The sequence below is a fragment of the Rhizobium sp. P40RR-XXII genome (genome assembly GCF_012641405.1).
In the GTDB taxonomy this organism is placed as follows: Bacteria; Pseudomonadota; Alphaproteobacteria; order Rhizobiales; family Rhizobiaceae; genus Rhizobium.
In genome coordinates this window covers 55,474-113,144 of sequence record NZ_JABAII010000017.1, presented here as the reverse complement: position 1 = coordinate 113,144, position 57,671 = coordinate 55,474, and the positions used below count along the sequence as shown (strand labels likewise).

Here is a 57,671-nt window from a genome sequence, read left to right as displayed (position 1 = left end):
CCTCGACACTGGACGCAATTTCCGACAACACGGGCATGTCCTTGCATCCGACGTGTATGTCTCTTCTCGCTCCGGCGGGAGAATCTCAATGTAGAATTCCGACAGGGTATCGTCCGCGCTTCGGTCCATGGCGATGCTCCAGTTCGAGGTTACATCAAAGATAGGAAGCGTCGACGGCTGCACAAGCCGGCGGAGATCGTCATCAGGGACGCTCCAATTTGAATACAGCGCCACAATGGAGCTATCGTCTTGACGATCCTCCGCCAACCTTGTTCATTCGTGCCATGTTCAAAGCCGCAAACGCTGTGCAGATCAGAGTCTCCATCGATGAGATCGAGCCGGACGTCTGGCGCCGTCTGGTCCTGCCGGTCCACTGGAACCTGGAGCATCTGCATTGCGGAATTCAGGCTGCATTCAACTGGTGGGACTATCATCTCTATGAATTCCGCATCGGCGGCCTGCGGTATGGTGACGTCGAGACGCTAATGGAGGATGCGAGCGATGACGATCCTCGCGTCTTCGATCAGACAGAGGTTCGCTTGCTGGACTTCGAACAAGGTGCCGTCTTCAGCTACCATTATGATTTCGGGGATGGCTGGCGGCACACTGTCGCGGTAGAGGAGTTCTTGGCGCTCGGCTCTGCGCCCAAACACGGTAGCTGCGTCGCCGGCGCAAGGGCGCGACCGCCCGAAGATGTCGGCGGCGTGTCGGGATATGAGCGGTTCTTAGAGATCATCGCCGACCGGGAAGATCCCGAATATGCCGAAACCATTCGTTGGTGCGGTGGATACTTTGATCCGGAATGGTTCGACCTGTCGATGGCGGATAAAGATCTCCGCAATGCTTTGCGCTCGAATGTCAAACGGCGTCTGTATCAACCGAAGCCGAAAGCCGTCCCGAAAAAATAGGTTGGGCGAGGGCTCGAGGTGGAACGTCTTGAAGGCATACAAACCGGCGGTTCCCATGTTCATGTCATTGGTCGGACAGGACACAAAAAGGCGATTGTGAGGATGCCGTGATGCCAGTCTTTAGGATGGTGATCGGGCCTGGCGGGAGAGTCGGGATCTATGACAGATAGCCGTACGGATCGACGGAATAGGTGATCGTCTCGCCGCAAGATGCTAAGCCGTGACACCAACAGTCGGACGGGAACTCACATCTGATTTGCGATAGTCGAGCACCATCCTGGCTCCGTCGCGCGGCACTCGTTTAAAATCGCATATTGAATTTGGCGTTAATTCCATGGCTTTGGCTCTCGCTGCTCAGTTGGCCCTGATATGACAGGCCAAAGCTCGCCGCGTCTTTGATGGGTAAGTCGAAACCGAGTTCCAGCGCAGCAGCGTCTTTGGTGATGGGTATGCCGGCAACAGCGAACGCATTGCCGCTGGCAAAGCTGTTGGTGGAAGATGGTGTGGTATCGCCAAAGGCATGGCGCCAACCAATAAGACCTCGTACGGTCGCTTGCACCGGCCCCAAGTCGATCTCGCTCGAAGCGCGCATTCCAAGTGTTGTGAAACTGGTATCGGTGCTGTCACCTTCGACCCTTTGCGCACCGGCACCCCCCTGTTCGGCAAAGCCATTTGTCTGAAGGTTCACATGGGCGAGGTTAATGAACGGCTCCAATGCGAATGGCGCGAGATCGATCCGATAGCCGAGCTCGCCGAATGCTTGAAAACTGAACGCATTGTGGTCCGCCGACAATCGGTCCCGGAAGCCGGTAAAGGTGGCGGAGCGATGTATGTCGATATCATGCCATGAATAAGCAAGCCCGGAGCGGAAGGCCAGCGAGCCCCATTCGGCGCCGGAGTAGAGGCCGATATGGTAGTTGTCGCTGCCGCCCGAAGAGGCGCGCTCAGTGGAATCGAACGATGAGTGACTATATCCTCCGAGAATGCCAAGCCGCCAATCATCCGTCACCATCCCATCGAGGCCAAGGACGAAGCCAGTCATGGAGTGGTCGATGGCAGCGGCATTTCCATCGCCGTCAACTCGGCTCCACGCGCCGAAACCGTTCGTCCAAAGGCTGACCCCATTGTCATCCTGAGCACGGGCGGAAACCGGTCCGTCGGCTCCATAGCTGACAACAGTTGACGCTGACGTTCCGACGTCACCAAAAGCGGCCCGAATACGTTCATTAATAGCATTGCGGACCTGCCACGCGTCTTCAATCATGGCCGTTTTAGCCGAGGCATGGATTTCACCGGACAACTGATCGAAGGCGCTCCTCGCACTTGCACTGTCGAGCTGTACAACCGCATCATAAAGCGCATCGCCGAAGCCAAGGCTTTCGAGAGCATTGGCCGTGACACGCTGGTTCCGTGTGTTGGCGACATCGGTGAAGGCCAAGCTGTTGCGGGCCAGCGTCAGCGTCACCTCGTTTGCGCCATAGCCAAGAGTTGGATCGAGAAAAGCGAAACTGGAGCTGACGCTGTCAAACGCGCCTGTCAGCCCAGCATTGGCATGAAGGATCGTATAAGTCGCTGTCGGGGCATATGCGCCGGTGACGCCAACATGAACGACCGAACCTCCGTTGAGAGCGGCGCTACCGGTCACAGCGATGAGATCGCTGATCGTGGTACCGGGCACCACTTCCACGTCGTAGCGCGCGCCAGAACCGAAAAAGAGATTGCCATCAACGGTGAGCGTTCCCGGTGAGTTACCCGGGCTGATCGCGCTGCCTGGATTTAGCGTGACGGTGGAACCCGCCCCATTGCCGATCGTGCCCGAGCCCCCCAGGACAGCGCCGTTGCCGACCACGAAAGAGCCGCCAAGACGGGCATTGCTGCCTGGACCGCCCACTGTGAGCTTGCCGTTGAGGATGGATGTCTCTCCCACATAACCAGAACTATCGCCGCCCATCACAAGGGTGCCATTGCCATCCTTCACGAAACTGCCCGATCCGGACAAGACACCATCATAGGTCGCATTCGTATCCTCAGCGAACGCGAAGGACGCACCGCTGTCGATAGCGACATTGCCATTAAAGCGGCTCGCAGCGGCGGTGAGATCGCCTTGCTCCACAGTCCAGTTCAAAGTTGAACTGCCGGTGAGCGACAAGGAGCCGACGCCGCGTTTAATCATCTGGCCGCTGACGCCGGCAAGACCGGTGATATTCCCATCGAAACTGCCATCGCTCGCCTGGTTGAAGACCGTCGTCGCGCCGTTGAAAATAGTTCCCGAGATCGAATGCGAACTGCCGATAAGTGTCCCGCCTGATACGCGAGTATCGCCATAGGAACCGGTGCCGGACAAGATCAGCGTGCCGCTGCCTTGCTTGGCCAGGTCACCCTCACCGCTCATCACTCCACCGAGGGTAAGCTCGTTGGAACTGGCAACATTGAAAGCACCACCCGATGGGCCGAGTGTGACGCTGCGCAAGCTTGCGAAGCTTGCAGTTGCGGTAAGCATGCCGCCATTCAAGCTCAAGCTGCCCGAGGAGTCGCCGAGATTGGCATTGCTTGCAACTTCGATCGCACCGCCGAGAATAGTAGTGCCGCCGCTGTAGCTGTTGGTGCCGGAAAGGACCAGCGTGCCTGCTTCGGTTTTCGTAATCCCGCCGGTCCCTGTAATGGTTGTGGCAATCTCGGCGCGATCCGCCAGAACACGGATTTCCGCGTTTTTGTCGGCGCGTTGCGAACCGTCGATCAGAAGAGAACCGCCACCCTGCAGGCGGTAGCCTTCATCGACGAACTGCAGTCCCTTGAAGCTTTGTGTTCCAACAACGTCGATAGTCGCACCGGCGAACAAGCCGGAGGGATCATCCTTGAACACCGCGGTATTCCCGGCCCAAACGGCGGGCAAGGAGCCGTTCTGGTTGAACCAGAGCGTGCCCGACGTCGTCCAGCTGCCGGTGCCGCCGTTCCATGTTTGCAGGTTGTCGTCTCCGACCGCGGCCACGAAAAGGTCCACATACCCGGAGCCCGCCTGGATCTGGTACGCGCTCGGATCTGCGGGTAAGAGCGCATTGCCAATCGTGAGCCCCGGTCCACTCAGATTTCCACCATAGGTCATTAGACGGTAGTAGCCAAACCCGGCTGTGCCGTCGGTGACCCCGGCGCTTTGTTGAAGGTTCAGCGTGCCAGCGAGCGTCAGGTTGCCAGACACATTAAGGCGATCACTCGTTCCTGCGGCAGGATTGCTTTGCGAGCCGGGTCTGCCGAGCTCGTAATCAAATATTGCGCCTGTTGCCAGCGTCAGGTCACCGGCAATGCTCAAATTACCAACCGAGCCCCCGGGCGAAATACGTCCACCCGCATTGACGACAGTAGTGCCGACCGTCCCTGATCCAGAAAGAGTGCCGCCGCTGCCGACCGTCAGTGACGACGAAGAGGTCAACGAAGCGCCAGCTGCAACGACAAGCGTTCCGTTATTGATATTGGTCGCGCCGGTATAGCTGGCAGTACCGCCGATACTGAGGATGCCATCGCCAGCTTTCACAAGATTTCCGACACCGTTTATCGCACCATTGAGAGAAAGCGTTGTGCCGCTATTTGCTCCGAAATATCCTCCCCCTGCGCCCAGTGTCATCGTTTTCTGCGTGGCAAAGCTTGCCGTCGCCGTCAGAGACGCACCGTTCAGTGTGACCACATTGCCTGTGCCGCCGAGATTTGCATCGGAGGACGCGTTGATGTTCTTGCCATTTAGAACAGCCAGTCCGCCAGTGAAGCTATTGTTGCCGGCGAGCGTCAGAGTCCCTATCCCATCAACGAGCACACTGCCTGTACCTGACAGCGCGCCCGAGTAGGTGTTGTTTCCAAGGTCGGTGATGCGAAGGAGGCCGTTATTCAGGATGTCGCCGCGGATGCTGACGGTGCTTCCAGCCAAAGTGCCGCTTTCAATGACGGTGCCGCCGGTATAGCGGTTTTGGCTGTTTGTAAGTTCCAATGTGCCTGTGCCGCGCTGAACGACCTTGCCCGTACCGTCGATCTTGCCACTAAATGCGATGGAGTCCGAGCGGTTGAAGGCGAGGGTCCCATTGGTCACCACATCGCCAACGATCGATCCCGAGGTGCCGCCCGCACCGATCTGCAGGCTGCCAGCAGAGATTGTGGTGGCGCCCGTATAGGTGTTTTCCCCCGTGAGGATGAGAGTGCCGAGATCGGTTTTGTCAAGACCAGAGCTGCCGGTGAGAACGGATGCGATCGTCGCGTCGAAGCTCGCACCCGCGGCGGTGCCGTCGCCGACGCGAATGGTTGTCTCGCTTGTACCCTGCAGAACGAGGGGATCCCCTCTAATTTGGTAGGCATCGGCTGCGAACTGCATCCCGGTAATGCCCACGTCAACACTCGCGTCGTCTATGGTGACCGCGCCGGCCGCGCCCTGAAATACAGCGAAACTTGGGTTCGGATCATAGGAGGTGTTGAGCACTCCCGATTGGTCGGTCCAATTGCCGCCAATTGGGACTGCGTGCGCCGTCCAAGTGCCTGTACCGCCGTCGACAACGCCGTTGTCATGCAGGCTGGCATTCCCGCCGTCCCAGAAGGAAAGAGCAGCACCAGCTGTCGATACAAGATTGACGTTGCCCGCAACGGCGGTTTGTACGGATAGATCGCTCGCACCGATCCCATCTGGCGTGGAGCCTATCGTCAACCCATTGTTCGTCAGTGTGCCGCCGTAATCAAACAGCCGGTAAACACCCCTGCCGAAGTTTCCGGCATCCGAGACATTGAGCGTTCCGCCGAGGGTCAGGTTGCCGCCAACTTCAAACAGGGCTGGCGCCGAACGCGCGCCTAGTGCCGCGTTCGTAATGGAGCCTGAGGCCAGTGAAAGATTACCGCCGATCGCCAGCGTCGTTCCTGCCCGCCCGGAAAGAGTGCCTCCGTTGCCGACACTAACCGATCCTGCGATCGTTCCCGATCCCGTCAGGTTCGCGGCACCGGTGACATTGACGATGGCATTCTTGCTGGTGGTATCGCCGAGGGTGCCGTCTACGGTCAGACTGCCGCCCGACAGGTTGAGCGTGCCGGTGAAATCGCTGCCGGCGCTGTTCGAACCGGTCAGGATCGTATTGCCGGCAAGATGATCGATCGTGCCGGTGCCGGTGATAACGGGGGCAAAACTGTAGTCGGAGCCGTCCGGGTTGCCCGTATGGTTGAAGACAATCGTGCCTGTGCCGGGCCCGAAGGCAATTGTGGACGCATCGATGGTGCCGGCCACCGTTGGGGTATCTCCCGTCGCAGAGCCGATATTGAGCATGCCGGTGGTGGGTCGGTCCATATAAGTGTTCGTCGCAATGAACATCTTGCCGCTGGTGACTGCAAATACGCCGCCGTCGGCAACTGTCAGCGCGCCAATTCCCGCAACGCCAATCGAAGCATCGTTCAAGCTAGTGAATTTCGAGCCTGATCCACTGACTTTGAGAGTGCTGGCTGCGTTCGTGTAGCCGATGTTGCTGTAGCCACCGCCGGTGAATGTTCCCCCGTCCAGAACAGCAAGCGTCGTGTCTCCGACGAGAGAAACATCTCCGTCAGAAATCCAACGCGATCCAGCACCAGTGACTGTCGCTCCGCCACTACCGATTTCCACTCCCGCGCCGTTATGGACTGTTCCACCATCAGCTACTGTTATGTTCGCACGCCCAGCAATCGCAATGCTGAAAGCAGCGGTGACATCAAATGTAGATCCTGGACCGGTTACGGTGAGGATGCCGCTTGAGCCGGGATCCCAGCCGAAGGCAGCAAGAACGCTGTTGACCTGTCCGCCACCGCTGACGGTCAGTTCGCCATCTCCTCCGTAGCCCAGAAGAACCTGAGTTGTCGTCAACCGCGCATCGGTGCCGTTTAAGAGGAGGCTCCCGCTTCCGCCTGCACTGGCTCCGGCCACCAAATTGAATGAATTGATGTTGCTGGTTCCACCAATGGACAGGCTGGCCTCGCCGGTATCGCCAACCTTGAAAATGCCCAGAACGCTCATCGTCTGACCCGACTGCCAGGACAGCGCCGCACCTCGGTCAAGGTTGAGATTGCCCGCGATGGTTCCCGAGCCCGTCAGGTTCGCGGCACCCGTGACATTGACGGTGGCACTATGGTTGTTCGTCGTATCGCCGAAGGTGCCATTGATGGTCAGATTGCCACCCGACAGGTTGAGCGTGCCGGTGAAGTCGCTGCCGGCGCTGTTCGAACCGGTCAGGATCGTATTGCCGGCAAGATGATCGATCGTGCCGGTGCCGGTGATAACGGGGGCAAAACTGTAGTCGGAGCCGTCCGGGTTGCCCGTATGGTTGAAGACAATTGTGCCGGTGCCAGACCCGAAGGCGATCGTGGACGCATCGATGGTGCCGGCCGCCGTTGGGGTATCTCCCATCGCGGAGCCGATATTGAGCATGCCGGTGGTGGGCAGGTTCAAGTAATCGATCGTCGCGATGAATAGCTTGCCGCTGGTGACGCTGAACACGCCGCCATCGGAAACTGTGAGGATGCCCGCTCCGCTGAGGCCAATAGAAGCATCGTTGACGCTGGTGAATTTCGAGCCTGATCCACTGACTTTTAGGGTGTTGGCTGCGTGATTAGTAACGCCAATATTACTATAGCCACCGCTGTTGAACGTTCCTCCGTCCAGAACGGCAAGCGTCGTGCCATCTCCTGTCAGGGAAACATCACCATCGGAAACCCAACGCGATCCAGCACCGGTGACCGTTGCCCCCTCACCACTGATTTCTACATTTCCCCCGTTATGGAGCGTTCCGCCATCATTTACCGTGACGTTCGCACGTCCGCGATTGCCAATGTAAAAACCTTGGTTGACATCAAATGTCGAGCCGAGGCCGGTTACGGTGACGGTGCCGCTTGAACCGGAAGCCCATCCCATTGCAGTAGAAAAACTGCTGAACTGTCCGCCACCACTGACGGTCAGCGCGCCATCTCCGTTATAGCCGACGAGGAGCTGACTGACTGTAGCGTTAGCATTGACGCCGTCGACGATGAGACTCCCGCTTCCGCCTGCACCAGCTCCGACCTCCAGAACATTTGAAGTCAACTTGCTGGCTCCGCCGATAGATAGATTGGCATCCGCAGTATCGCCAATTCCCAAGATGCCCAGAACGCTCATCGTCTGACCCGACTGCCAGGACAGCGTCGCACCTCGGTCAAGGTTGAGATTGCCCGCGATGGTTCCCGAGCCCGTCAGGTTCGCGGCACCCGTGACATTGACGGTGGCACTATGGTTGTTCGTCGTATCGCCGAAGGTGCCATTGATGGTCAGATTGCCACCCGACAGGTTGAGCGTGCCGGTGAAGTCGCTGCCGGCGCTGTTCGAACCGGTCAGGATCGTATTGCCGGCAAGATGATCGATCGTGCCGGTGCCGGTGATAACGGGGGCAAAACTGTAGTCGGAGCCGTCCGGATTGCCCGTATGATTGAAGACAATCGTGCCGGTGCCAGACCCGAACGCGATCGTGGACGCATCAACGGTGCCAGCTGCGGTCGGGGTACCTCCCGCCGCAGAGCCGATGTTAAGCGTGCCGGCGGAGCCGGCCTGCCGCGCAATGTCGAAACTGGCCGTGCTGACTACACCGCCGTTGGCAACCGCCAGCGTACCGGAGCCCGCATCACCGACCACAAGTGAGCCCGCAACTCCCCAGTTTGATCCGGCGCCATCGACGGTTACGGTTCCAGATGAGCTTCCCGCGTTGCCAATAATGCCGGATGCACTGGAAACGGAACCACTTCCGACAACCGTCAACACTCCGTTGCCCGCGTCTCCCACTATCAAGGCGCCGCTAATGACCAAGGGCGATGGAAAATCGGAGGATGGCGCGTTGGACACGATTACTGTTTGACCGTCGACGACCTGATCTTGCGCATGTGCCGTTCGGTGATACACAAGGAGCGCTAGCAGGGATACACCAGCCAAAAGCCCCACTAAAGAAGGCCGGATATTGAGCCTGCTGACGCATTGGAAGCCATTGATGCGATCAGTCACTCTTTTGTTCATCCTTTGCACTTGCCGATACTGCTGCAAAGTCCGAGTGGACCCGCGCCTTATCGGATCGGTTCCGCTCCTGTGAGCCGTGAGCCATCGGGCGCTTTCGAACCCGTTATTTCGTCATGGGATAAATGGCACCTACGCTTGCGCATAGGCGTCCGGTGCTCAACCGCAGGTATGCGAAACACTAATCCCCTGCCCAATCTTTAGCGCGAGGAAGTTTGATTTTTCCAGCCCAAAAGTTGCATGTATTTTTAGAGGAGCGCCGCGCCTTCGTGTCTTCTCGCCTCAGCTTCGAATGCCAGCTGAAAACGTCAATGCGACAGGTGCTGGTACCGCCTATTCGCCGCTCACAGCCTCATTCTCGCTTATTTCTGAAGCTGATTGAGCCGGTCGAGAGCGGGGGCCAGGCCTTTCAACGAAACGGGAAGACTGAGGCTTTGCGCTCCATCCGCAGCGTTAGCACTCACGGTCAACGATGTACCGGATCTCAATGCGTTTACACTTGCGGCCGTTAAATTCACGGGAACGACACAGCCTACTGGCAGACAGGTCGAGAAGGAAAGTGGAGGTAGCGGCGGATTGTTGTCGATCTTCAGTATTGCGCCGTCCTGAAGCTTCAGCCCAAAGGGGAGCATAAGAACGCCGCTCGCGCCGTTGTCCTTCGAGGCCGCGAGTTCGATTGCCAACACCCGCTGGCCATTCTGCTGGGTTTGTACCTGCGCGACCGAGCATATCTTGTTGTTCTGCATAAGGCTGCAGGTCACCCGCCAATCTTGGAAGGTTTCCTGAAGTGAACTGGCGCCTCCTGGCAGGGCGGAAGATGGTGTCTGAGCAAACGCGGCACTTGCCAGTACGCCGACGATCAAGCTCGCCGGACCCAAAGAGAGCGGGTTGAATTTTCTCATATCAAAAACTTACCTGATTTTAAACCGCGTTTACCAAATGAAGCTGTCCAAGTCGTTACCCGCCGTGATTGCGCCGCAAGGGCAACACTTCATTTTGTGAACGGTAATCCAAGTAACCCGTCCGGTACAAGAGGTTCTGCATTCCATCTTTTCGAAGCGGAAAAGCGCTCCAAAGTGGCGTCATCATCATTACGCAGAGCCGTTTTCTGATTTCGCCCGATCAGCGACCCGCTCCGCCATCATGGAGTAGTGCGCCATCTGGCCGATAACGAAGTTTCCGAACTCCGTCACGAGGTCTGGCTCAATATTGATAATTTTTCCTTCGCGGACCGCGAAAAGACCTGCTTGCCTTGCCTCCAAGAACAGGTTTCCGATGTGCTGACGCGACACTTTGAAGTGCCTGGCGAACACGTCCTGCGTTGGACGAAGTTGCCAAGTCTGGTCTCCTAAAACAGTTGCGTAGTGGCAGCCAATTACTGCCGTCAGCGCCATGTATCCGGCATCGCGTTCGCTGAAGCGAACGATGGTTGGAAATGGCGAGAAAAGGATATCGGCTCCCCGATATTCCCGCACAGACTCCCCGATCCATCCAGCAAGAAATTCCGGTTCCGAATGAAGCCTTTGGCAGGTGCCCGGCACTGCTTCACCAAGTACCTCCGCTGCTCTTAAACATGCCAATGGTGATCGAGCGACCTCCAAAAGTAGCTCTTGTGTCGGCACAAGATGGATAGCCCTTCCATCTTGAGGCGAAGACATCGCGTGAACATAACCTCCCGCTCTGAGGTGCTTAATGAGGTCGGCGACCTGGCGGGGGCTTGCCGGCACATTGTCCTGAAGCGTCTTCAGCGTGGGCGGAACTTCACCGGTCTCCGACCAGCGCACGAAATTTCCGATCAAGCTGTACGCTGTGATGTAACGAAACTTCTGCCCGAAAACCTTGTTTGCTGGCCAGGCCGCCGACGATGGCATGCACATGTCGCGACAGTAGCCATGGAGCGCGTCGAGAAGCCTTGGATGGTTCCGCAGCTTTGCCGCGCGCCGCCAGACAGGCGTTGCTCTATGAGCTGCAACGCCTTGAAACAAGGGAAAACGTGCTGACAAAGTTTCCTCTGATTGAATGTTCAAACCCCGGTTGCCTAGACTAAGCGGCACCGCATTCCGCGCGCAAGCTATTAATGCCAAGAGCAAGCTTGTGTTATGCAAGGGCCATGAGCCGCTGTCCCATTCCCTTAAAAGTATCCATGCGGAGACGCGTCTCGTCGGCGATCGAAGAGGGCCCATACCTCAACGGTCCGCTATGGTGTGGTGGTCCAATATCGCGGGATAGGATCAGGTGGGAGATTTGGCGACCTGCCTCATTCGCTCCGAGATTTCATTGATCACGTTCTCATCGCCAGTGATAGAAGTCCAATATAGGTTTCGACCTCGATGGTTATCGCGCTTCCGGCTTATGGCGCCTGCATTGTCTCGATTTCCTGCGATCCCGCGACGGACCAATTCCGGCTTTTGACGAAGGCACCAAGCTTTCGCATAACCTTCATGACCGCCGCCCGTGGGTATTGATCATATCCCGGGCCGAATATCACAGTTACCGCCATCAATTGATCCGGTTAATGAGGATGGGCATTTCTGTCAGCTATCAACTCTTTGGCGAGCGGTAGCCGAAAGCGTCAGCCGGACGAAAGCGATTGCAGTGCTCGAATGAGATTCGGATTGGGCAATCTTGCGCTTGTCAAGAGGAAGATCGGAGCAGGCCATCGACGAGTAGCCGGTGCCGAAATCATGCAAATCACGGCCCTGCCGATTGAACCGGAACCCACACCCGAGCCGGCGCCTGATGACTTGATGACAGCACGAGCGCGCCGACAATAGCGACCATGGCAATCAGGATGGCGATGATGGGAAAGGCTGTACCAGACGGCTTGTTTTCGTGGAATGTCATTGATTGCTCCTGGGGGACCGGCGGTGCGTATGGCACCGCCGGGACACTGGTTTTAAGCGTCGATGATAAAGACAATTGTTAGAGCTTCGGCATCGACGATGACGATGCGGCCATCTGCAAGGATGAAGAAGCGATAACCTTCATATTGCGGAACGATCTTCACGATGCGTGGCGGCAATGTCTCAAGCCGGATCTTCTTCGGGATTTTCACCCCGACGGAGACCGTGAAATCGACCTCCTTCACAGGCGCAACATGAACGTCCTTCACCGCCGTCCGAATTTCGGTCTGCTGTTCGACGGAAATGTTGACGTTGGTCTTGGTGTTCGTCTGGTTGTTGGTCGTCGTGTTGTTATTGACGTTGGTCTCGGACGAACTCTTATTTGTCGTCGTCGCGTTCTGATCGGTCGATTGCTTGTTTGCATCGCCGCTCTGCGTGCTGGCGCCGCCGCTTGTGCCTTCAGCACGCTTGGTGTTTTGCGTGCCGCTCTTCGTGCCTGTGGTGGCGGCCCCGCTGCTATCCGTCATGCCGGATTTGGCAGCGGGCTTCTGTTTATTGATGGTATCGCCTCCGGCGTCTTGCGAGCCGGATTTGGTTTCTGTCGATGACTTGCCCGATGCAGTCCCGCTGGTCGAGCTGTCGGTCGGCGGCTGCTCGGTGCTCTTTTGTGTGTCAGAGCTCTTACCGGCCTTTTGCTGCGATGACTGCCCCTTACCCTGTGGGCAGGATCCCGAAGCGTCGGAGGTGCAGTCTGCGCCGGTCTTACCGGAGCCGGTCTGCGACCCAGTGTCCGTGCTTTGGGAACCAGATTGGGCCTGGCCACTACTTTTCGTATCCTGCTGGGCCATGGCCGACAGTGTCGCGAGCGGCGAAATGCTCAGCGACAGCGTTGCCAGAAGTATTGTGAGATGGTTGCTTTTCATGATCGATCTCGGAGGTTTGGGCACAGCTTGCCGCCCGCATTCCCATGCGGCACACGCGTGCCCTTATGTTGGAAAGAGGGCGGCTGCCGCCGCCGGTCGGTTAATGGATGACCTGAATGACCTTCCGCGAGGAAGGCTCGACGATGACACGCTGGTCATTGACGATTGCATATGCATATTTCGGATCGTCGGGAACCGGAGTTACGACGACGGTTTCCGGCAGGGGCTGCCCGACAACCACCTTTTCCTTCACCACGACCCGTTTGGTCGGGGCGGGAGCCTCCTGAACATAGGTCACAACCTTTTGCGGCGGCGGATCAATCGCGGTGCCGATGACTGCGCCGGCAACACCACCGACAGCTGCGCCAGCTGGGCCGCCGACGATGGCCCCGGTGACTGCACCACCGGCCGCGCCGTTGACCGTTGAGGATTGGGCAAAGGCCGCTGTCGATGCCAGCAGGATACCCGCGGCAATGCCTACTACTTTGATATTCATGTTTTTTCCTCCTTTTCTGCGGTTGGATCCGCTGGAGAATTAACCGTCGGATGACGCTAGAGTTCCCGGTTAGGACTTCGTGCCCCTGTGCCGTCAGACCTTAGTCCTAGCCCGGTTGGGTTGGCCTCTCCCGCCGTGTAGAATCCGGCTCAGAAATCCGGTTCTGGACTGTCTGAGGACCGACATCATGGCGGCACGCGAGATTGCTTCCTCTCGGACTGCGTGGGTTCGCCCAAACGCCAACGCGAACGAAATCGCAAAAGGTCGACAACGCAGCAGTCGCCGCCCTGCGGTGCGACTATGGCGTCATGGATCCGTCGAGCCATATATGCTCGCATGGACTCCTGTCTGTCGGTTTCGTCTGGCGTGGATGGGAACGCCAACGTTCGCCATGTCTTCTGGCGAGCCGGACGCATAACAAAAGGTGCATGTCCGGTTCTGCGAGGGGTGGTGAGAAACGGACCGCCGTGGGCGGCACCGCGCTCGCCACCTACTCTCCACCTCACATACGACATCCGCGCGCTTTCCCCTGACTAAGCTCCGTATCTCGACCATCCCAGTGGATCTGGTCGAAAACAAGAAAAGCAGGAACGTAAGGCAGACCATATCGCCGAAAGCTATAGGACCGCGGCGTTTCGGAGAAAGAGGCCGAACGTCGCGCCTGGGCGACCGTCAACAAAGACGACGGCGGCGGAAGAAGAGTGAAAAGGCCGCTGCATCACGATCTGCCGCCGATCGCTCGGCGTCGGCGAAGAAGGCTGCGGCAACCCGGAAACGCAATTCAGAACAGGCCCATCATTAGCGGCGGCGCTGGTACTGGGGGCCATCTGGCACCTCTCGATCAGGCGATTTCTCGGAAGGTGATCGAATAACGAAGCTGATCGACAGGGGGGATGGAATGCTCCCATTCGCTGCGCGCAGGTCCCGAGAGCACGTAGGCAGAGCCGGGTTCGGCAATGACCGAGATGCGTTCCCATTTGTCGCCGGCACGGCGCCGAAGCCTGAATGTGCAAGCTGACAAAAGAGAAACCCCGACAACCCGCCCGAAGACGTTTTTGTCTCGGTGCCACCCGATAGGCGCACCGGCTGCATATTCGGTGATGAGAGCCTGTTGCAGTTGATCCGGGGCAATGCCGGCAAAGGCTGCGGCAATGGTTCGCACCGGCAGGAGAAACGGCGGGATGTCTTCGGTCCGCCTCACCTGCTGGGTGTCGAAGTCGTATTTCCAACCATAAGAGATCACCCTCCGCTTGCCTTCGAAACCGTGGAAGTCAAACGGCTTCAGCGACAGTTGCGGTAGTTCACGCAGGAGGTCCGACTGGACCGATTCAGGGACCACGCGAGGTTGGTATCGGAAACCGGTGGGTAGGTCCGGCTCCGCTTTGCCGAATAGATCTGCTTGCGCTGACAAACCCATGGTCAATTCTCCGCCTCAATGCACGCTGGGGACTTTGACAAACACTAGATGAACGGACTGGAGACACATTGTTTTACCGCATCGAAGGTGTGCGCACGAGCTAGCTCGCAATCTTAGAATCTTCTCCGTTCAATCCCTAGCGTGCCCACCGCTGCCGCTGAAATCGCGCTAGCCCCGATTGTTATAGTCAAGATAGCCTTCCGTTCCTTGTGTAAACCATTTTTGAGCGTCGTCCTGTGCCAATGGCAGACCTTCAGCCACGCGTCTCGGAAAATCCGGGTTGGCAATAAACGGCCGGCCAAACGCGACGGCGTCACCTATACCGGCGTCAAGCTCTGTTTGGGCACGCATGGCGTCGAAATCCGAGTTCAGGATCAACGGCCCCTTAAATGCCGGCCGCAAATGCCGCGCCAGGGGATCGATCTCTCCCACGCCGAATGTCCCATTGACCGGTGGCTCCCGCAATTCGACATGAGCGACGCCTATTGCGGATAGTGCTTCGAGAGCCTTCGTGAACAGCGGGAGCGGGTCGCTGTCACGCACCCCTTGGGTTTCGCCATTCGGGGAAAGACGGACACCGACCCGATCAGCGCCGATCGCATCAGCGACAGTCTGGGCCGTTTCCTTCAAAAACCGGACGCGGTTCTCAATCGCTCCGCCATAGCGATCGTCCCGAAAGTTAGCGCTGTCTCGCAAGAACTGGTCGATGAGATAACCGTTCGAGGCGTGAAGCTGAATCCCATCGAAGCCAGCGTCTATCGCATTGAGAGCGGCCCCCCGGAAATTTTCCACCACCTCAGCGATCTCGTCGATCGATAGCGGCCGTGCGCGTTCATAAGGTTTCTTGCCCTCATAGGTGTGGGCATGATTGGGCGCGACGGTGGCGGATGCCGACACCGGTTGGCGACCACCTAGGAAGTCCGAATGAACGACGCGCCCCATTTGCCAGAGCTGCGCTATGATCCGTCCGCCACGCTCGTGAACGGCTTCGGTAACGTTTCGCCATCCGGTGATCTGATCGCGTGACCATATGCCCGTCGCGTATGGCCAGCCAAGGCCGAGTTGGTTGATGCCGATCGCCTCGCTGATGATGAGACCGGCGGAAGCCCGTTGGGCGTAGTAATCGGCCATGATGGCCGTTGGCAAGTGGTCCCTTGTACCACGAGCCCGTGTCATGGGCGCCATCAGGACACGGTTCGGCGCCTTGATGGCGCCGAGCTGAATAGGGTCAAAAAGACTCGGCATGGATATGATCCTTCAATTCTGCAATGTCAGACGAGACGCGAGCCGCCGTCGATGTTGAGGACGGCGCCATTCATCCAGCCGTTGGCCATCAGGAAGACGACGGCAGCACCTGCTTCCTCGGCAGTGCCGACCCGGTGCAGAGGAAGCTTCTGAGCGAGGGCTTCAAGGTAGGCTGCCCGGCCATCCCCCAGCGTCTTGGACAGGATCGGCGTATCGATCGGGCCCGGCGACAGCGTATTGACGCGACGTGGCGCGAGTTCCACCGCAAGCCCGCGGGCAAAGGCCTCCATCGCAGCAGAAGCGGCCGCGAGAACAGCTGTGCCGTAGGCATTGGGCCGGTCAGCCAGCGCGCCAGAGATGAAGGTGATCGAAGCATCCGCAGACAGGTTGTCGCCAAGCGTTCGCAGAATATGGATGGCCGCCCAGATGCGCTCTTCGAAGGCCCGACGCAGATAAGTCACATCGGCTTCCAGCACCTTGCCGGCGACGAACGTCCCGGCAAGAAGCACGAGGTGATCGACGTGACCGATATCGGAAAGCGCTTTTTGGATTGCTTCAGGGCTGGTGACATCGGCTGCGCGCCAGCCTTCGAAGCCATGCTCCGTTGCAACGGTCCGGGAGCGCTCCTGGTCCGAACCAAGGACTATTACGCGCGCGCCTGCGCCTTTTGCTTCGATGGCCGCCGCAAGGCCAATGCCTGACGTGCCGCCGACGATGAGGACGCGCTTGCCTTTGAGGGCATTTGAGGGGTTGAAGTTAGTTGTATCAGACATCTCGATCTCCATTTTGGCGCCATCCTTGGCGCGATGGAGAGAACGTAGACCGCGTAATCGATCTTGATAATCAGGCTTGAACTCGCTTTACTCGTTCCATGGCGGAACGAATTGGATTCGACAGATTAACCGGTGTCATTGCTTTTGCGCGGGCGGCTTCGCTTGGCAGCTATGCTGCAGCGGCGCGATCATTGGCAGTTTCGCCGTCGGCAGTAAGCAAGAGCGTCCAGAGGCTCGAGCAGCAATTTGGCATAAGCTTGTTCACGCGAACGACCCGATCCTTGACGCTAACACCGGAGGGGCGGGATCTCCATGAGCGGGCATTGCGCCTGTTGCGGGAGGCCGAGGACATCGAGCAGGCTGCTGTTGCTGCGCGCGCCGAACCTTCGGGCTTCATGAAGGTCACGGCACCGCTTCCGATTGGAGTCCATCTGATCGCGCCCGCGTTGCCTGCGTTTAGGAAACGATATCCCAAGGTGATCGTCGACCTTCGTCTTGGAGACCGGTTCACCGATCTGGTCGAAGAAGGGATTGATATCGCCATCCGGGTCGGAGAGCCGGCTGACTCCAGGCTGGTGGCCAAGAAGTTGGCGCCGAACAGGGTGTGTGCGTTCGCTTCACCCGCATATTTGACTGCTCGCGGCATACCGCAGAAGCCCGAGGACCTCATTGATCACGACTGCGTCAACTTCCGCTATCAAAGCAGCGGTCAAACACTGCGTTGGCCCTTCAAGATCGGTGACAAAATAATCGAGATCATTCCGAATGCCGTCACTATCCTCGACAACAGCGATGCTGTGGCGTCCGTGGTTGCCGCCGGTGGCGGCATCGGTATCTCTCCGACGTACATTACGGCGCCTTTTTTGGAAAACGGCACGCTCGTACCCGTCCTGAAACAGTTTTCCGTCGACCGCAGCAATATCAGTGCATATTGGCCTGAAAGCCGCCGCGGCAATCCAAACGTCAAGGCGTTTGTCGGCTTTCTGGTGGAGATCTTTCCGAACCCGACGCCCTGGGATGTGCGCTTCCAACAAGCCTGAACTCAGCTGACGAGCATTGAAATTGGCGGTGTTCGAAGTTTCACTGCTCTTTAGCCGATCGGAGTCAACGTCAGCTCGCAGCCCCATCGAGTGCTTTCAACGCGGTCATGCGGTGCGAGCAGCCGATATGACCGAGCTTGCAAGCGGCGCCTCACAGACCAAGCCTGATTTGCTCCGCGTAGATCGCAGACTATAAGCTGATTTTCTCGGCCGGCGGATAGCATCGGTGTTTCATCCCTTTGGCCATTTGAGGACTAGTGGAGCGCAAGCCCGCATCGGTTTCGATCGCCGCGTGAGTGTTGCTGGATGACTGCGGAGACGATATGGGGTCAGAATCGGTCTTGCCGTGATGTGTCGTCGGCAGAAAATGCGCTCCGCCGTAACCGAGTCTCATTTTCGTAGGCTGCCCGAGACATCTTCTTCTGTTGCTACTCAAAAGTGGCCAGACGCTCGCGGACAATTTCCCGCATCTGCGCCGCCCGTTCAGCGCCGACTGAACCGTTTGTTAGCGGGTCCGGCAGAGCAAGATCATCCACGCCGCGCGCAAGCGCCGCCGCCAGTTCATCCATGGCCGTGTCCGCCGCCGCCGCCGGAATACTCGCCGTCGCTGCGAAACGCCGGAAATCCGCTCTTTTCAGCCGTTCGTCCTTGCCGCTGATCTTAAGCGCCATATGGTCATTCTGCAGGTTCGGAAACACCCGCGTTGCCACCGCGTCGTAGAGCGGCGCCATTCGGACGGAGCTAAAATCCATTCTGCCTGGCTCGGCGATTTTCAGGACCGCCATATTCTTCAGATGCATGTCGCCGTCCGCGATCAGCCACGCGAACAAGGCCCGACGCAAGACCAGCAGCAAATCGGTATCGGCGTCGGTGGAGAGTGGACGCAGGGCTGCCGCGATCCGCTCCATGGTGCCTGTGTATTTGTCTTCCGCCCGCACGCCGAGAACCGACGCCATGTCCTCAAGCGCCAGACGGCGCGTATCGTCAAGGCTTGTGCGGATATCGAACCGCTCAACTGCGAGCGCATGCGGCATGCCGTCCGGCATAGCGACAAGCGCAATGGCGGGCACGATGAACCCGGCCGCCCGGCCAAGTTCCATGGACTGCCACTCGATCGCGGGCAGCGCCTCAAATCCCGACGTTCCGGCGGGCTTGAGAATATGCGTGAACGGCTTGTTCGAACTGGGCATAAGCGTGCCGTCGGCGTCGAGAAACATCGGCGCCTTGATTTGAACGCCTGACAGGCGCGGCGTTGCGCCCGTCGCGAAGATTTTTGCCAGGTTCTGTTCGAACGTATCATGAATATCGCCGCGGCCGGGACCGGCATAGGTCCCTGTAAACAGATGATCTGCTGTGAAGCTGTCCAGCCTTGTCAGCAGAATATCGGCCGGGAGGGTCGCCAGTTCGCCCGCCCGCTCCACAATCGTGATGTTCGACATATAGCGCTTGCCGGTGCGTAGTTCCGCCCGCTCGTCCGGGCTGTTCAGCACCCGGTTCAACCAGCCTTCCGGCAACAGCGATTCAATGAAGGGCGGCAATCTGCCGGGTGTGGTCTGGCGCACAAGCGGCGGGCCGTCCGGATCGGATGCCTTCCATCGCCATTCGAAGCCATCATGCACCAAGTTGCCGATCGGGGCGCCGTGCCATGCCACGATCAGGTCGAGTGCAGCCTGGTTGGTAACGGCGACACCGGCCGTTGGCTTCCGTTTTAGGAAACGCTCAGCCGCACTCCCTTCGTCAAGCCAGTCATTGTCGCGGGCAAGCTTAAACACGGCATCGGCGGCGCTCTCCGGACTTCCGTATTCTTCGATCAGTCGTGCAGCGATAGCCTCTTTCATGTCTTCATCGAATGAGGCCGCATGTTCACTACGGATGCGGAAGGCTTCGAGAAAACGCTGGCGCAGCGAAGACACGTCCACGCGGAACTCGCCCATGTCGTCGCCGACCGCCGCCTGCGCGATGGAAGGGTGGTCTGGCGCTTTGTTCTGAATGATTTCGAGCGCTCTGATGCGTTGCCGCTGCGCGCGGCGGCCGGTCAGAAACAGGCGGCCATCACGCATAGGGCCGAGCAGCACGGCGCTGGCGGCCGATAGGTAGGCATTCGGATAGAGGTATTTGGCAATGCGCACCGCATGGGCGCGTACCGTCTGATCTATATCATCGTCGGCATCGACGTAGATGCCGCGCATGAGCTGGACCAGTTTCCCGGCCTCCGCTTGACGGTGGCCGCGCGTTTTGTCGATGTTTTCGCTGACGAGATAAAGGGGCATATGTAACTTTCGCGTATTTCAGATACGGAAAAGTTACAGCATTTACGCTGAGTCATCAAGATTATTGTCACTATCGCGTATCTGAAATACGGGATAGTGACAATTCTGGCCGAATTTGGCCCTAAGTCGACGGGCAACCGCTTCCCACAAGCGTTGCACCATCACTGAAGCATCGACTTCAATAGAAGCGGCGCCTTCAAGAGCACCGCTTCCAGATAGCTGCTGACCGAACGGCGTCAGGCGCCGGCGGTCTGCGTGTGGGTGGCAAGCTGCTCATCGTGGTTATTGAACAGTACATGCACGACATCGTGACCCGCCGGCGTGTAATTCTGTAGTGTGGCCACCACATGGGTTTCCGAGCCGGTGTTCATGCTGATCTTTGTCGAATTGGTTGCGGTATCGACCGCCGCTGTCATCGACGCGAGGGCGCTCGTCTCGGTCATGCCCGGATGTTCGCCGACCAACGCATTCAGCAGGTTCGAGACATCCAGCTTGTCGCCCTCTCCCTTCGGGCTGAAGTCGGTAATGACGTCGGCCATGTTGAGATTGTGCAACGCCTTAGCATCGAGCACGAAGGTATCCGCGCCAGCGCCGCCGGCCATGATGTAGCCGCCGCCACTCGTCAGCACGTCGCTGCCGACAGTGCCATAGAGGTGCGCGTGCCCGCTGAAGTCGATCTCGGCATAGTCACCGTCATGATTGAGCGAGAAGTCACTGGCCGAGTAATCGCCGGTGAGGCCGATGCTGGCAGTGTGGGTGCCGTCGGTGACCGTCAACACGCCGCCGGTCTTCGCTGCGTTTTCCGCATAGGAGAAGCTGCCGGTTGCGGCAGAGATATCGCCGAACCGCAGGGCATCATTGCCGTCGAGGCCGACGATCGTACCGGTGAAGGCAGCGGCGTGATCGATGGTAACGGTGGCCTGGGCGTCCGTGCTCAACATGATTGTCTCGCTGAACGAGCCGCCGATATCGAGGTTAGCATGCCCCGACAACAGCGCCGTGCCACCACCGCTGACATTGCCCTCGAGATGAACATTGCCGCCATTGGCCCACAATACGCCGTCATTGACGAGGCCGCTATGAATGTCGAGGCCGCCGGTCCCGGTCGCCTCGAGCGTGCCGGTGTTGGTCACCGCGTTAAGACCGGTGTCGATGACGAGTGCGTGTGTGCCGTCGGCAATGATCGTGCCCTGGTTGACCAGCGTCAGGTGACCGTTGCCGAGCTGGCCGGCGCCGGAAATAATGTTGTCAACATTGGTCAATGTGACATTGCCGCCGCTGCCGAAAATGATGTTGGACGCATCATCGGACAGCGCCACCGTGCCGCCGCCGGTCAGCGTGAGACCATGCTGCACGATTTCGAAGGCTGTCTCGCTGCCGGTGGAAGCAAGATGAATGCTGCCGGTGTTGTCGAGCGTACCGCTGAACGGCATCAGCGCACCGTCGGCGACTACCATGTCGCCGGTATTATGCGTCACCACGGCCTCGTTGAAGAGGAAGTCGTTCGCCGTGAGGGACGCGGCGCTTACGCCTGCCAAGGTGATGGTCTCGCCATCGCCGAGCGTGATGACGGCATTACCCGATGCGTCGGTCGACAGATGGGCCTGAACGTCCGCGAAGCTTGAGAAGCCCGCGAAGCCGATCAGATCGATCTTATCGTGCGCTATATCGAAGCTGTGCACGACGTCGGTGCCGATGGTGTTCGCAAAGACCAGCATGTCATTGCCGCTCGATGCGCTAAGCGTGTCGTCGCCCGACCAGGCGAAAATCGGCGCGCCCTTGGCGTAGGCTTCGACGTTGTCGATCACGCTGGCCATGCCCGTCGAGCCGTCCGCATTGGTCCAGGTCTCGGTGACCTGAAGAACCAGCGCGCCGGTGACGCCATCGGGCGAGGTCACTGTCAGCGACGACGGATCATTTGTCACCACGGACCAGGTACCATCGGCGTTGTGGATGCCTTCACTGAGCACCCAGCCGGCGGGAAGGCCTGCAACGCTCAACGTGACCGCACCGACGTGGTGGGAAGGATCCAAGAGCGCGAGATTGATGGCCTCGCCCGAGGTGCCGGCCGGCTTGAAATCCGCTAAGGAGCCGTCCGTTCCGAAATTGCCCGCCAGATCCGTATAGCTATTTCCTGCAACAGCCACAGACTTCCAACCGTTGTTGCCGGCGGTGTAATTCACCGTGTAGATGTCCTGCCCGAAACCGTTCACGCCGACATGTTTGAAGTTGGAGAGCGTATAGTTGCCGCTGCCCACGATGTCTGAAACGTCAAACCCGGTTACCGCCTCACTGAAGATGAAGGTCAGGACGTTCTTTCCGCCCGCGGTGCTTTGCGTTATGGCGACTGTCGGCGCCGTCGTATCGATTTTGATATCATAGACGCCGCTCGTCGACAGCGGGCTGGTAGTGCCCGCATCCGTGAGCGAGGCCCGGAAGTTATAAGTCGATCCATTCGTCAGCGTCGGCGTGGTAATATCGACGTACCCGTTGCTGATGGCGGTTGCCGTCAGCGTGACCGCCGCGCCAAGCGGCGTCGTGCCGTTATAGAGCTGCACTGTATCACCGCTGACAGCACCGGTTCCGCTCAAGCTCACGCGGATCCCCAAATTGGTATCGTCGGTCACGGCGCCGTCAGCGAGGTTGCCTTGGCTCGATCCGACATTGTCGGCGACACGGCTGATACTCGGCGCCAATACCGCCTCGTTGGTGCCGTGGACGGTCACTACGATATCCTGTGAAGCCGTTCCGTCTGCGGATGTTACAGTCAGCTTATCGACAGCCGTCTGCCCCCCGATCAATGCCTGAACATTCGAGGCCGCGTTGTTGAGGGCGTAGCCCCATACACCAGTCGTTGCATTGAAGGTGAACGTGCCGTAGGTGCCGCTCAGCGATGTCGGCGTTTGGAAATGGTTCTCGCCATTGTCGACGTCGGCAACTGTGAGCGCCCCGCTCGCCGTCAACTGGCCATCCTCGGTGACCGAACCGGTCGCCGAGCCCGAGAGCGCGGCCGCGTCGTTGGTACCATTGACGGTCACCACGACGGTCTGCGTCGTGACAGCGCCCTGGCCGTCGCTCACCTGAACCGTAAAGCTTTCCTTCGGGTGATCCGAAGCCGTTAGCGGATCGGCCTTCGACTGATCCAGGGCATAGCTCCAGGTGCCGTTCGCATTGACGTTCAATGTGCCGTAAGTTCCGGTGACAGACTGACTCCCGTTGGCGGTCTGGCTGCCGGTCGCAACCAACGACCACGTCAACTGCGAGCTGTCGACGTCCGCACCAGTCAGATGGCCGGAAGCCGTGTTGTGGCCGCTGTCGTCAGCAATGCCAATGCCGGCCTCGGTTACGGCGCCGCTAGCGCTATCGCCGCTGGCGATCGAGATCGTCGGTGCATCATTCGTGCCGTTGACCATCACCACGACGGTCTGCGTCGTGATGCCGCCCTGGCCGTCGCTCAACTGAACCGTGAAGCTCTCTTGCGGATGATCCGAAGCCGTCAGCGGATCGGCCTTCGACTGATCCAGGACATAGCTCCAGGTGCCGTTCGCATTGACGCTCAGTGTGCCGTAAGTGCCGGTGACAGACTCACTCCCGTTGGCGGTCTGGCTGCCGCTCGCAACCACCGACCACGTCAGCGTCGGGCTGTCGATATCCGCCCCGCTCAGATGGCCGGAGATCGCGTTGTGGCCGCTGTCGTCAGCAATGCCAATGCCGGCCTCGGTCACGGCCCCGCTGGCGCTGTCGCCGCTGGCGATCGAGATCGTCGGCGCGTCGTTCGTGCCGTTGATCGTAACCACGATGTCATGCGTCGTTCCGTCGATCGAGGAAATGGTGAACGTGTCGGTCGTGCTCTGGTTCACACCCATATTCTGCACGGCTGACAGGCTGTTATCGACCTTGTAGGTCCAGCTACCGTCCTCGCCGATCGTCAGGGTACCAAGATGCGTGGCATCGGCGTTTATGGTCGCCGCCTGGATTTTGCCTTCGCCCCGATCCGCGTCGTTGATGATCAACGTGCCGCTTGCCTGCAGATAGCCGTCGCCAGAGACATTCAGATCTTCTGTGATGCCGCCGCTGTCGGTCCCGCCGATAGCGGCAGGATGATTGACGTGATCCACGGCGATGGTGAAGGCGCCTGTGCCCAACGTCACAGCGTCACCGTCAGAATCCGTGGCCTTCACATAGTGCGAGAAATCGAGCGTCTGATCCTTGGCGCCGTCGAGCGTCTGGTCAAGCACGAACGTGGCATGACCGCTGGTGTCGACCGTCAACGTGAAGATCGTGACGCCTCCGGCCGAGCCGATGATCGTGTGCCCATCCGTGCTGGCAAGTGAGATAGGGGCACCGTTGTAGGCCAACTCCGTGCCACCTGTCAGGGTACCGGAAGAGGTACCGGCTGCAACGGCGTTCGCCGACCACGTCAACGGGCTGTCGGCACCGGAGTTAACAAGCGAAATCAGTTCCGCCGTCGTCGTTGCCGAATGATCGGCGGCCGTTACCACGCCATCGTCGGAAACCGTTGCGGAAATTCCCGTGCCGGTCAGCGTCGGCGCGTCGTCGGCGATATTGAACGTCAGGGTCTCCTGAGCCGTTTTGCCGTTCATATCCGTCACGGTATAGCTGAACTGATCCGTATCTCCCGATGGGCTCGAGCCCGGATGCGTCAGTGTGTAGGTATATGCACCGTTCGCGTCGATTACGAGATCGCCGTAGGAGCCATGGATCACCGTCGTCTGGCTATCGGGAGCGGTTTGATCGACGCTTACCGCCGAGCCATTGGCACCCATGACGCTGGTGATATGCGGATTATCCAGGGTGCCGAGGGCAATGCTACCCGTGGCCGTCAGTTCGGAGGGCTGCGGATCGGAGCCGCCCGAAAGATGTGCCTCCGACAGCGGCGTTGTATCGACTGTCGGCGCGAAGACTGTCGGCGCGATGACAGTGGACGTCGCCTGCGTCGCGACATCGCTGAAGCCCTGACCGTCCGTATAGCTCACCGTCAAGACCAACGAACGGCCGACGTCGGCACTCGTCACCGTGTAGGATGCCGCGGTTCCGAGAACCGTGTGCGCGTTATCGTCCGCCCAGCTCCATGCATAGGTCAAGCCGGATTGCCCGTGATCGGGGTCGTCTGTGGCCATCACCGCGTTCAACGTGTCGCCGACGACAACCACATTGCCTGTATGCGTCGTCTGGTCGGCGAGCGATACCGTAGCCGCACCGTCGTCAACGGCCGTCACGTTGATCGTCATCGTATGGACGGTCGACGTGTCGGCGCCGCCATTGGCCGTGCCGCCATTATCCTGCACCGTGAAGCCGAAGGTCTCGGTTTCGGTCGCGCCAGCAAACTCCGGCGATGGCGTGAAATGAAGCATTGAAAGCGCGCCCGCGGCGATCTGCTGGCCAGCCGTGACGGCTGTTCCGTCCAGATAAAGCGTCCCACCACTCGGCAGGCTTGTGATGGTGACGGAATTCAGCGTATTGCCGTCGATGCTATCGCCGAAGGCGAAATCCTTCGACGAGAAAGAATAATCCGCATGTTCGCCAGTGGAGAAGCTCCCGTCCGCCGTGGTCGGCGCGTGGTTGACGCCGTCGACCCTGATAGTGAAAGTACCGCTGTTTTTGCTGCCATCGCCGTCGGTGACCGTGTAACCGATCGAGAGGGTCGATGAGTGACCGAGGGGCAGAGCATCGAGTGCACTACCCGGCGTGACAGTGACGTGACCGCCATCGATCGTGACCATGGAGGTGCTCAGCGTCGATCCGGCGATATCTCCGCTGGCGCTGACGCTGTCGACATGGATCGCCCCGCTCTGAGCCGCTCCGTCGGCGCCGAAAGCGATGGTTCCGGAAGCCAGCGTGAAGGTTGCGCTGCTATCATTCTCATACATCGATCCGAGCCAAGCGGTGTGTGCGATCGGCTTGTCGTCGGTGATATTGAAGGTGAGAGTGGCAGTCTGGCTTTCACCGTCAATCGGCGCATCGCTCACTTTGACGGAGAAGGCGTCATGGTTGCCCGTTCCACTGGTGGCGGCGGTCAGCTTATAGCTGTAGTCGATGGCCGTCGCGGTGACGCTGAGGATCTGCAGCGTGCCGTAGCTGCCTTGAATGGTGGCATTGGTATCGCCGTTGGCGATTGCGGCACCGACGCTGAAAGTATGACCGTCGATCGTCACGGTCGAAGGCGTATCGCCCGCCGAAATTGCGATGCTGCCCGAATGGACATTGGCGACGCCATCCACCCCGGTTCCGCCCGGCAAGCCGCTTTCGCTAACGCTTGACACCAGCCCGACCGAAGAAATTGTCGGAAGGTGGTCCGTGGCCGACTGCACGACAATGGTGACAGAGCCGGTGCCGAGGGTTACGGGATCGCCGTCGAAATCCGTCGCCGTCAGTAATTTGGAAAAGTCGAGCGGCAGGGCATTGCCGCCATCGACCGGATGGTAAAGGTCGAATGTGGCGTGACCGCTCGTGGGGTCGACGGTCAAAGTGAAGACCGTGACGCCTCCCGCCGAGCCGGTGATCGTGTGCCCATCGGTACTGGCGAGCGTGATGACAGCGCCATTGTAGGTCAATCCGGTACCGCCTGTCAGATTGCCGGAGGAGGTACCGGCGGCCACCGGGTTCACCGACCAGGTCAGCGGGCTGTCCGCACCGGCGTGGACGAGCGAGGTCAGATCGATCGTCGTCCGCGCAGGATCATGGGTGGGCGTCGTCGTCGTATCGGTGACATGGATGTTGTCGACAGTGATTGTCAGCGAGTTGTCGTGCGGATCGATTTCGAGCGACGTCAGTTGTTTGCCTTCGAGTGCCGTGCCAGCGGCCGAGAAGGTCGTACCGGTGGTTGTCACCGAATAGGTATGGCCCTGGGCATCGGTGCCGATGATCGTGACAGTCTTGGACGACGCGCCTTTGTGGTCAAATACACCTATATCCATCTGGGTGAGGACAAAGGTCGTTCCCGTATTGGATACGAGCACGACCTCGCCACCCTTGGAAGACGAGCCCACCTGGCCGTCGCTGACGCTGCCTTCGCTGACTGTCAATTTGGCAGACGCAGGGGTCACGGTGTCGAAGTCGACCACGTAGGATGTCGTCGACACCACCGGGGCATTGATCGCCGTTTCCGAGACCGTCGCCGAGACCGTGGCGTGATCAACCAATGTCGGCACGTCATCGACGACGTCGACGGTGAAGCTCTGTATGCCATTCGTCGTGTCGCCGTCGCCATCATGGCCAGCAACCTGGAAGGTGAGCTTGATATCCGAGAGATTGGTTTGACCGTTGACGTCGTCGAACGCCTTGTAAAGCGTGAAGTTGTAGGCGCCGTTGGTGTGGGCGCCGTCCTGGGACAAAACAACCTTGAAGACCCAGCTCGCCTGGTCGGTGGCATTGCTGCCGGTGTAGGCGATGAGCGTCGTGCCGTCACCGCTGAGCAAATAGGACAGCGCGTGGCCGCCAGAGCTGAGCTTGGTTGCATCAAGCGTCTGATTATTGCCGTCGCTTGCAGTGAAATAGCTGCCGTTCGAATGGGCTGCGAAGGTGGCAGCATGGGCGGCCGGCCCGTCGGCGCCGAAGCCGAGATTGAGCGCGACCGCGCCAGTGCTGATACCTGAAGGCGACAGCGAACCGGAATTCGTCACAAGATCATGCTCGGCAAGCGTCTTCGTCGAGACGGCACCACCGATCGACGGTCCGTCATCATCGAAGCGAATGCTACTGCCGATGGAAACGGACTTGGCCACGGTGTCGCCGTCGCTATCGGTCGCGCTCAGCACCGCCGAGAGCTTGCCGGTGAGATCGACCGTATCGCCCTCCGCCTTCGACGTATTCGGATTGGCGAGCGACATGTACTGGGCGATGCTGACCTTGCCGTTGTTGTCGAGGCGGATCGCAAAGGCGATCTCGCCATCGGCGATCTTGCCGACAACCGTGCCGTCGGCGAGTTGCGACAGCGTGATCGCCTGACCAGCGGTCGTGGTCAGACCGGAGTCGGCATTGTCGATATGAAGCGTCAGGCTGCTCGTCCTACCCGTCGCATCGTCGGCACCTATCGAGACCGACGCTGAGACGACGTTGTGCTGAGCATAGACCGTTGGCATATGGGGATCGTTGCCGCCGGTAATGCCGGCAAACAGGCTCGTGACCGAATTGCCGGCTCTGACGTCGTTGTCACCGCTACCGCTCTCGTCGACCGTGATCGAGCCCGTGAGAGCAAGATCAACCTTCGGCATGTCGTCGACGATCGTGACTTTCAATGCGCCGGTCAGTGTCACTCTGTCGCCGTCGCCGTCGGTCACTTGAATGACGGAACCGAAGTCGATGGCCGAAATCGAGCCGTTGCCCGAGCGCAGGTCGTTGCCAGGACCAGCGACGTTGTCGAGCTGATCGTGCTGCTGGAAAGTGAAGGTGCCGTCGCCGGAAAGCGTCAGCGACAGGACAGGACGGTCGAGAAGCGGGTTGTAACCACTGTGGTGGTCATTATCGACATAGCCGATGATCGTGTTGTTGACGACGGCATAGGAGAGCGCCTCTCCACCGGAGGTCAGATGTAGAGCGGCCAAGGTCGACGCCGCATTGGTGGTGAAGCTGAAGCCACCGCCTGCCGCTGCGCCGTCGGCACCAAAAGACACGACGGAAGCAACCGAGCCGGATACCGTCGCTGCAAAGCCGAGACCGAACAGAGCCGGCTGCGAGGACGATCCGTCATGCGTGCCATCCAGCGGGCTATTGCCGTGTGACAGGAGATTGTAGATGTCGCCCTCGTCGGCGCTCACCGTAATGATCGTGCCCGTGGCGACGGGCACGTCGTCGGTGATGGCGATTGCCAGCGAGCCCTTCGCCGTATCGCCGTCGCCATCCGTGACGGTGAAGCCGAAATTCAATGTCAGGCTGTCTTCGGTGGTCGACGACGTCGCATGAACGAGCGGTGCATTCGCGGTGAAGCTATAGGACCCATCAGAGCCGATCGTCAGGATCGCAACGGCGGTATGGCTCGAGATCCCGGTTGCTGTCCAGGTTGTCACGCCGTTCGTCGCAGACGACGTCCAGCTGACGGCCTCCTGATGACCGACGCCGTGGCCGTCGAGGTAGATCGCCTTTAGCGTCGGCAGGCTGTCCATCGACACGCTCTTGAGACCATCGGCGCCAGCGGAGAACAGAACCTGCGCATCACCATTGACTGTCTTTGCATCGGCGGATCCATCCGGATTGCCATGGGCCTGCGCGTCGTCGTTGAGCGGCGCCGAGGTGACATCGATCTTATGGGCGACTGGTGTATCGTCCTTGACGGTGACCGTCAGCGAGCCACTGGCCGTATCGCTGTCACCGTCGGTGACAGTGAAGTTGAACGTCAGATCCTGTGTATTTTCCGCGGTCGGGTTTGCTGCATGTGCGACCGGTGCGCTTAGCACGAAGCTATAGGAACCGTCCGTGCCGATCGTCAGTGTCGCGACCGTCTGGCCGCTGTCCTTGCCGGTCGCGATCCAAATCGTTTCGCCATCTGTCGTCGTGGTTGGGCTGCCCCAGACGACCGACTCGACATGGCCAAAGCCGTCCTTGCCGGTATAGATGGCGCTGAAATCGGTCGTCGCTCCGAGCGTTACCTGATGAACTCCATCCGCGCCACCCGTGAAGAGCGCGCCGCTCGCGCCACTGACAGTATCGGTATCCGTTACGCCGATCGTGTCAGGATTTCCGCCCTTCAGCGCGTCGTCGTTCAGCGTCAGGCTGGTAACAGTGACCGAATTTGCCAACGGCACGTCATCCGTAACATGCAGGGTCAGCGAGCCGCTCGACGTATCGTTGTCGCCGTCGGTCACCGTGAAGGTGAAGGTCAGCGGAAGGCTTTCCTCCGTCGATCCGGAGGTCGGATGAACGAGCGGTGCACTGGTGCTGAAGGTGTAAGAGCCGTCTGCGTTAATCGTCAGCGTGGCGACAGTCTCATGATTGGCGCTATAGGCAACCCAGCTCGTCGCTCCGCCGGAAATCGTCGGCTTGCCCCAGGTAACATCTTCTTGTTGCGCGAAACCACCGGCATCGACATAGACCGTCTTCAAAGCCGGCAGGCTGGACGGATCGATCGCGACACTTGCAAAGCCGTCGGCGCCAGTGCCGAACAGGGTACCGGCGGCGCCAGAGACGCTGTGCACATTGGCGTCGTTGGCGTCCAGATTTCCACCAGCTTGCGCATCGTCGTTGAGCGGTGAGATATTATTGTCGACCGTGTGAGCAATCGGCACATCGTCCTTGACGCCGACCGTGAGCGAGCCCGTTGTTTTGTCGCCATCACCATCGGTGACGGTGAAATTGAATGTCAGGGAAAGGGTCTCTTCGGCGGCTTGCGACGTCGGATGGACGAGCGGCGCACCCGTCGAGAACGTGTAGGAGCCATCGGCATGAATAGCCAATGTCGCAACGGTCTGATTATGCTCGCTGCTGGCGATCCAGGTCGTGCTGCCATCGCCAGCCTGGGCTTTGCTCCAAGACACCGCTTCCTGATGCGCGACGCCATTCGCGTCGGTATAGATCGTGGTCAGCTTCGGCAGATCCGAATGGGCGATGGTGACACTCTTAAATCCATCAGCGCCCATGTCGAACAGGCTGCCAACGTTGCCGCTCACGCTTTTATATTCATCGGTCGTGTCGGCATTGCCACCCGGGGCCATATCGTCGTTGACGAGATGATCAGCCGTGACGGCGTGGGCCGCCGGGAGGCTGTCGGCGACGTTGAGGGTCAGTGAGCCCGTTGCCTTGTCGCCGTCACCATCGGTGACTTCGAAGTCGATCTCGACGTTTTCGTTGTCAGACCCCTTGGCATCGGCAAAGGCGCCCGACTGCACATAGGTGTAGCTGCCGTCGGCATGGACGGTCAGCGTGAAGATGACGTGGCCGGAATCCTTGCCGGTCGCAGTGTAGATCGTGTTGCCGGCGTCGTCCCTCAAGGTGCTGTAATGCAACCCTTCCGTATGTGCGACACCGTTTTCATCAATATTGATGGCTTTCAGACCGGTTGGATTGGTGAAGGTCAGCCGCGCGAAGCCGTCGGCTCCGGTCGTGAACAGACTGCCTGATGCGCCGCTGACGGTGTCGGAGTTAGCCTTGGCGTCATCCGACGGCGTCGAGCCTTCGCTCGACCTCTCTAGGGGCAATGGTACGGGAGGCAGATCCGTCCCTGAGGAGGTCGATAGGGTGTCGTGGAGGCTGCCCGAGTCGGCCGTCACATGATTGGCGACCGGCAGGCTGTCGGCGACGTTGAGGGTCAGCGAGCCCGTTGCCTTGTCGCCGTCACCATCGGTGACGTCAAAGGAGATCTTGAAACTCTCGTTGTCAGAACCTCTGGCATCGGCGAACGCGCCCGACTGCACATAGGTGTAGCTGCCGTCGGCATGGACGGTGAGCGTGAAGATGACCTGGCCGGAATCCTTGCCGGTTGCAGCGTAGATCGTGTTGCCTTGAGTGTCCGTCGTGGTGCCATAGGAAAGGCCTTCCTTGTGAGCGACACCATTGGCATCGATGTAGATGCCCTTAAGGCCGGCCGGATCCGTGAAGGTAACCTGCTGGAAGCCATCAGCACCGGCCGTAAACAGGCTTCCCGATCCGCCGCTGACGGAGTCGGTGGCACCCTCCGGCTTTGCCCCTTCGCTCAACTCACTGAGTGGACGGAGCGGCATTTGCTCGGCCGGCGTCGTGTCGTAAAGGCTGCCTGTGTCGACGGTGACATCGTTGGCGACTGGCTTGTCGTCGGCGATGGTGACGGAGAAGGTGTTTGCGGCCGTGTCGCCATCGGAATCCTTGGCCGTGTAGCCGAAGGTCAGCGTGATGGCGTCCGAACCCTTGGCATCGTCGAGCGACTGGACCAGCGTGAAATTATAATGGCCGTTATCGCTGTCGGAGAGCGTCGCATAGAAGACGACGTTGGTTGCGGACGTCGCTGTCGGCGCGGTCTCGCCGGTGTAACCCACCAGCGTGCCGTCAGCCAAAAGCGCGGTGTGAACCACAAGACCATGCGAGCTCAGGGCGTCGCCATCTTCGCCCTGCGCCGTGACGGCAGCACTGGTGAAGGCAACCGAGCGATCGCCGTTGCCACCCTGATCGGTGTTGGCGCTGTCAGCGCCCCAGGAGATATTGAGTGAGCCGGTAGCGATTGCGTCGCTTGCGACATGCGGATTCTCGTTGCCGCCGGTAAGCGCGCCTTCGGTGACGGAGCCCACATCGCCGGTCGCGACGATAGGTTTGTCGTCGGCGATGGTGACGGAGAAGGTATTTGCGGCCGTGTCGCCATCGGAATCCTTGGCCGTGTAGCCGAAGGTCAGCGTGACGGCATCCGAACCCTTGGCGTCGTCGAGCGACTGAACCAGCGTGAAATTATAGTGACCATTATCGCTGTCGGAGAGCGTCGCATAAAAGACGACGTTGGTTGCGGACGTCGCTGTCGGCGCGGTCTCGCCGGTGTAACCCACCAGCGTGCCGTCAGCCAAAAGCGCGGTATGAACGGCAAGACCATGCGAGCTCAGTGCTTCGCTGTCCTCGCCCTGCGCGGTGACGGCAGCACTGGTGAAGGCAACCGAGCGATCGCCGAGGCCACCCTGATCGGTATTGGCGCTGTCAGCACCCCAGGAGATGTTAAGCGAGCCGTTGGCCGTCGCAGCGCCTGTATCATGGCTTAGGGCTCCGTTGCCGGCAGCCAGCGCCGCCTCAGTGACCGAACCCGCGGTCCCCGTGGCCGCAACCGGTACGCTGTCTGTGATGTCGACATGCGCGATGGACGCAACCGTATGACCGCTCGTGTCTGAGACCGTGTACCGGAATTGAAGCTGAAGCACATCGCTGGACGCATTGGCGCCGCGGGGATGGTCCAGGGCAGCGAGCTGAGTGAAGGTGTAGTCGCCCGTCGAAGCGTTGAATACCAGCGTGAAGACCGTAACGCCATTGGCGACGCCGGTGACGGTCTGCCCATTTTGGGTGACGACAACGGGAACGCCGCCCGAAGTTAGACCTGCAAGCTGCTGTGCGCCGCTGCCGGTGATTTCCGCCTCGCCGACCAGCGTGACGGTGGTAATCGCGGCATTCACGCCGCCGAAGCCGAAGCGGCCGGTGCTGCTTGCCGTGAGGAAGGCGCCGGTGCTGCTGGCGCCTTCGAGCAGCGAAGCGGTTTCGGTCGCCTGCTGATTGATAAAGGGAACGTGGGTCTGGGTGCCAGTCAGATTGCCGCCATTACCGCCGCCGATAATGTCGCCAGGACCGAGAAGCCCAAGCAGATTGAGGGGCGTGCGGGCATTGCCAGCCTGGCTATCCGTGAACTGGTGGCCAGAATTGGTGCTATTGCCGGCGTGAACCGAACCATCGGGGCCTTCGGCGACGTTAATGCCCTGCTGCTGCAGCGCGGCGACGACGGCCTGCTGCGGCAGCGTGACTTCACCGATGAGGAAGGTTGGAACGTGCAGCGCCCCATTGATAATGACAATGCGCGTACCGTCGGCCTGGATGAGAACCAGATTATGTCCCTCGACGTGGATGTCGTCGATGGATGTGTTCGGCGGCAGATGGACGACATTTCCATTGTCGGGCACGATCTGGATCGGCTGACGAGCGCCGTTGTCCTGTGGCTCGTTGGCGGCCAGGCGTGCCGTCTTACCATTCGCCTGCTGCTCCTCGGCTTGTGCTACCTCGAATGCGGCGACATCACCATTCTGCGACAATGGCAGCAGATGATCGGCGCTGATATCGGTTGCGACGCCAGAGTCCCGGCCGCTTGACGCGAAATCGTGCGAAGCAGTTTCGTGGTCTACGGTCGAAAGGTTCAAGTCGTCCATGGTCGGGCTCCCGATGTCTCATAATTTGCCGCAATCAATTACGGGAGCGGGACGATTGCAATACTTCGTTAACCTCGCCGATATAGCCGGTTATGCAGCACCCCAGAATTATTTTACCGATGGTTAACTTAACCAAAGAACAACTCATTAAGTATACCGCTTGACTTTACGTCAGCCGCGGTGTGCAAATGCCGCCCGCTAGGCTGTTGCAGTCTGCCGTAGAGAATCGGGGGAGTAGTTGTGCCGTTTGCGATCAGCCTTTCGTTGAGCCTTTTGACCGAGCGGCTGCCGCGCAGACCGCGTTGGCGATCAGTCCGCGGTGTCGGACTCATCCTCTGTGCAAGCCTCGCCGGCTGTCAGATGGACGGTGCGGGACTGGAGAACAATAACAAGAAAGACGACATTAAAATGCCGTCCACTGCCATTGAAGAGAGCTATGGCGGCGACAACGGCACGGAAGTCACGCTGCTGCTGCGCAAGGGCGCGGCAGGCCTCTACGAAGGTCCGGCCCGTGACATGCGCGACGGGGCGGTGCTTGGCATCGGCGAACTCGGCAACAATCAGGTTCGGCTGCGCGTCAAGAATGTCGGCCCCGGTCTTGCGGGCGTTGCTGCGCAGGTCGCTGCGGCCAAGGGCCGAAACGCCGCGTTGATCGTCAGTTATCTGCCGCCGGCCGAGACGGCTTCCATCGCTGCCATCCCATCCGCGCAGCGTCCCCCATTGCTTAATCTTGCAAGTGCGACCGCCACGACCGGCGGCGATGTCTTCAATCTTGCCTCGGATGAACTCGACAGCGCGATCGAGGGCCTCAAGGCGGCCGATCCTTCAGGCCACAAGAAGGTATCAGCGCTTGTACCTGCCGATTTTTCTCAATCCGACACAACGAGATTGAGCAATGCCATCTGGAACAGCGGCAACACCTTCATGGGCCTGGGCCGTTACGGCGCAAGCGATCAGCCCGCTGATATCCTTACGAAGAATCGACCGCTCATCCAGTCGGCCGAAATCGTGGTCATTCTTGGCAACACCACTGAAGTTGGTATGGCGGCAGGTGCCGTGCGCAGCGCAGCCATTCCCGGCCAGGCACTGGTCGGCACCAACGGCTGGCCCCAATCGGTGTATGCGGTGCCGGCGGTGGCCGGCGCCTTTGTCGCAACCGACGACGCGCACAGCAGCGGGCTAATTGCCGAGCGCTATCAGCGCCACTTCAACCACCCACTGACGACCTACGGCGCTTATGGCTATGACGCCATGGCGATCGCCTCCGGCCTCATCCGTTCCCAGGGGCCGCAAGCCATCACCGCGGCCAATCTGAGGAACAAGGTCGGTTTCCGCGGCACGACTGGGCTCTTCCGCTTCAATTCCACCGGCCAGGTGGAGCGCAGGATGGTCATCAATACCCTTGCGGACGGCAAACTGAAGGTTTCCGCGCAACCCTCGCAGTCATTCTGAGAGCGGACAAATTCATAGAGCGATTGCGTGTCGTCAAGGCCTCTTGCCGCCATCACGATAGCGCCCGTTCATAGAGCCGCGCTCGATAGCGCGGATCACTTCGGCGCCCTTGCGATATCATCCTTAACAGTTTCCCATTGAAACCCGTAGGATTTTATACTTATTTGATCACTTAACTTATACTTAATTTATCTACGTTTCCGAACGTCATATTCAGAAGTATCGCGCACTATTCTCTCATAAGGGAGAATTGAGCGCCAATGGAACGCAAGAACAGAAAAGCTATACTTTCAGCACTTGCTGCAGCTTCCTTTGCCTTCGGTCTATCATCACCAACCGTTGGCATGGCGGCGGCCGGCGACACCATCCGCCCTGTCGTGACGCTGTTTGAGGACCCGCTGGTCGATACGGCCATCGATCTCTTCGCGCCCACCATCGGAAACGCCGCAAGGGCGATCGGCGGCATCGACCTTGCTGCGCTCAATCATAGCTTGGCCGTCGCGCCCGGCGGCCTTCCGCACGATAACCTCGTCGCGTCCGAGCCCGTGCGCGCCGCAAAGCCGAACAACGCTCCCTTGGGCGACTCGGTGTTCGGCACCGTTGCCATTCCCTTCAAACATCTTGCCGCTCTTAACAATTTCGCCGGCCCGCTTGCGGAAATCCGGTCGGGCAAATCGCTCGATTGCACAGCAGGTGCATGCAATGCGGCCGAAAGCGCACTTGCGACCGCTGAAGCAAAGATTGCCGGCGCCTCGATGCGCGACAAGATCAATACGATCAATTACACCGTCAATCATGCCGTGCGCTATGCTAGCGACATGGATACCTATCATATGACGGATCACTGGGCGAAACCGAGTGAAGCGCTCTTGCATCAGCAAGGCGACTGCGAGGACTACGCCATCTTGAAGATGGCAGCACTCTATAAGGCGGGTGTCGATCTCGACCATATGACCCTGGTCGTTCTCTTCGACCAGCAGCGACACTTTTACCATGCCGTCCTGTCGGTCTCCGTCAATGGCAACAATCTTATTCTCGACAACATGCGCGATGAGGTCTTGTCCGACAAACGTCTTGCGGAATACCTGCCGCTCTACTCGATCGTCGCAGGTCGCGGCTATCTGCACGGCTCGCGCGATCCGCATGCCCAGGCTGTTGCCACCGCAGTGCCGCTCGCCAAGGTGGTTCCCGGCGAAGGCGAGATCCACTAACCCGCCTGCCAGCCGCTCCAGCGGCAGCATCGCTTCACAAGAGCGACGGCATTCTGCTAAACAGAGAGATAGCCGATCAACATCAACGCCTCGTGCGTCGGCGCCAACGCCAGACTGATCTGGCCCGTCAGCGATTGTTGACCGAGACCGATCTTGAATCCAGTGTTCAGCGTCTTGCCGCGATTGAGCGACAGGACGGAAAGCACCTCTTGGACCTGGGTGTCGATCGAAAGGCGTAACGTTCGAGCCGTCTGCTGGACATCATCGATCATCGGCAGGCGATGACGCAGCATCTTCAGGAAGGCATCGTTGAAGAGCTTGATCCCGCGCTCCTGCGTCAGCACCACCGCTGGCGTCGGCGACGCTTGAAGGACTGCATTGAGATTGGTCAGCGATGCGACATCCTCGACGGCATCGAGACGCCTCAGCGCCCATTTGAAGCTCAGCACGCGCAACAAGGAGGTGAGGTTACCCGTTTCGGGCATATCGGCTGCCGTGGCGGACACCAGGTCGCCGATGCTGATACCGCCGGCCTCTGCCATTCGTCCAAGACCATCCCAATAGATGCGCTCCAGGCGAATGCCACGACGCTCGCCGCCGCCCGTTACCGCGCGGAAACGCGGTTCCAGCTCGTCACCATCCACCGAGGGCAAGGCTTCCTCCCGGACTGTCATTTCCGCTTCGTCTTTCCCGGATCCTTTGCGCATGCCTGCTGTCACCGTTCCGTGAGCGCCTCGGAGCGCGCTTTGTTGATCGGCTTCATCAGATAGGCGAGAATTGCCTTGTGGCCCGTCAGGATCTCGGCTGAAGCCACCATGCCGGGGATGATCGGATAATGCTTGCCGTCTCGCTCCAGGGCCGATTTGTCGGTTTTGATGCGCACGAGGTAATAGGTTTCGTTCTTGTCCTTTTCGACAAGGCTGTCGGCGGACACGTTGACGACCTTGCCGTCCAAGGCGCCGAAGATCGAGAAATCATAGGCCGAGATCTTAATAATCGCCGGCTGGCCGATGCGCACAAACGCAACGTCGCGGGGCGAGATCTTCGCCTCGATCAGAAGAGTATCCGCTGTCGGGACGACACCAGCGATGACCTTGCCGGCGTCGACGTAGGCGCCAATCGTATTGACTTCCAGCGTATTGACGATGCCGTCCACCGGTGAGCGGATATCCGTGTGCTTGACCCGATCGGATGCCCCGCGGATCGTCTCGTCGACGACCGAAAGTTCCGACAGTGCCTGGCCCTTGTCGGTCAGGGCTTGCTGGCGCAGCTGGAGTCCGAGGTCGCCAACCTGCAACGTCGCCTCCTTGATGGCTGACTGTAGGCGATCGAGGCTCTCGACATAGACCTTAAGCTGCCCTTGCAGGTCGACAAGCTCTCGCTGGACCTTGAGGACTTCCGTTTGAGCAACAAGCTTTTTCTCACCAAGCGGCTTTAGCAGATCATATTGCTTCTGGGCGCCAACGATGTTCTGCGTCAAGCGGTCTATGTTGGCGTGGGCTTCTTCCAGCTCGTTTTGATGTTGCTTCAGGCGCTGATCGAGAACATCGAGCTTGTTCTTATAGGAAGCGCGATCCGCCTCGAAGAGCTTTTCCTCGTTGTCGCAGACGTTTTTTGCGGTGGCAAGGATATCAGCCGGGCAGACGAACTGTGCGTCTAAGGCGCCCGCCTCCTCCAAGGCCAGGCGCTCAACCTTGGCACCGAGCGCGCGAGCCTTGGCAACCGATTCGCCAAGCGTCGACGCCGTCGTCGTATTGTCGAGCTGGACCAGCATATCGCCCTTGTGGACGATCTGCCCGAGATTGACATTGATCTCCTGGACGATGCCAGGCTCGGACGATTGCACGATCTGCGTCTTCGATACCGGTATCACCTTCCCTTCGCCGCGTGCGATCTCGTCGATATCGGCAAAGGCCGCCCAGGCGATGAAAGCAACGATCATCAGGGCACAAAGGCCGAGGATCAGCCGCGCGAAAAGCGGCGGATTGTCGTGGATGTTATGGCGAGCGGCACGCATCATTGCACCGCCTTGCGCTGCATCGCCTCGATGACAGCGTTCTTTGGTCCATCGGCGATGATGCGCCCCTTGTCGATGACGATCAGCCGATCGACGAGCTCCAGCATGCTATGACGGTGGGTTGCAACGAGTAGCGTGGTCTGCGGGCCGAATGCCTGGGTCAGCTTGCTGATGAGATGGCGCTCGCTTGCCAAATCCATTGCCCCAGACGGCTCGTCAAGAAAGACGATCTTCGGCCGGGTCAGGAGAAGCCGAGCTATGGTCAACGCCTGCTTTTGGCCGTTCGAGAGGTTCGCGCCGCGCTCTCCGACCGGCATGTCGAAACCGCGTGGGTGCAGGGCAACGAACTCTTCAACGCCGGTCATGCGCGAAACAGCCAATAGTTCCTCGTCGCTGGCATCAGCGCGGCCGAGCAGCAGGTTTTCCTTCACCGTGCCGGAGAACAGGTCCGACGACTGGCCGGCGACAGCAACGGCGGCGCGCACCTCGGCCATGTGATACTGACGTATATCGACGCCATCGATCAGCACGCGGCCGCTGGAAGGCTGGAACAGCCCGTCGAGAAGCCGGCCGAGGGTCGTCTTGCCCGACCCAATACGGCCGATGATCCCGATCTTTTCGCCCGGTGCGACCGTGAAGGAAAGCTGATTGATGACCGCCTGGTCGGAGCCAGGATATTGGAAGGAAACGTTCTGGAAGCTGAAGCCGCTACTGGTGATCTGCCGATTGACGAAGCCGACGGTCGACGGCCGGTCATCAGGCTGCTCCATGATCTTGTCGAGAATACGCAGGGACATGGTGGCCTGGCGGAACCGCGCGAGCGTCATGGCGATCTGCCCGAAAGGCGCACCGGCGCGGCCCGCCAGCATCACGGTGGCGACGATCGCACCCATGGCGATTTTTCCATCGGCGAATTCATAGGTGCCCGCGACGACGATCAGCACACTGACCATCTGCTGGAGAAACATCGTCATGTTGATGGCGCTCGACGAGATATGCTTGATATCCTCGCTGGTGCGGCTTGAATATTTGGTGAGTTCCTGCCAGCGGCGCAGCATGGTCGCCTCAGCGCGCAGGCTCTTCAATGTCTCTATCGTCGAAATCGTCTCAACGAGCATCGACTGGCGGCGCGATGCCTCGTTCGTGGCCGTTGCCATGCGCTTGCCAATTTGGGCCTGCGCAACGAGCCCGATGGTCACTGACAGAACGAAGGCGACGGCTGGGATGATCACCAGCCAGTCAGCGATCAAATAGATGACGACCAGGAAGATCACGACGAAAAGACTGTCGATCAGCACGCCGATCGTGTTCGAGGTGAAAAATTCGCGCACGAATTCATATTGCGTCACGCGATTGGCGTATTCCCCGGTCGACATCGGACGGGACGCCAGGGTCGAATTCAGGATCTTGTCGAAGATCAACTGCGAGAGCCGCAAATCCGCCTTGCGGCCCGCATAGTCGATCAGCGATGCGCGGGCTGTTTTCAGAAGAAAATCGAAGAGATAGGCCAAAGAAATGCCGGCGGTCAGTACCCAGAGCGTCGGGAATGCCTTATTTGGCAGGACCCGATCATAGACGTTCATGGTGAAAAGCGGCGAGGCCAGCGCGATGATGTTGATGAACAGCGCCGCCAGCATGACGCGGGCATAGGTTCGCCAGTAGGGCACCAGCGCGGTTGCCAGCCAGTGACGCTTCTCGATCTCCATGGCATGGCCGACGCGCGCTTCGTCCGACGAATTCTGGTAATAGAGCGTAAAGGCAAATGCCGATTGCGGATTGAGCGCCGAGAGTTCCTCCCGCGTCAAGCAGGCGGGCGCCCCGACGGCTGACGCGATCTCAGTGACGTAGGAACCATTCTCGGTCATTTCGAGCAATGGCAAAACACCGCCACCGGCGAACGTGACGATGGCGGGACAGTCGAAGTTGCCCAGCCGGCAATCTCGTTCCGTATGCTTCAGGACCTGCAACCCGACGCGTTCCGACAGCTGTTCGACATCGTCCAGCTCCATGGCTTCCAGAATTTCGTCCGGAATGCCCGAAAAGAGCACCGTATCCGAGCTCGGTCGGCCATAAAACGCAGCGACCGATTTAAATGCCGACTTGAACGTCAGCAGCGATATGCTCGCAGACACGTCAGGTGCTACGTTCAACATGAAGCGCTATCCAATTCGGATCGTAACGATTAACGAATCGGCTCGAGCAGATCCATCGGCAGGCCGGGTTTCTGATGCGAGTCGTATTTGGTATATCCAGGATCAGCCGTATTCGACGAAACAGCGAACTGATCGCGGGCATAAGGCGTCGCCTGATCGACCGGCTTCAGTTTCATCGTCGACAACAGGCTGCCCGATGCTGCGAGGATCTTGTATTCGGCAAAAAGGGATGCGACCTCCGCCGTCTTGGCCAAAATCTCGGTGTTGAAGCGGGTGTTCTGGGCATCCAGGAGATCAAGCAGCGAGCGTTGGCCAACCTTGAACTGCTCGCGGTAAGACGTGACGAGCTGGGCGTTGGTCTTTTCCTGCCCGCCCAGGATATGCGCTAACTGAGCCTCGTTGGTACGCTCGCTCCACGCGGACCGGACGGACTCGTCGACCTCGCGGTAAGTCTGGCTCAGTGCAAAACGCTGTTCGGCGGCGCGACGAACCAGCTCCTGTTGATGGGCGGTATCGATGCCGCCGTGATAAAGGTTCCATTTGGCAACGACCCCGACCTGGACGTCGCTGGTGTTACCCTTGTTGCCATCGACATCGTCACCAATGCGAGCGCTGCCGACGAGGTCTAGCCGCGGCAGGAATGCGGACTTGGAACCGCGCACGTCTGCGTCAGCGGCATTGACATCAGCCTTGGCCGACGAGATCTGCGGGTTGTTCTTTTGAGCGATGAAGACCGCGTCGTCCAATGTCTTGGGCAGGTAACGCGCAACGGAAGCCGGTCGGCTCGCGTTACTGATCGACTCGCCGACAACCTGGAGAAAGCGGATCTTCGTCGCGTCGAGCTCCTTCTTTGCTTCCTGAAGGCGGGCGTTAGCCGCCTGCAGGCGCTCACCGCCCTGAAGGCGATCGGCATCCGTGAGAGCGCCGCCCTTGATGCTATCCTCGATATTTCCGACCATCTGCTTGTGGAAGGCGACGTTCTTTTCAGCAGCCGCGACGATCTCCATCTGCAGCTGATATTCAAGATAATTCTGGGTCACTTCCAGCGCCAATGCTTCCGAGCGCTGTTGGACGCGGAAGGATGCACCGTCGACACGAGCCGCCTGCTTGTCCTTCTGCGCCTTGCGGTCGCCGCCATCGAACAAAGTCTGCGTAATAGTCAAGCTTACATCTGCCGGATTCAAGTAATCATGAGTACGCGACAAGGCGCCGGATGTGACATCCGATAGTCTACGGCGACCATAACCAGACTCGAGGTCGACTGAGGGCAGGTAAAGACCCCTCGCCTGGCGCAATTGAAACTCGGTTGCTTCCCGATTTTGCGCTGCCTGCATAATCTGAGGATTAGTTTTCATTGTCTTATCAATTGCCTGCTGCAATGTCATGGCGCCCGCAGAACCGCTTGATAAAGAACTCATGGCCATCGAAATACCGATTGCCGCCATCAATCGCGTCTTATAAACCAAAACTACGTCCCTTCCCCAAATTATACTTTAGCAGATACGTTTTGTAAGTCTTATTTACCTACAAGCGTAGACGACATCACGTCCACTTGCAAAATAGATTCCGATTTAATCTCCTGAAACAGTTAATACCGAAGAGCGCAAGCCTGTCTGGCCGAAACCAAGTGACTATTTTTGGACTATTCACAGAGTCGCATGTCACTGTCGCAAGATGGCAACAATTATTACCTCCGGCCACACACAGAATGTACATGGCATTAGCTATTCCGACCCGTCCGAATTCAATTTAAAACAGTCGAAAATTTTGATAATATTAGAAATAGCTCATTGGCAAGCATGTCCCAGATGCGTGGATGACCGCAATCCGCCAGCCATCGAAGACTGAAGGCCCCATTTTCTTCGTTGGGCATATGGTAGAAGCCGATGCGGATGGTGATCGCGTTTACCGCGTTTCCAATGCATTTTCCTCGCTCGCGGAACCAGACAGGGCCGCGCCGCCGTCGAAGCGAAGCGATGTCGGTTCGAACATCACCTCGATATCAGGCTGGGTTGACGGGTGGCTCATATGTTTCCCTTCCTCAACCGGGAAAGCGGGATTAGTCCGGTTCCACTCGGCGGCGACAGCAGCCTTGTTCTTTGTTACCCATTCAAGGGTGGTGTCTTGTGCCTTGCGTGCGAGCTTACCACCTTGCCATACCGCCTCGGCCGCAGGACTGATGACCAGGCAAGCTCGGCTTTCTCTGATAGATGGGTATAGGTTCGGATTTTGGTGAAGCACGCTTCTGTGTGGATCAGCTCGATCCGCGAGTCGCGATGGTCGTAATTTGGCTCATGTCAACGTCGCAGGAAAAAGGTCTCGATAGCGGCGCGCCGAACGTGCGGCGGAATTAGTCGTCACAATCGAGGCATCGAAAGACTGCGATAACGCTACGATAAAGCCTCGGTTCGATCTCCGCCAAAGCCGTCCGGGCTCGCGCTGCAGGCGTGCCCCAACCAATCGGAAAAGGCGCGTACTTTCTGGCGCGCTTCGGCGCGGGCCGGCCAAAGTGCGTAGTAGCCGTAGCCGCTGTCGATGATACGTTTGAATGGGGCGACCAACTCACCGCTTTCCAGATCCTGTCGCGAAAAGGCGAGATCGCCCATCGTCACGCCATAACCGCTCGCAGCAGCGGTCATCGCAAAATCCTGCGTGTCGAAGACCTGGTGGCGGGTCGCCTGAAAGGAATAGGCGCCTTCGGCCTGCAGCCAGAGCGTCCAGTCGCTGTGTCGTGGATTGGAATGCAGCAGAACGCAGCTCTGCAGGTTCTCGACCTCAGGCGGATCGCCAAGTTTAGATAGAAACTGAGGCGAGCACATCGGCGTCAACTGTTCTCGTAACAGCGGCAGCACATCCATGCCCGGCCAGTTGCCATTGCCGTAGGTGATCAGCATGTCGATATCGCCGACCGAAAAGGTTGGCCGCAGGAACCAGGCGGTATCGATATTGATGTTCAGGTCTTCATGGTGGCTGTGAAGGTCCGGGAGCCGTGGCAGGAACCATTTGCGCGCGAAGGTCGGGGGCATGCGGATGGTTAGCGACCGCACAGTCGTTCGCGTCGCCTCGAACGAGGTCTTCAACGAGGCGAGCAGACCATCGACGATCGGGATCAACGCCATGCCACGCTCCGTCAGCGCCACCTTGCGCGTATGGCGCTCAAACAGGCTGCAGCCGAAATAATGCTCGAGCTGCTGCACCTGCCGGCTAATCGCGCTCTGGCTGAGATTGAGCTCGGCCGCCGCCGCCGTGAAGCTGGCTGTTTCCGCGACGACCGAAAAGGTCTGCAGCGTCTGCAGCGGCGGCAATCTGTTATGATCGAACCTCGGCTCCATTTCCTACCCGGCTTCTCCGCTGCTGTCTGAAATAACAAGCATTAAAGCATGCGGATGGAATGGCAACCGATACACTCAGGCAATGGCCCGGCGCACTGTCTCGATAGCTTCTCTCACCCTTCGCGGCGCTGTGCCACCCTTGTGGTTGCGGCTGGCGACCGAGCCCTCCACCGTCAGCACCTCAAACACGTCCTCGCGAATGGTCGGCGCAAAAGTCTGCATATCGGTAAGCGAAAGCTCCGAGAGCGTCGGCAGAGCCCTGTCGCGGGCAGCGCCGACGATTGCGGCAACGGCATGGTGCGCATCGCGGAACGCCAAGCCGGCGCGGACGAGATAATCGGCAAGATCGGTTGCCGTCGAATAGCCCTGATTGGCAGCTGCAAGCATCTTGGCATGCTTGACTTTGATGGTCGGGATCATTTGAGCCGTGACGCGGACGGCCGCGCGCACGGTTTCAAGCGTATCGGTCAACGGCGGCTTCGATTCCTGCTGGTCCTTGTTGAAGGCGAGCGGTTGGCTCTTCATCAGGGCTGCGGAAAAAGTGAGATTGCCCATGACACGGGCGGCCTTGCCACGCACCAGTTCCGCGAGATCCGGATTACGCTTCTGCGGCATGATCGAGGAGCCGGTGCAGAACTGGTCGCCGACCTCGATGAAGTCGAACATCGGCGTGCACCAGAGGATGACTTCCTCGCTGAAACGCGACAAATGTCCCATGATGATCGAACCGGCGCTGCAAACATCGACGACATAGTCACGGTCGGAAACGGCGTCGAGTGAATTGACGAAGGACCCCGAAAAGCCAAGCGCAGAAGCGCTATATTCGGGATCGATCGGATAACCGGTGCCGGCAAGCGCTGCGGCCCCAAGTGGGGAAACGTTGAGGCGCTCGCGCGCTGCGCCAACGCGGTCGAGATCACGCAGGAACATTTCGACATAGGCCATGAGATGGTGGCCGAAAGTGATGGGCTGAGCCACCTGCAGATGCGTGAAGCCCGGCATGATCGCATCGGCGTGTTTCTCGGCAAGATCGACGAATGCGCCAATCAGCGTTTTCAGGTCATCGGCCAGGAGATCCAGTTGCTCTCGGGCATAGAGACGGATATTGGTCGCGACCTGATCGTTGCGCGATCTGGCGGTATGCAGCTTCTTGCCAGCATCCCCGATCAGGGCGATCAACCGGCTCTCGACATTGGTATGAACGTCTTCGAGTTCCGTCTTCCATTCGAAGGTACCCGAGCGCATTTCGTCCGCCACCTGGTCCAAGCCGGCCTGGATCTGGGCGTTGTCCTGCGCGCTTAGGATGCCTGCACGGGCAAGCATATCGGCGTGGACCTTCGAACCCGCAACATCGTGCAAGGCTATGCGCTTGTCCTGATCGAGGCACTCGTGAAAGCTCTCGAAATCCCGGGAGACCGCCTCCTTGAACAGCGGCGACCATGTGGCTTCTTTCTGGTTTCTCATCGCGGTCTTCCCTTTTGAACGAACGCCGCCCTCCTCCGGGTGCATCCTTTATTGAAGCAGAGTAAGCAGACTGCGAGCGTCGGCCTGGTTTTCAAGGTCGAGAACGAAGTCGCTGATAACGTCGACCTTTGCTGCCGGCAGAACCATGCGGGCGAGCGCCGTATATTTGGCGACTAACCGCTCGTCGCTCAGCGGGTTCTGCGGGCCTCCGAGGGGAAATTCGACGACGAGCCGATGCCGTTCGCCAGTGTTCGTCACGATCGTGATCGCCGGTTCGTCCTCGTCCCTCATCGCCGGGTCGACGCGAACTATGATGCGATCCATCAACGGACCGATCTCGACTGCCGACCAAGCGGCCTCTTCCAGCTCGGCCAGAAAGACCTTGCCATAGCGCAGCCGAGCGACCAGCGCATAGGGCAAGCTCATCTGGGCTTGCGCGCGGGATTGGATGACCTTGCCGCCGCACATGCCGTACTGAAAGCCGCTGATATCAATTTCGATGGCGGCGATATCGGCAGGCGCAAGGCCGTAGCGCTGCAGCATGAGATCCAGTGCATCGATCCCCGCATGCGTGCCGCGGCAAGTGGCGTGCGGCTTGATGGAGCATCGGTTCAGACGCCAATAATCTCCGAAGTCGCGGACAAGCGCTTGGGGATCGCCCTTGCCCGCGCCGAAGGTCGCAAAGAAGCTGCCCCAGCGCTTCGTCTCGAAGACGCTGTCGGGACCTTCGAACCCCTGCCTTGCGAGATAGGCGGCCATGAGGCCGCCTTCGGCGGCACGGCCGGCATGGAGCTTCTTGGCTGAACTGCCATTGTGGATGAAGGCCCAGGTGCCGCCGGCAAAGGAGCAGGCCGCGCCAAGCGCGGAGGCCATGCCGGTCACGTCGAGGTTTACCACGCTGCCGACGGCGGCCGCAGCGCCGAACGCGCCGCAAGTTCCCGTGGAATGCCAGCCGAGACCGTTATGCTCCTCGTATCCACCGACTGCTTCCAATACGCGCCGGCCGACTTCGTAACCGAGTAGGACACCGCGCAACAGTTCGCGGCCGCCGATCGACCCTCTATGATCGCCGAGGACGGCGAGCACGGCCGGAAGGACGACGGCACCAGAATGATCGCAGCCGCCGCTGTCATCAAGCTCATAGGCGTGAGCCGACATGCCGTTGACGAAGGCCGACGTCCTCGCGTCCGTCCCGATCGGCCGTCCCCAGATCGGGACGTTCCCGGCTCCGGCCTGGATGCCAAGCATCGCGACGACGGCATCGGTTTCGCGCGATGCCGAACCGGCAATCGCAGCACCCAGCGTATCGAGAATATGGAGCTTCGCCTTGTGAATGGTTTCAGGCGGAAAGGCCTCGAATTTCGTCGAACAAACCAGCCCCGCCAATGCCTGTGTCAGATTATCGCTCAACGGCCCGCTCCTCGTCGACATAGGCTTCATAGACGTTGACGGGATGATCGCCAGGCGCGGCAATGCCCTTCCCGGCGTGCCAGCGAGCTACTTCTGCAGCCGTTGCCAACCACACATCATCGAAGCTGGCGATATGAGCGAGCAAGGCTGCCACGAGCGCGATCCGGCCGGGCGTTCCGGTCCATTCCGGGCGAAGCTGGATGACATAGCAGAGGCCGTATTGGCGGTAGGCATCGAACTCGGCGATCCAGTTGCCGAGAACCGCCTCATAGGAGGGGAGACGCCCCTGCCCTTTCGGAAAGGCCGGGGTGAAATTGAACTGGAAATAAGGCCGGTCCTCGAGCTCGAGATGAACCGGGATCTCCACCAGCGACGAGGAATGGCTGTAGGGCGTATCGTCGCCATTCAACGACGCCGACCAGGAATAGCCCGCCTGAAGAAGCAGTCGATCGAAGCGACGCGGCCAGTTGCCGGCGGGCAGCCGGAAGCCGGAAACATCGTTCGATGCGATCGCATTCAGTCGCTCCCGGCTGCGCTTGAGGAGATCGACGGCTTCAGGTGCTGATATGGCGTCATAGCGTTCAAAGCTCCAGCCGTGGCTCTCGATCTCATGGCGCGGCGACACGACATCGCGCAGCAGCTGTTCATGCTTTTCAACGAGGATGCCGGGCACGAACCAGCTTGTGGATATGTCCGCATTAGCAAAGACATCGCAAAGACGCTCGACGCCGCGCGCGGCTCCATATTGCCAGACGGAAAAGCTCTTGGCGCGCCCTTTGAGATCGGGAGCCTGTGCAATCGCATCGAGGCCGTCGTCGAAGATCACGGAGACAATCGCTGCGCATTTCTTGCCCTGTGGCCAGTAGCTTTCGGCAGCCGTGCTGATCATGCGGCATTCTCCGGATGTTGTGCGATCCACCATTTTGCGATTTCAGCGCAGTGTGTTGTCCAAACGCTGTCGCCATGGGCGGTGATCGCTTTGAAGAGGCCTTCGAGGATCGCAAGCCGCCCCGGCTTGGCGCAGACCTTCGGATGCAGGATCGTCGTCCAGCAAAGCCCTTCGCGGTGATAGCCTTCGAATTCGGCGCACCAGTTGCTTTGAACGTCGCCGTAGCCTGAAATCCGGTCGAGACCGACGGGGAAATCAGGCTCCTCGCTGTAGGCAAGAGCGGTGTAATCATCGATATCCCACCGCCCCGGAATCTCGACAAGGCCGCGCCCGCGCGGCGTCGTGTGGAAATAAGGACGGTCGTCACCGCGCATCGAACTGGAGTAGATGACGCCGAAGTCGCGCAGAAGTTCGGCCGTTTCGTCGCTCCAGTCACCCGAGGGCGTGCGGAAACCGACCGGAATCATCCCCATTCGGGAGCGGAAGATTTCGCGCGAGCGCTCCATGATGTCGAGTTGCTGCTGCGGGCTGCAGTTGATGAAGACCTCGTGATAGTGACCGTGATAAGCAATTTCGTGAGCCTCCATCAGGATGCGTTCGCATTGCGACGGCCAATGTTCGACCACCCAGGTCGGCACGAAGAACGTCGCTTTGAGACCATATGTTCCGAGAAGGCCGAGAAGGCGCGGCAGTGCCCGCCACGGGCCATAGGCGCCCTGTGTGAAGTAGCGTGGGTTGGAGAGCAGGGAGCCGTCGAGCATCGCGTCACCCGTCGGGCCATCGACATCGAAGGCGAGCGCCACCGCCGATTGCCGGCCTTCCGGCCACAAAGTTGGTTTCGCCGATTTGGTTGCACTCTTGGCAGTCATGGGATTCAGCTATGCGTTTTGAGTTTTTCAGGGCGCCGCTATCCGCCCGCGGACGCTGAAGCGTCCCGGCCAATGGCTGCATGCAGAGGATCTGGAAGCGCCGCGCTAAGAGCGGCGCTTGCCTTGGATGTTACTTGACGCCGTTTATGACGGCCTTCGGAACAGCGTTGTGCACGAGGCCCCACTTCTGAAGGATCTGGTCATAGGTGCCGTCCTTGATGACGGCGTCGAGCGCACCGGCAATCGCATCGCGAAGCGCGGTATTGTCCTTCTTGAAACCCATGCCGAAGGTGTCGTTGCTGAGCAACGGTTCGCCGACGAGTTTATAGGTGTCCGGCTCGAGATGCATCTGATAGGCGATCGTCTCAACGCCCTGCACGACGGCGTCATAGCGTCCCTGCTTCATGCCGAGACGGGCAGCATTTGAATCCGCGGTCCCCTCGAATTTGATGGCCGGCTTGCCCTTGCCCTCGCAATTGGCCGCACTCCAGGACTTGACGTTATCACCAAAGGACGTGCTGCGGCTTCCAGCAACGGTCTTGCCGCACAGATCGGTCGTCTCCTTGTACGTGTCGGCATTGGCCTTGACGGTAAACAGGATCGGGCCGCTGGTGAGATAGTCGACGAAATCCATGCTCGCCTGGCGCTTCACATTGTCGCTCATGCCGGAGATGATCATGTCGGCGCGTCCGGTCTGAAGGCCGCTTTGCAGTTCCTGGAAGGCCGAGGTGACGAAGACGGTCGTCAGATTGAGCTTCTTGGCAATGGCATTCGCCAGATCGACATCAAAGCCATCGATTGTACCGCTATTCGGATTGACGAACTCCATCGGCGGATAGATCGGGTTCGTCAGGATGCGTAGCTCGCCATCCTTAAGCAGGTTCAGGTTCGAATCCGCGGACGCGGCGGTCGCAGCGAGCGACAAGAGGGCCGCGGAAACGGCGAGACGAATGAGTTTCATGAAATTCTCCTCTGATGTTCTTTCTTCAGGGTCTTGTTGTTTAAAGCACCGCAGAGATGAAGTTCTTCACTCTGGGATTTCTGGGGTTTTCAAGGATCTCACCGGGTGTACCGGTCTCGACGATCATGCCGCCATCCATAAAGACGACGCGATCGGCAACCTCCCTGCAAAAGCCGATCTCATGCGTGACGACGATCATCGTCGTGCCGGAAGCTGCAAGCTCCTTCATGACGCTGAGAACTTCGCCGACAAGTTCGGGATCAAGCGCCGAGGTTGGCTCGTCGAACAGCATCGCCTTCGGCTTCATCGCAAGTGCGCGGGCGATCGCGATGCGCTGCTGCTGACCGCCGGATAATTCGCCCGGATAGGCGCCGGCCTTGTCGGCGAGGCCGACACGCTGCAGAAGGACGCGCGCCTCGGCAATACATTCCTGCCGCGGCCGCTTCTGCACGCCGACCGGACCCTCGATGATGTTCTGCAGGACCGTGCGATGCGGGAAGAGATGAAACTTCTGAAAGACCATGCCGACAGCCTGACGCTGGCGGGCGATCTCGCGGTCCGGCAAAGGGAACAGCCGGTTGCCTTCGCGGCGATAGCCGGCGATTTCATCCTCGACCGTGACATAACCGGCATCGATCTGCTCGAGCTGGTTGATGCAGCGCAGGAAAGTGCTTTTTCCCGAGCCGGATGGTCCGATGATGCAGACCACCTCCCCCCTTCTGATCTCGAAATCGATGTCCTTCAGGACGTGGAACGTGCCGAAATACTTCTGCAGACCGTGCGCCTTGATGATCGCGTCCATCAGCCAGCCTCCCCGACGAGAGCCTGATTGGTTGCCTGCTGGGCGCTGGCGTCCCGCCTGCCCCATCCCTTGGAGAAATGCCGCTCGATGTAGATCTGCGCGATGCTCAAGGCGGTGACGATGACCATGTACCAGATGGCGGCGACAATCAGCAGTTCGATGACGCGCGAATTGACGTAGTAAATGTCCTCGACGCTTCTCAGCACCTCGGAATATTGGATGACGCTCGCGAGCGACGTCAGCTTGACCATTCCGATCGTCTCGTTGCCGATCGGCGGAACGATGACGCGCATGGCCTGTGGCAGAACGATCTTCAAGGTCGCCCGCAACTTCGTCATGCCAATCGATTGCGCCGCTTCCATCTGCCCCTTGTCGATCGACAGGATGCCGGCGCGCACGACTTCGGCGGTATAGGCACCCTGCTGGATGCCAAGCCCGAGAAGAGCCGCAACGAAGGGGGTCATCACATCGACGGTTCGAACCGAGAGAAATCCCGGAATGCCGATCGTCGGGAAAATCAGCGCGAGATTGAACCACAGAAGGAGCTGCAGCAGCGCCGGCGTGCCCCGGAACAGCCAGACATAGCCGACGGATATGCTGCGCAGAACCGGATTGTCGGACATGCGCATGATGGCCGCTATGACGCCAAGGACGATACCGACGATCATGGCGCAGACCGTCATGATGATCGTATTGCCGACGCCTGCAAGGACGGATTTGGAAAAGAGGTTTTCCCCGACATATTCCCAGGCAATGTCGCCCTTCCAGAAGGCTCTCGCCAGCAGAAGCAGAAGGATGATACAGACCGCAGCCATGATCTTGGTGCCGATTTTCCGCTGCGGCACGATCACGAGCGCGTTCACGTCTAGTGGCGCTGAATTCGTCAAGTTTCGATCCCCTGAGCTCGTTGATGAGCTTCGTTTTCTAATAAGAAAACCTACGTCGCTTTTTAATTTGGCCACAAACGAGATTTGCACATGCGATTTATGCAATTTGCGCATAAATCAAATAGGCTCATGACGACATTGCACAAGCTCGCCGCCATCAATTGAGACGCGAGCGACTCTGGACGTTGTTCGCGGGGGATTGGCTGTCGGGCCGACCGATACGCACCCAACCGTGCGCAAGCGGGCGATCGGATGGTTGAGCAGCCGGGCTAACCCCCGAGGGTATCGGCTCTAGAATTGAAACCACTCGCCGCAAAAAGACCTTAGACTAGGCCGGTTCGTGGACACGCCGACACGGTTCCCGAGGTGGGCCGAACATCGACGAACGACGTCGTCTGAATTCCATTGTTTTTATCTTTTTCCGGAAGGCGATATTAATCCTGCTTCAATAAAGCCGAGCTATTTTGGTCTCTGGTTGGACAGGCCATGAGGCGCCTGCGTTCTGGTGTTGTCTCAATGGCTTACGAACTAGTTCTCCTTTGAACGAGATGACACAAGGCTCCAGAAATTCGGGTCTCGGTGAAGCGGTTTAGCGTCACGGCACCTTGGAACGCAGGTGCGCATCTATGATCTTCTCTATCCGTAACGTCCTTATCGGAATTTTCCTTCTGCTCAGCGCTTCGCTATGCGTGCTAGCGGGATCGTCGATGCTTGATGCCTACCGCGGCGAAAGCACTTATTCCGACGTCTCCAAATTTGCCATGCTCGATCGCGCGATCTTCCAGACGCTCGCCAACTTTAGAAACGAGCGGGGTGACGGCTCATCGCTCGCCAAACTTGAGCTTGGCACGCAAGAGGGAACACTTGCCCTGCTGAAGGCGGATCGCGCCACAGTCGACAAGTATATGGACGAAGCAAAATCGGTCTCGGCAACTATTGACGACGCGACGCTCAAAATCCCGCTGGCCGACATCATGACCGCATACGACCGGGTTGTCGCATTCCGGTCAAAGCTCGACAGCGAGATCACAAAGAAGCTCGTGGATCGTGATCCGACATTGCAGGCCACGACGCTGGACATCGGTCAGCAGCTGCTGACAGCGCTGGAAGCCGGCTCGAACGCCGTCGAAAGTCGGATTCGGACAAGTGATCCCTCAATGACGGCACTCATTCAGATCCGTGCACTGACATGGTACACCCGCGCGACGGCAGGTGCTGCAAACCTGTTGTTCGTCAACACGCTCGCCTCTGGAGAAGCGATGAAGCCTGAGGACGTCGGCAAGATCCAGCAATTCGATTACGCTGCCAATTTCACCTGGGGACAGATCGGCACTTTGGTCAATCATCCATCGACACCGCAGGTGGTCAAGGACGCCTATAAGGTCGGCAGCACGACCTATTTCAATGGCGACTTTGCAGCAAAACACAGCGCATTGCTTGCAAAGTTCGCAGCCGGTGAGAAGAAGGCCATGTCCCTCGACGACTGGCGCCCGCTTGGCAACGCCGCGCTACTGACCATCACAAACACCGCCGCGGCAGCGGCTGATGGCATGGTCGGCAAGGCCGCCGCCAGCCAGAATGATGCATTCATCAGCCTGATCGCCTATGGGCTCACCTTCCTCGTCGCCGCGGTCCTGAGTATCACCGGTATCTGCGTCATCATCTTCCGCGTCACAAAGCCGGTCGGCGTGCTAACGCATTCCATGACCGCACTCGCCCACGGCGACCTCTCGGTGTCGATTGGCGGCGTCGAGCGCCACGACGAGGTCGGCGCCATGGCGCGTTCCGTACAGGTGTTTCAGCAGGCAGCCATACACAATAAGGCGCTGGAAGCCGAAGCCACAGAGGTACGGGTGAGATCGGAACATGAGCGCGTCGAAGTGCAGCGTCGCGCCGAAGCAGAGGCCGAGCAGAGACTGTTGCAGGCAACAGGTTCGCTTGCGACAGGTCTGCGTCAGTTGGCATCCGGCGACCTGCTCTGCGAGATCGAAACGCCGCTTTCTGAGCAGTTCGAAAATCTACGTCAAGACTTCAATTCGTCGGTCAGCCAGCTTCGCGAAGCCATGTCCCGCGTTGGTCAGGCCGCGTCACTGGTAAATAGTGGCAGCTACGAAATCTCGCAGGCTTCCGATAACCTTTCCAAGCGCACCGAGCAGCAGGCCGCATCGCTGGAAGAGACGGCCGCCGCCCTCGAGGAAGTCACGGCCAACGTCCAGTCGACTTCCAAGCGGGCTGGCGATGCACGTGACTTAGTCCGTGGCGCGCGGTTGCGGGCAGAAAACTCGAGCCAAGTCGTCAGCAATGCCGTCAACGCTATGGGCAGGATCGAGCATTCGTCCAAGCAGATCACTCAGATTATCAGCGTGATCGACGAGATCGCTTTCCAGACCAATCTGCTCGCGCTCAACGCCGGTGTCGAGGCAGCGCGTGCAGGCGAAGCTGGGAAAGGCTTTGCCGTGGTCGCCCAGGAAGTGCGTGAGCTTGCGCAACGCTCTGCCAATGCCGCCAAAGAGATCAAGGCTCTGATCGGCAATTCCGAAGTTGCCGTCAGCGAGGGAGTGAAGCTGGTCAACGACACCGGTGACGGTCTCGCGGCTATCGCCGACTTGGTGCTGCAGATCAATCAGCATATGGACGCGATCGCCACCGCCGCTCAGGAGCAATCCATGGGACTGTCGGAGATCAACGGTGCCGTCAATCACATGGACCAGGCAACACAACAGAATGCCGCTATGGTGGAAGAGATGAACGCGGCAGGATCAGGTCTTTCCGAGGAGGCCAACCGTCTCGGCGAACTCCTGAGCGCATTCCGCACAGGCGCAGCCGAGCGCAGGCAGCCACAGGCGAGACCTGCGGCCCGACCGGCCCCAGCCCCAGCAACGGGCCGGCAGGCTGCACGCGCCGCTCCCGCCACGCAGGGTAACGCGGCGCTCAAACATCTCCAGCAGGAGTGGTCGGAGTTCTGATCAATCTCTCGTCGAGGCGGGCGCCGAAGCCCTGCGATGCATTAGGCTTAGAGAAAGTCTCGGAAAGGTTTTCCGGGACTTTTTCGTTTGCTATGTATCCGGCATCTAAAATTTGAGTGAAAGGAAGCCAGTGCGTATGTTGTGGGCTCCAGTCGATGCCCATCAATAGAAGGCGCGCTGTTTGAAGGTAGCGCAAGGCGGCACGCAGCAAAGGTGAACGTGACAGTTCAGATACTGGTTTTCCATTCGAAACCAGCAAAGCGGTATTTCCTGTCACGCAGGCGAAATCACATTAACTAGATTATTATATTGCTACTCGTAGTTTCGTGGCGAAGCTTTCTTCTGCGCACTGCCTGGCAGTGAATTCCGCGTCGACCAGGCGGGGCAGAAGTCGGGTGCCGACCAAGCTGTGCCGCCGGTCAGAAGAATCGACATTGGCCTTTCCTTCCGAACAGGCAAGGAGAATGACCAAGCTTACCTAGTCTCGGTCTTCGAAGACCTAGCAAGGGGAGATTTCGGCTTCGGACTTCAATGCAGCTTGAATTCGCCCTCGACCCGCTGCCATTCGTTTGGTCCGATCAGACGCTGGTGGGTATAGCGGACGGAATGCAGAGGCCCGTCGAGGCTTGCCTGCCAGAAGTCCAGGAACTTGTGCATTTCGGGAAAATCAGGCGCCAGATCATAGTTCTGCCAGACGTAGGTCTGCAGGACGGACTCGAATTCGGGAATGCGGTAGAGGATATGCGCGGTGGTAAGCCCATAGCCATTGAGCTGACGCTCCAGATCCGATGAAAATCGCATGCTTCATCTCCGTTTCACGACACGCCGAAGGTGGCACAAAATTTTGCCACCATCAACGGAACTCTGAACGCCGCCCCTCGGTTTATTGTTCCTTTCCAGCACGTTAGCAATTTCACTCCACGTGAGAAAATTTTTTAATTGGCCCTCTTGAAATCGAAAAATCGCAAAAATAAATCTTTCGGCGCGAACGCTCAGATGAGGTTCGCACCCGCCCGGACCGGTCATCCGGTCCGGCGAGGGGATCAACGTCATCTTTTTTGTCCAACGGAGGAAAACATGTCGTTCCGACCGCTTCATGATCGCATTCTCGTCCGCCGCGTCGATTCGGAAGAAAAGACCAAGGGCGGTATCATCATCCCCGACACAGCCAAGGAAAAGCCGCAGGAAGGCGAGGTCATCGCCGTCGGCCCGGGCGCGCGCAACGAGTCAGGCCAAATCCAGGCGCTCGACGTGAAAGCCGGGGATCGCGTCCTGTTCGGCAAATGGTCTGGCACGGAAATCAAGATCAACGGCGAAGATCTGCTGATCATGAAGGAAAGCGATGTCATGGGTATCATCGAAGCCCAGGCCGAGCAGAAACGGGCCGCCTGAGCCGTTCTTGTGAACAAACAATCAGTCAACAGTAGCTGCCTATTGAGGAGTTAAAGAAATGGCTGCGAAAGAAGTCAAATTCCACAGCGACGCCCGTGAACGCATGCTGCGGGGGGTCGACGTGCTCGCCAATGCCGTCAAGGTGACCCTCGGCCCGAAGGGCCGCAACGTGGTCATCGACAAGTCGTTCGGCGCTCCGCGCATTACCAAGGACGGGGTGTCGGTCGCCAAGGAAATCGAATTGGAAGACAAGTTCGAGAACATGGGCGCCCAAATGCTACGCGAAGTGGCATCGAAGACCAACGACCTTGCAGGCGACGGCACCACGACCGCGACCGTGCTTGCCCAGGCGATCGTCAAGGAAGGTGCGAAAGCCGTTGCATCCGGCATGAATCCGATGGATCTGAAGCGCGGCATCGACATCGCCGTCGACGCGCTCGTCAAGGAGCTGAAGACCAACGCGCGCAAGATCACCAGCAATTCAGAAATTGCGCAGGTCGGCACCATCTCTGCCAACGGCGACCAGGAGATCGGCCGATATCTCGCCGAGGCGATGGAGAAGGTCGGCAACGAGGGCGTCATCACGGTCGAGGAAGCCAAGACGGCTGAGACCGAACTCGAAGTCGTCGAAGGCATGCAGTTCGACCGCGGGTACCTTTCGCCTTATTTCGTGACCAATACCGACAAGATGCGGGTCGAGTTTGAGGATCCCTATATCCTCATCCACGAGAAGAAGCTCTCGAACCTTCAGTCCATGCTCCCGGTTCTCGAAGCAGTAGTGCAATCGGGCAAGCCACTCGTCATCATCGCGGAAGACGTCGAGGGCGAAGCGCTCGCAACACTGGTCGTCAACAAGCTGCGTGGCGGCCTCAAGATCGCCGCCGTCAAGGCGCCAGGCTTCGGTGATCGCCGCAAGGCGATGCTGGAAGATATCGCCATCCTGACCGGCGGCACGGTCATTTCCGAGGATCTCGGCATCAAGCTGGAGAATGTCACCCTCAACATGCTCGGCCGTGCCAAAAAGGTTGCGATCGAAAAGGAAAATACGACCATCATCGACGGTGTCGGCGCGAAGTCGGAGATCGACGGTCGCGTTGCCCAGATCCGCGCGCAGATCGAGGAAACCAGCTCCGACTACGACCGCGAGAAACTGCAGGAACGCCTCGCCAAGCTTGCCGGCGGCGTTGCCGTCCTGCGCGTTGGCGGCTCGACGGAAGTCGAAGTGAAGGAAAAGAAGGACCGCGTCGATGATGCGCTCCACGCGACCCGGGCGGCCGTCGAAGAAGGCATCCTGCCGGGTGGCGGGGTTGCCTTGCTTCGGGCCGTCAAAGCACTCGACAATCTCACCACCGCCAACCAGGACCAAAAGGTCGGCGTTGAGATCGTTCGCCGAGCGATCGAGGCGCCCGTTCGCCAAATCGCTGAGAATGCCGGCGCCGAAGGCTCGATCATTGTCGGCAAGCTGCGTGAGAAATCTGAATTCTCCTATGGCTGGAACGCCCAGACAGGCGAATACGGCGATCTCTATACGCAGGGCGTCATCGATCCCGCCAAGGTCGTCCGCACGGCACTTCAGGACGCCGCCTCGGTTGCCGGCCTTTTGGTGACGACGGAAGCCATGATCGCCGAAAAACCCAAGAAGGATGCGGCGCCCGCTATCCCCGCCGGCGCTGGCGCGGACTTCTGATGTGAGGGAACTGGCCCATCCCCGTGGGTGGGCCAGCTTCGGAGGCACGTATGAGATCGACAAATCTACCACCGAAAGAGGATGCGCGCCTGTGCGCAGGGGTGATCAGGGAGATCGCCGCCACGAAGGGCATCGCTCGCGACGCGGTCGCCATCGGCAAGCTGACCACCTGCGTTGCCAAGCTCTATAGCAAGGGAATGCGGGATCGCGCGCAGCTTTTATCGGCGGCCCTTGAAGCGTTCGACGCGTCGACCAATTCGACGGCGGAACAGGCCATCGCAAGCGACGTCACGCACCCAAGGTAGAGTTTCGTAGAACGAACCCCGGAGCCATTGATCAATCTTTGGAGCCTAACCATGAGAGAGGAATGTAACAACATACAGTCTTTGAATGAAGCCGCCGCGGCGATCACCGTCGAGCATCTGCTCCA

35 protein-coding genes and 1 pseudogene (1 of these 36 running past the window's edge) are annotated in these 57,671 nt (G+C 59.1%); 10 read left to right on the top strand and 26 right to left on the bottom strand.

Annotation, left to right across the window (positions count from 1 at the left end):
- Nucleotides 1-218 precede the first annotated feature (218 nt).
- On the top strand, nt 219-908 hold the full coding sequence (locus tag HGP16_RS26375) for a plasmid pRiA4b ORF-3 family protein (RefSeq protein ID WP_246705593.1): 690 nt from the start codon (nt 219-221) through the stop codon (nt 906-908).
- Between the two features lie 301 nt (nt 909-1,209).
- On the opposite strand, the gene HGP16_RS26370 is transcribed toward HGP16_RS26375, so the two are convergent.
- The 6 genes from HGP16_RS26370 to HGP16_RS26345 all read right to left on the bottom strand — a co-directional run bounded on the left by HGP16_RS26370 (nt 1,210) and on the right by HGP16_RS26345 (nt 13,190).
- Entirely contained in the window at nt 1,210-8,919 is a 7,710-nt protein-coding gene (locus tag HGP16_RS26370) for an autotransporter domain-containing protein (protein WP_168842920.1), read from the bottom strand.
- Nucleotides 8,920-9,290: 371 nt separating this feature from the next.
- On the bottom strand, nt 9,291-9,830 hold the full coding sequence (locus tag HGP16_RS26365) for an invasion associated locus B family protein (RefSeq protein WP_168842919.1): 540 nt from the start codon (nt 9,828-9,830) through the stop codon (nt 9,291-9,293).
- Nucleotides 9,831-10,019: 189 nt separating this feature from the next.
- Nucleotides 10,020-10,955: a MarR family transcriptional regulator gene (locus HGP16_RS26360; protein WP_168842918.1), complete on the bottom strand. Its 936-nt coding sequence runs from the start codon at nt 10,953-10,955 to the stop codon at nt 10,020-10,022.
- Between the two features lie 664 nt (nt 10,956-11,619).
- Nucleotides 11,620-11,772, bottom strand: a complete 153-nt coding sequence (locus HGP16_RS26355; RefSeq protein ID WP_168842917.1) for a hypothetical protein — start codon at nt 11,770-11,772, stop codon at nt 11,620-11,622.
- A gap of 52 nt (nt 11,773-11,824) precedes the next feature.
- Entirely contained in the window at nt 11,825-12,694 is an 870-nt protein-coding gene (locus HGP16_RS26350) for a DUF1236 domain-containing protein (protein WP_168842916.1), read from the bottom strand.
- A 100-nt stretch (nt 12,695-12,794) separates the two neighbouring features.
- On the bottom strand, nt 12,795-13,190 hold the full coding sequence (locus HGP16_RS26345) for a DUF1236 domain-containing protein (RefSeq protein ID WP_168842915.1): 396 nt from the start codon (nt 13,188-13,190) through the stop codon (nt 12,795-12,797).
- A 606-nt stretch (nt 13,191-13,796) separates the two neighbouring features.
- Between HGP16_RS26345 and HGP16_RS26340 the strand changes: the two are divergent.
- A pseudogene (locus HGP16_RS26340) lies at nt 13,797-13,992 on the top strand (hypothetical protein).
- A gap of 39 nt (nt 13,993-14,031) precedes the next feature.
- On the opposite strand, the gene HGP16_RS26335 reads toward HGP16_RS26340, so the two are convergent.
- The 3 genes from HGP16_RS26335 to HGP16_RS26325 all read right to left on the bottom strand — a co-directional run bounded on the left by HGP16_RS26335 (nt 14,032) and on the right by HGP16_RS26325 (nt 16,625).
- Nucleotides 14,032-14,607, bottom strand: a complete 576-nt coding sequence (locus HGP16_RS26335; RefSeq protein ID WP_168842914.1) for an alpha-ketoglutarate-dependent dioxygenase AlkB — start codon at nt 14,605-14,607, stop codon at nt 14,032-14,034.
- A gap of 168 nt (nt 14,608-14,775) precedes the next feature.
- Complete coding sequence (locus HGP16_RS26330; RefSeq protein ID WP_168842913.1) at nt 14,776-15,852, bottom strand: alkene reductase; 1,077 nt, start codon at nt 15,850-15,852, stop codon at nt 14,776-14,778.
- A gap of 26 nt (nt 15,853-15,878) precedes the next feature.
- Nucleotides 15,879-16,625, bottom strand: coding sequence for an SDR family oxidoreductase (locus HGP16_RS26325; RefSeq protein WP_168842912.1), 747 nt, complete (start codon nt 16,623-16,625; stop codon nt 15,879-15,881).
- Nucleotides 16,626-16,723: 98 nt separating this feature from the next.
- Between HGP16_RS26325 and HGP16_RS26320 the strand changes: the two genes are divergently transcribed.
- Entirely contained in the window at nt 16,724-17,665 is a 942-nt protein-coding gene (locus tag HGP16_RS26320) for a LysR family transcriptional regulator (protein ID WP_168842911.1), read from the top strand.
- Nucleotides 17,666-18,093: 428 nt separating this feature from the next.
- Here the strand turns inward: HGP16_RS26320 and HGP16_RS26315 are convergent, their stop codons facing one another.
- Both HGP16_RS26315 and HGP16_RS26310 read right to left on the bottom strand, forming a co-directional pair.
- On the bottom strand, nt 18,094-19,935 hold the full coding sequence (locus HGP16_RS26315) for a type II toxin-antitoxin system HipA family toxin (protein ID WP_168842910.1): 1,842 nt from the start codon (nt 19,933-19,935) through the stop codon (nt 18,094-18,096).
- Between the two features lie 236 nt (nt 19,936-20,171).
- Nucleotides 20,172-33,749: a beta strand repeat-containing protein gene (locus HGP16_RS26310; protein WP_168842909.1), complete on the bottom strand. Its 13,578-nt coding sequence runs from the start codon at nt 33,747-33,749 to the stop codon at nt 20,172-20,174.
- Between the two features lie 408 nt (nt 33,750-34,157).
- On the opposite strand from HGP16_RS26310, the gene HGP16_RS26305 reads away from it, so the two are divergent.
- Together HGP16_RS26305 and HGP16_RS26300 are read left to right on the top strand one after the other, a co-directional pair.
- Entirely contained in the window at nt 34,158-35,201 is a 1,044-nt protein-coding gene (locus HGP16_RS26305) for a hypothetical protein (RefSeq protein ID WP_168842908.1), read from the top strand.
- 260 nt (nt 35,202-35,461) lie between these two features.
- Nucleotides 35,462-36,412, top strand: a complete 951-nt coding sequence (locus HGP16_RS26300; protein ID WP_168842907.1) for a transglutaminase-like cysteine peptidase — start codon at nt 35,462-35,464, stop codon at nt 36,410-36,412.
- Nucleotides 36,413-36,468: 56 nt separating this feature from the next.
- Here HGP16_RS26300 and HGP16_RS26295 read toward each other — a convergent pair whose 3' ends face one another.
- The 13 genes from HGP16_RS26295 to HGP16_RS26240 form a co-directional block, all read right to left on the bottom strand.
- Nucleotides 36,469-37,086 carry a ribbon-helix-helix domain-containing protein gene (locus tag HGP16_RS26295; RefSeq protein ID WP_246703336.1) on the bottom strand — a complete coding sequence of 206 codons (618 nt, stop codon included), beginning with the start codon at nt 37,084-37,086 and terminating at the stop codon, nt 36,469-36,471.
- Between the two features lie 41 nt (nt 37,087-37,127).
- Nucleotides 37,128-38,432, bottom strand: a complete 1,305-nt coding sequence (locus HGP16_RS26290) for an HlyD family type I secretion periplasmic adaptor subunit (protein WP_168842905.1) — start codon at nt 38,430-38,432, stop codon at nt 37,128-37,130.
- Nucleotides 38,429-40,582 (bottom strand): type I secretion system permease/ATPase, encoded by a 2,154-nt coding sequence (locus HGP16_RS26285; protein ID WP_168842904.1) that lies wholly within the window; start codon nt 40,580-40,582, stop codon nt 38,429-38,431. The genes HGP16_RS26290 and HGP16_RS26285 overlap by 4 nt, the downstream gene beginning before the upstream one ends.
- Nucleotides 40,583-40,611: 29 nt before the next feature.
- Nucleotides 40,612-42,027, bottom strand: a complete 1,416-nt coding sequence (locus tag HGP16_RS26280; protein ID WP_205927563.1) for a TolC family outer membrane protein — start codon at nt 42,025-42,027, stop codon at nt 40,612-40,614.
- Between the two features lie 460 nt (nt 42,028-42,487).
- Nucleotides 42,488-42,610: a hypothetical protein gene (locus HGP16_RS34455; RefSeq protein ID WP_281408261.1), complete on the bottom strand. Its 123-nt coding sequence runs from the start codon at nt 42,608-42,610 to the stop codon at nt 42,488-42,490.
- Between the two features lie 362 nt (nt 42,611-42,972).
- Nucleotides 42,973-43,914, bottom strand: a complete 942-nt coding sequence (locus HGP16_RS26275; protein WP_168842903.1) for a LysR substrate-binding domain-containing protein — start codon at nt 43,912-43,914, stop codon at nt 42,973-42,975.
- Nucleotides 43,915-43,989: 75 nt separating this feature from the next.
- Nucleotides 43,990-45,378, bottom strand: a complete 1,389-nt coding sequence (gene argH, locus HGP16_RS26270; RefSeq protein ID WP_168842902.1) for an argininosuccinate lyase — start codon at nt 45,376-45,378, stop codon at nt 43,990-43,992.
- A gap of 48 nt (nt 45,379-45,426) precedes the next feature.
- Nucleotides 45,427-46,788, bottom strand: a complete 1,362-nt coding sequence (locus HGP16_RS26265; protein WP_168842901.1) for an MmgE/PrpD family protein — start codon at nt 46,786-46,788, stop codon at nt 45,427-45,429.
- Nucleotides 46,778-47,677 (bottom strand): polysaccharide deacetylase family protein, encoded by a 900-nt coding sequence (locus HGP16_RS26260; RefSeq protein ID WP_168842900.1) that lies wholly within the window; start codon nt 47,675-47,677, stop codon nt 46,778-46,780. Before HGP16_RS26260 ends, HGP16_RS26265 begins: the two co-directional genes overlap by 11 nt.
- Nucleotides 47,674-48,546 carry a polysaccharide deacetylase family protein gene (locus tag HGP16_RS26255; RefSeq protein WP_168842899.1) on the bottom strand — a complete coding sequence of 291 codons (873 nt, stop codon included), beginning with the start codon at nt 48,544-48,546 and terminating at the stop codon, nt 47,674-47,676. The genes HGP16_RS26260 and HGP16_RS26255 overlap by 4 nt, the downstream gene beginning before the upstream one ends.
- Nucleotides 48,547-48,676: 130 nt before the next feature.
- A complete protein-coding gene (locus tag HGP16_RS26250; RefSeq protein WP_168842898.1) occupies nt 48,677-49,507 on the bottom strand; it encodes an ABC transporter substrate-binding protein in 831 nt (276 codons plus the stop codon).
- A gap of 40 nt (nt 49,508-49,547) precedes the next feature.
- Nucleotides 49,548-50,309: an amino acid ABC transporter ATP-binding protein gene (locus HGP16_RS26245; protein ID WP_168842897.1), complete on the bottom strand. Its 762-nt coding sequence runs from the start codon at nt 50,307-50,309 to the stop codon at nt 49,548-49,550.
- Nucleotides 50,309-51,196 carry an amino acid ABC transporter permease gene (locus HGP16_RS26240; protein ID WP_246705591.1) on the bottom strand — a complete coding sequence of 296 codons (888 nt, stop codon included), beginning with the start codon at nt 51,194-51,196 and terminating at the stop codon, nt 50,309-50,311. The genes HGP16_RS26245 and HGP16_RS26240 overlap by 1 nt, the downstream gene beginning before the upstream one ends.
- Before the next feature lie 626 nt (nt 51,197-51,822).
- Between HGP16_RS26240 and HGP16_RS26235 the strand changes: the two genes are divergently transcribed.
- Nucleotides 51,823-54,162 carry a methyl-accepting chemotaxis protein gene (locus HGP16_RS26235; protein ID WP_168842895.1) on the top strand — a complete coding sequence of 780 codons (2,340 nt, stop codon included), beginning with the start codon at nt 51,823-51,825 and terminating at the stop codon, nt 54,160-54,162.
- Here the strand turns inward: HGP16_RS26235 and HGP16_RS26230 are convergent.
- Nucleotides 54,128-54,421 carry a hypothetical protein gene (locus HGP16_RS26230; protein ID WP_168842894.1) on the bottom strand — a complete coding sequence of 98 codons (294 nt, stop codon included), beginning with the start codon at nt 54,419-54,421 and terminating at the stop codon, nt 54,128-54,130. The two genes, HGP16_RS26235 and HGP16_RS26230, sit on opposite strands and share 35 nt — an antisense overlap.
- 269 nt (nt 54,422-54,690) lie before the next feature.
- Nucleotides 54,691-54,963, bottom strand: a complete 273-nt coding sequence (locus HGP16_RS26225; protein WP_168842893.1) for an usg protein — start codon at nt 54,961-54,963, stop codon at nt 54,691-54,693.
- A 276-nt stretch (nt 54,964-55,239) separates the two neighbouring features.
- Between HGP16_RS26225 and groES the strand changes: the two genes are divergently transcribed.
- The 4 genes in view from groES to HGP16_RS26205 are tightly spaced (at most 58 nt apart) and all read left to right on the top strand, a layout consistent with a single transcriptional unit that may run on beyond the window.
- The gene (gene groES, locus HGP16_RS26220) at nt 55,240-55,554 is read left to right on the top strand and encodes a co-chaperone GroES (protein WP_168842892.1); all 315 of its coding nucleotides are present in this window, start codon (nt 55,240-55,242) and stop codon (nt 55,552-55,554) included.
- 58 nt (nt 55,555-55,612) lie between these two features.
- Nucleotides 55,613-57,241, top strand: coding sequence for a chaperonin GroEL (groL, locus tag HGP16_RS26215; protein ID WP_168842891.1), 1,629 nt, complete (start codon nt 55,613-55,615; stop codon nt 57,239-57,241).
- Between the two features lie 50 nt (nt 57,242-57,291).
- On the top strand, nt 57,292-57,546 hold the full coding sequence (locus tag HGP16_RS26210) for a hypothetical protein (RefSeq protein WP_168842890.1): 255 nt from the start codon (nt 57,292-57,294) through the stop codon (nt 57,544-57,546).
- A gap of 51 nt (nt 57,547-57,597) precedes the next feature.
- Nucleotides 57,598-57,671 carry the beginning of a hypothetical protein gene (locus HGP16_RS26205; protein WP_168842889.1) on the top strand. The gene runs 358 nt beyond the window's last position, so the window shows 74 of its 432 coding nt (coding positions 1-74); the start codon lies at nt 57,598-57,600; its stop codon lies off the right edge, out of view.

Excerpts from the sequence above, each read along its gene's own strand:
- HGP16_RS26305 (WP_168842908.1), top strand. The coding sequence starts at position 34,158 with ATGCCGTCCACTGCCATTGAAGAGAGCTATGGCGGCGACAACGGCACG.
- HGP16_RS26285 (WP_168842904.1), bottom strand. The coding sequence starts at position 40,582 with ATGTTGAACGTAGCACCTGACGTGTCTGCGAGCATATCGCTGCTGACG.
- HGP16_RS26345 (WP_168842915.1), bottom strand. The coding sequence starts at position 13,190 with ATGAATATCAAAGTAGTAGGCATTGCCGCGGGTATCCTGCTGGCATCG.
- HGP16_RS26290 (WP_168842905.1), bottom strand. The coding sequence starts at position 38,432 with ATGATGCGTGCCGCTCGCCATAACATCCACGACAATCCGCCGCTTTTC.
- HGP16_RS26260 (WP_168842900.1), bottom strand. The coding sequence starts at position 47,677 with ATGATCAGCACGGCTGCCGAAAGCTACTGGCCACAGGGCAAGAAATGC.
- HGP16_RS26300 (WP_168842907.1), top strand. The coding sequence starts at position 35,462 with ATGGAACGCAAGAACAGAAAAGCTATACTTTCAGCACTTGCTGCAGCT.
- HGP16_RS26365 (WP_168842919.1), bottom strand. The coding sequence starts at position 9,830 with ATGAGAAAATTCAACCCGCTCTCTTTGGGTCCGGCGAGCTTGATCGTC.
- HGP16_RS26295 (WP_246703336.1), bottom strand. The coding sequence starts at position 37,086 with ATGACAGTCCGGGAGGAAGCCTTGCCCTCGGTGGATGGTGACGAGCTG.
- HGP16_RS26315 (WP_168842910.1), bottom strand. The coding sequence starts at position 19,935 with ATGCCCCTTTATCTCGTCAGCGAAAACATCGACAAAACGCGCGGCCAC.
- HGP16_RS26350 (WP_168842916.1), bottom strand. The coding sequence starts at position 12,694 with ATGAAAAGCAACCATCTCACAATACTTCTGGCAACGCTGTCGCTGAGC.
- HGP16_RS26310 (WP_168842909.1), bottom strand. The coding sequence starts at position 33,749 with ATGGACGACTTGAACCTTTCGACCGTAGACCACGAAACTGCTTCGCAC.
- HGP16_RS34455 (WP_281408261.1), bottom strand. The coding sequence starts at position 42,610 with ATGAGCCACCCGTCAACCCAGCCTGATATCGAGGTGATGTTCGAACCG.
- HGP16_RS26250 (WP_168842898.1), bottom strand. The coding sequence starts at position 49,507 with ATGAAACTCATTCGTCTCGCCGTTTCCGCGGCCCTCTTGTCGCTCGCT.
- HGP16_RS26235 (WP_168842895.1), top strand. The coding sequence starts at position 51,823 with ATGATCTTCTCTATCCGTAACGTCCTTATCGGAATTTTCCTTCTGCTC.
- HGP16_RS26335 (WP_168842914.1), bottom strand. The coding sequence starts at position 14,607 with ATGGGTTTGTCAGCGCAAGCAGATCTATTCGGCAAAGCGGAGCCGGAC.
- groES (WP_168842892.1), top strand. The coding sequence starts at position 55,240 with ATGTCGTTCCGACCGCTTCATGATCGCATTCTCGTCCGCCGCGTCGAT.
- HGP16_RS26275 (WP_168842903.1), bottom strand. The coding sequence starts at position 43,914 with ATGGAGCCGAGGTTCGATCATAACAGATTGCCGCCGCTGCAGACGCTG.
- HGP16_RS26355 (WP_168842917.1), bottom strand. The coding sequence starts at position 11,772 with ATGACATTCCACGAAAACAAGCCGTCTGGTACAGCCTTTCCCATCATC.
- HGP16_RS26210 (WP_168842890.1), top strand. The coding sequence starts at position 57,292 with ATGAGATCGACAAATCTACCACCGAAAGAGGATGCGCGCCTGTGCGCA.
- argH (WP_168842902.1), bottom strand. The coding sequence starts at position 45,378 with ATGAGAAACCAGAAAGAAGCCACATGGTCGCCGCTGTTCAAGGAGGCG.
- HGP16_RS26330 (WP_168842913.1), bottom strand. The coding sequence starts at position 15,852 with ATGCCGAGTCTTTTTGACCCTATTCAGCTCGGCGCCATCAAGGCGCCG.
- HGP16_RS26280 (WP_205927563.1), bottom strand. The coding sequence starts at position 42,027 with ATGGCGGCAATCGGTATTTCGATGGCCATGAGTTCTTTATCAAGCGGT.
- groL (WP_168842891.1), top strand. The coding sequence starts at position 55,613 with ATGGCTGCGAAAGAAGTCAAATTCCACAGCGACGCCCGTGAACGCATG.
- HGP16_RS26225 (WP_168842893.1), bottom strand. The coding sequence starts at position 54,963 with ATGCGATTTTCATCGGATCTGGAGCGTCAGCTCAATGGCTATGGGCTT.
- HGP16_RS26245 (WP_168842897.1), bottom strand. The coding sequence starts at position 50,309 with ATGGACGCGATCATCAAGGCGCACGGTCTGCAGAAGTATTTCGGCACG.
- HGP16_RS26325 (WP_168842912.1), bottom strand. The coding sequence starts at position 16,625 with ATGTCTGATACAACTAACTTCAACCCCTCAAATGCCCTCAAAGGCAAG.
- HGP16_RS26255 (WP_168842899.1), bottom strand. The coding sequence starts at position 48,546 with ATGACTGCCAAGAGTGCAACCAAATCGGCGAAACCAACTTTGTGGCCG.
- HGP16_RS26320 (WP_168842911.1), top strand. The coding sequence starts at position 16,724 with ATGGCGGAACGAATTGGATTCGACAGATTAACCGGTGTCATTGCTTTT.